This is a genomic window from Paraburkholderia sp. SIMBA_054 (assembly GCF_046534875.1).
In the GTDB taxonomy this organism is placed as follows: Bacteria; Pseudomonadota; Gammaproteobacteria; order Burkholderiales; family Burkholderiaceae; genus Paraburkholderia; species Paraburkholderia hospita.
Window position 1 is genome coordinate 1 of the sequence record NZ_JAWRXV010000030.1, and the last position, 56802, is coordinate 56802.

At 62.4% G+C, this 56802-nt stretch carries 52 protein-coding genes, 1 other RNA gene and 1 pseudogene (1 of these 54 only partly in view); 36 read left to right on the top strand and 18 right to left on the bottom strand.

The window, feature by feature from the left end; genetic code table 11:
• Positions 1-152: 152 nt before the first annotated feature.
• Positions 153-845 carry a FadR/GntR family transcriptional regulator gene (locus SB822_RS31065; protein WP_007588559.1) on the bottom strand — a complete coding sequence of 231 codons (693 nt, stop codon included), beginning with the start codon at positions 843-845 and terminating at the stop codon, positions 153-155.
• A gap of 239 nt (positions 846-1084) precedes the next feature.
• Between SB822_RS31065 and SB822_RS31070 the strand changes: the two genes are divergently transcribed.
• From SB822_RS31070 to SB822_RS31080, 3 genes are all read left to right on the top strand, one after another.
• The gene (locus SB822_RS31070; RefSeq protein ID WP_007588556.1) at positions 1085-2413 is read left to right on the top strand and encodes a C4-dicarboxylate transporter DctA; all 1329 of its coding nucleotides are present in this window, start codon (positions 1085-1087) and stop codon (positions 2411-2413) included.
• A gap of 97 nt (positions 2414-2510) precedes the next feature.
• A complete protein-coding gene (gene alc, locus SB822_RS31075) occupies positions 2511-3521 on the top strand; it encodes an allantoicase (RefSeq protein WP_007743818.1) in 1011 nt (336 codons plus the stop codon).
• 38 nt (positions 3522-3559) lie between these two features.
• On the top strand, positions 3560-4072 hold the full coding sequence (locus SB822_RS31080) for an ureidoglycolate lyase (RefSeq protein ID WP_410856353.1): 513 nt from the start codon (positions 3560-3562) through the stop codon (positions 4070-4072).
• Positions 4073-4189: 117 nt separating this feature from the next.
• On the opposite strand, the gene fur is transcribed toward SB822_RS31080, so the two are convergent.
• Positions 4190-4618: a ferric iron uptake transcriptional regulator gene (fur, locus tag SB822_RS31085; protein ID WP_410856354.1), complete on the bottom strand. Its 429-nt coding sequence runs from the start codon at positions 4616-4618 to the stop codon at positions 4190-4192.
• Positions 4619-4729: 111 nt separating this feature from the next.
• Here fur and bamE point away from each other — a divergent pair, with 111 nt between their 5' ends.
• The 9 genes from bamE (at position 4730) to SB822_RS31130 (ending at position 14484) form a co-directional block, all read left to right on the top strand.
• Complete coding sequence (gene bamE, locus SB822_RS31090) at positions 4730-5638, top strand: outer membrane protein assembly factor BamE (RefSeq protein ID WP_007743814.1); 909 nt, start codon at positions 4730-4732, stop codon at positions 5636-5638.
• Between the two features lie 157 nt (positions 5639-5795).
• On the top strand, positions 5796-6593 hold the full coding sequence (gene dapB, locus SB822_RS31095) for a 4-hydroxy-tetrahydrodipicolinate reductase (protein WP_007588549.1): 798 nt from the start codon (positions 5796-5798) through the stop codon (positions 6591-6593).
• Between the two features lie 62 nt (positions 6594-6655).
• The gene (locus SB822_RS31100; RefSeq protein ID WP_410856355.1) at positions 6656-7393 is read left to right on the top strand and encodes a MotA/TolQ/ExbB proton channel family protein; all 738 of its coding nucleotides are present in this window, start codon (positions 6656-6658) and stop codon (positions 7391-7393) included.
• A 77-nt stretch (positions 7394-7470) separates the two neighbouring features.
• A complete protein-coding gene (locus tag SB822_RS31105) occupies positions 7471-7941 on the top strand; it encodes an ExbD/TolR family protein (RefSeq protein WP_007588547.1) in 471 nt (156 codons plus the stop codon).
• Between the two features lie 234 nt (positions 7942-8175).
• Positions 8176-10770 (top strand): leucine--tRNA ligase, encoded by a 2595-nt coding sequence (leuS, locus tag SB822_RS31110; RefSeq protein ID WP_007588546.1) that lies wholly within the window; start codon positions 8176-8178, stop codon positions 10768-10770.
• Between the two features lie 42 nt (positions 10771-10812).
• Positions 10813-11364 (top strand): LPS assembly lipoprotein LptE, encoded by a 552-nt coding sequence (lptE, locus tag SB822_RS31115; protein WP_007743805.1) that lies wholly within the window; start codon positions 10813-10815, stop codon positions 11362-11364.
• A gap of 42 nt (positions 11365-11406) precedes the next feature.
• Positions 11407-12531, top strand: a complete 1125-nt coding sequence (gene holA, locus SB822_RS31120) for a DNA polymerase III subunit delta (RefSeq protein ID WP_007588543.1) — start codon at positions 11407-11409, stop codon at positions 12529-12531.
• A 228-nt stretch (positions 12532-12759) separates the two neighbouring features.
• Positions 12760-14031 (top strand): glutamate-5-semialdehyde dehydrogenase, encoded by a 1272-nt coding sequence (locus SB822_RS31125; protein ID WP_007588541.1) that lies wholly within the window; start codon positions 12760-12762, stop codon positions 14029-14031.
• A 30-nt stretch (positions 14032-14061) separates the two neighbouring features.
• Positions 14062-14484, top strand: a complete 423-nt coding sequence (locus SB822_RS31130; protein ID WP_086918270.1) for a CopD family protein — start codon at positions 14062-14064, stop codon at positions 14482-14484.
• A gap of 26 nt (positions 14485-14510) precedes the next feature.
• On the opposite strand, the gene SB822_RS31135 is transcribed toward SB822_RS31130, so the two are convergent.
• Complete coding sequence (locus tag SB822_RS31135; protein ID WP_131542661.1) at positions 14511-14759, bottom strand: hypothetical protein; 249 nt, start codon at positions 14757-14759, stop codon at positions 14511-14513.
• 392 nt (positions 14760-15151) lie between these two features.
• Here SB822_RS31135 and SB822_RS31140 point away from each other — a divergent pair, with 392 nt between their 5' ends.
• Positions 15152-16840 (top strand): YadA-like family protein, encoded by a 1689-nt coding sequence (locus SB822_RS31140; protein ID WP_410856399.1) that lies wholly within the window; start codon positions 15152-15154, stop codon positions 16838-16840.
• Positions 16841-17064: 224 nt separating this feature from the next.
• On the opposite strand, the gene SB822_RS31145 is transcribed toward SB822_RS31140, so the two are convergent.
• Positions 17065-17910 (bottom strand): MurR/RpiR family transcriptional regulator, encoded by an 846-nt coding sequence (locus tag SB822_RS31145; protein ID WP_007588535.1) that lies wholly within the window; start codon positions 17908-17910, stop codon positions 17065-17067.
• A 302-nt stretch (positions 17911-18212) separates the two neighbouring features.
• Between SB822_RS31145 and edd the strand changes: the two genes are divergently transcribed.
• The 4 genes from edd to SB822_RS31165 all read left to right on the top strand — a co-directional run bounded on the left by edd (position 18213) and on the right by SB822_RS31165 (position 22906).
• A complete protein-coding gene (gene edd, locus SB822_RS31150) occupies positions 18213-20123 on the top strand; it encodes a phosphogluconate dehydratase (protein ID WP_007588534.1) in 1911 nt (636 codons plus the stop codon).
• A 19-nt stretch (positions 20124-20142) separates the two neighbouring features.
• The gene (eda, locus tag SB822_RS31155) at positions 20143-20784 is read left to right on the top strand and encodes a bifunctional 4-hydroxy-2-oxoglutarate aldolase/2-dehydro-3-deoxy-phosphogluconate aldolase (RefSeq protein WP_079486953.1); all 642 of its coding nucleotides are present in this window, start codon (positions 20143-20145) and stop codon (positions 20782-20784) included.
• A 255-nt stretch (positions 20785-21039) separates the two neighbouring features.
• Entirely contained in the window at positions 21040-22401 is a 1362-nt protein-coding gene (locus tag SB822_RS31160; protein ID WP_007588531.1) for a GntP family permease, read from the top strand.
• 10 nt (positions 22402-22411) lie between these two features.
• The gene (locus tag SB822_RS31165; RefSeq protein WP_079498890.1) at positions 22412-22906 is read left to right on the top strand and encodes a gluconokinase; all 495 of its coding nucleotides are present in this window, start codon (positions 22412-22414) and stop codon (positions 22904-22906) included.
• Between the two features lie 874 nt (positions 22907-23780).
• On the opposite strand, the gene purB is transcribed toward SB822_RS31165, so the two are convergent.
• The gene (gene purB, locus SB822_RS31170) at positions 23781-25169 is read right to left on the bottom strand and encodes an adenylosuccinate lyase (RefSeq protein WP_007587428.1); all 1389 of its coding nucleotides are present in this window, start codon (positions 25167-25169) and stop codon (positions 23781-23783) included.
• A 147-nt stretch (positions 25170-25316) separates the two neighbouring features.
• Here purB and SB822_RS31175 point away from each other — a divergent pair, with 147 nt between their 5' ends.
• The 7 genes from SB822_RS31175 (at position 25317) to SB822_RS31205 (ending at position 31996) form a co-directional block, all read left to right on the top strand.
• Entirely contained in the window at positions 25317-26273 is a 957-nt protein-coding gene (locus SB822_RS31175; protein WP_007587429.1) for a LysR family transcriptional regulator, read from the top strand.
• A 175-nt stretch (positions 26274-26448) separates the two neighbouring features.
• Positions 26449-27741 carry a Glu/Leu/Phe/Val family dehydrogenase gene (locus SB822_RS31180; RefSeq protein WP_410856356.1) on the top strand — a complete coding sequence of 431 codons (1293 nt, stop codon included), beginning with the start codon at positions 26449-26451 and terminating at the stop codon, positions 27739-27741.
• Between the two features lie 365 nt (positions 27742-28106).
• A complete protein-coding gene (locus tag SB822_RS31185) occupies positions 28107-29000 on the top strand; it encodes a glutamate/aspartate ABC transporter substrate-binding protein (RefSeq protein ID WP_007587431.1) in 894 nt (297 codons plus the stop codon).
• Positions 29001-29092: 92 nt separating this feature from the next.
• Entirely contained in the window at positions 29093-29833 is a 741-nt protein-coding gene (locus SB822_RS31190) for an amino acid ABC transporter permease (RefSeq protein WP_007587432.1), read from the top strand.
• A complete protein-coding gene (gene gltK / locus SB822_RS31195) occupies positions 29833-30510 on the top strand; it encodes a glutamate/aspartate ABC transporter permease GltK (RefSeq protein WP_410856357.1) in 678 nt (225 codons plus the stop codon). Before SB822_RS31190 ends, gltK begins: the two co-directional genes overlap by 1 nt.
• Complete coding sequence (locus SB822_RS31200) at positions 30507-31232, top strand: amino acid ABC transporter ATP-binding protein (RefSeq protein WP_042308020.1); 726 nt, start codon at positions 30507-30509, stop codon at positions 31230-31232. The genes gltK and SB822_RS31200 overlap by 4 nt, the downstream gene beginning before the upstream one ends.
• A 254-nt stretch (positions 31233-31486) precedes the next feature.
• The gene (locus SB822_RS31205) at positions 31487-31996 is read left to right on the top strand and encodes a hypothetical protein (RefSeq protein WP_410856358.1); all 510 of its coding nucleotides are present in this window, start codon (positions 31487-31489) and stop codon (positions 31994-31996) included.
• A gap of 49 nt (positions 31997-32045) precedes the next feature.
• On the opposite strand, the gene SB822_RS31210 is transcribed toward SB822_RS31205, so the two are convergent.
• Positions 32046-32951 carry a class II glutamine amidotransferase gene (locus SB822_RS31210; protein ID WP_410856359.1) on the bottom strand — a complete coding sequence of 302 codons (906 nt, stop codon included), beginning with the start codon at positions 32949-32951 and terminating at the stop codon, positions 32046-32048.
• A 204-nt stretch (positions 32952-33155) separates the two neighbouring features.
• Here SB822_RS31210 and pyrC point away from each other — a divergent pair, with 204 nt between their 5' ends.
• From pyrC to rnpB, 3 genes and pseudogenes are all read left to right on the top strand, one after another.
• Complete coding sequence (pyrC, locus tag SB822_RS31215) at positions 33156-34220, top strand: dihydroorotase (protein ID WP_410856360.1); 1065 nt, start codon at positions 33156-33158, stop codon at positions 34218-34220.
• A 174-nt stretch (positions 34221-34394) separates the two neighbouring features.
• Positions 34395-35015 (top strand): annotated as a pseudogene (locus SB822_RS31220) (DUF3025 domain-containing protein); the annotation flags it as partial.
• A gap of 99 nt (positions 35016-35114) precedes the next feature.
• An RNA gene (rnpB, locus tag SB822_RS31225) (RNase P RNA component class A) lies at positions 35115-35528 on the top strand.
• Positions 35529-35603: 75 nt separating this feature from the next.
• Here rnpB and SB822_RS31230 read toward each other — a convergent pair.
• Positions 35604-36026: an OsmC family protein gene (locus SB822_RS31230; RefSeq protein WP_410856361.1), complete on the bottom strand. Its 423-nt coding sequence runs from the start codon at positions 36024-36026 to the stop codon at positions 35604-35606.
• 602 nt (positions 36027-36628) lie between these two features.
• Between SB822_RS31230 and rplM the strand changes: the two genes are divergently transcribed.
• From rplM to erpA, 3 genes are all read left to right on the top strand, one after another.
• The gene (gene rplM, locus SB822_RS31235) at positions 36629-37057 is read left to right on the top strand and encodes a 50S ribosomal protein L13 (protein ID WP_007587440.1); all 429 of its coding nucleotides are present in this window, start codon (positions 36629-36631) and stop codon (positions 37055-37057) included.
• An 11-nt stretch (positions 37058-37068) separates the two neighbouring features.
• A complete protein-coding gene (gene rpsI, locus SB822_RS31240; RefSeq protein ID WP_007587441.1) occupies positions 37069-37461 on the top strand; it encodes a 30S ribosomal protein S9 in 393 nt (130 codons plus the stop codon).
• Between the two features lie 262 nt (positions 37462-37723).
• Positions 37724-38089: an iron-sulfur cluster insertion protein ErpA gene (erpA, locus tag SB822_RS31245; RefSeq protein ID WP_086909300.1), complete on the top strand. Its 366-nt coding sequence runs from the start codon at positions 37724-37726 to the stop codon at positions 38087-38089.
• Between the two features lie 82 nt (positions 38090-38171).
• Here erpA and SB822_RS31250 read toward each other — a convergent pair whose 3' ends face one another.
• Positions 38172-39302 (bottom strand): anhydro-N-acetylmuramic acid kinase, encoded by a 1131-nt coding sequence (locus SB822_RS31250; protein WP_007587443.1) that lies wholly within the window; start codon positions 39300-39302, stop codon positions 38172-38174.
• Between the two features lie 247 nt (positions 39303-39549).
• On the opposite strand from SB822_RS31250, the gene tyrS reads away from it, so the two are divergent.
• Genes tyrS through SB822_RS31265 form a run of 3 tightly spaced genes read left to right on the top strand, consistent with a single transcriptional unit; the run spans position 39550 to position 42001 of the window.
• A complete protein-coding gene (gene tyrS / locus SB822_RS31255) occupies positions 39550-40797 on the top strand; it encodes a tyrosine--tRNA ligase (RefSeq protein WP_114221309.1) in 1248 nt (415 codons plus the stop codon).
• Between the two features lie 46 nt (positions 40798-40843).
• Complete coding sequence (gene dtd, locus SB822_RS31260; protein ID WP_007745682.1) at positions 40844-41302, top strand: D-aminoacyl-tRNA deacylase; 459 nt, start codon at positions 40844-40846, stop codon at positions 41300-41302.
• A gap of 24 nt (positions 41303-41326) precedes the next feature.
• Positions 41327-42001 (top strand): histidine phosphatase family protein, encoded by a 675-nt coding sequence (locus SB822_RS31265; RefSeq protein WP_410856362.1) that lies wholly within the window; start codon positions 41327-41329, stop codon positions 41999-42001.
• Positions 42002-42044: 43 nt separating this feature from the next.
• On the opposite strand, the gene ruvB is transcribed toward SB822_RS31265, so the two are convergent.
• Positions 42045-43109, bottom strand: a complete 1065-nt coding sequence (ruvB, locus tag SB822_RS31270) for a Holliday junction branch migration DNA helicase RuvB (protein WP_007745684.1) — start codon at positions 43107-43109, stop codon at positions 42045-42047.
• A 109-nt stretch (positions 43110-43218) separates the two neighbouring features.
• Positions 43219-43800, bottom strand: a complete 582-nt coding sequence (gene ruvA / locus SB822_RS31275) for a Holliday junction branch migration protein RuvA (protein ID WP_007587460.1) — start codon at positions 43798-43800, stop codon at positions 43219-43221.
• Positions 43801-43963: 163 nt separating this feature from the next.
• Between ruvA and SB822_RS31280 the strand changes: the two genes are divergently transcribed.
• A complete protein-coding gene (locus tag SB822_RS31280; RefSeq protein WP_410856363.1) occupies positions 43964-44596 on the top strand; it encodes a LysE family translocator in 633 nt (210 codons plus the stop codon).
• Between the two features lie 12 nt (positions 44597-44608).
• On the opposite strand, the gene ruvC is transcribed toward SB822_RS31280, so the two are convergent.
• The 6 genes from ruvC to SB822_RS31310 all read right to left on the bottom strand — a co-directional run bounded on the left by ruvC (position 44609) and on the right by SB822_RS31310 (position 51016).
• Positions 44609-45151: a crossover junction endodeoxyribonuclease RuvC gene (ruvC, locus tag SB822_RS31285; protein WP_086915849.1), complete on the bottom strand. Its 543-nt coding sequence runs from the start codon at positions 45149-45151 to the stop codon at positions 44609-44611.
• A 117-nt stretch (positions 45152-45268) separates the two neighbouring features.
• A complete protein-coding gene (gene purH, locus SB822_RS31290) occupies positions 45269-46834 on the bottom strand; it encodes a bifunctional phosphoribosylaminoimidazolecarboxamide formyltransferase/IMP cyclohydrolase (RefSeq protein WP_086915850.1) in 1566 nt (521 codons plus the stop codon).
• Between the two features lie 43 nt (positions 46835-46877).
• The gene (locus tag SB822_RS31295) at positions 46878-47111 is read right to left on the bottom strand and encodes a Fis family transcriptional regulator (RefSeq protein WP_007587477.1); all 234 of its coding nucleotides are present in this window, start codon (positions 47109-47111) and stop codon (positions 46878-46880) included.
• A complete protein-coding gene (dusB, locus tag SB822_RS31300) occupies positions 47108-48172 on the bottom strand; it encodes a tRNA dihydrouridine synthase DusB (protein ID WP_086915851.1) in 1065 nt (354 codons plus the stop codon). Before dusB ends, SB822_RS31295 begins: the two co-directional genes overlap by 4 nt.
• Before the next feature lie 204 nt (positions 48173-48376).
• Positions 48377-49594: a UbiH/UbiF/VisC/COQ6 family ubiquinone biosynthesis hydroxylase gene (locus tag SB822_RS31305; protein WP_410856364.1), complete on the bottom strand. Its 1218-nt coding sequence runs from the start codon at positions 49592-49594 to the stop codon at positions 48377-48379.
• A 21-nt stretch (positions 49595-49615) separates the two neighbouring features.
• Positions 49616-51016: an aminopeptidase P N-terminal domain-containing protein gene (locus SB822_RS31310; RefSeq protein WP_410856365.1), complete on the bottom strand. Its 1401-nt coding sequence runs from the start codon at positions 51014-51016 to the stop codon at positions 49616-49618.
• 369 nt (positions 51017-51385) lie between these two features.
• On the opposite strand from SB822_RS31310, the gene SB822_RS31315 reads away from it, so the two are divergent.
• Together SB822_RS31315 and SB822_RS31320 are read left to right on the top strand one after the other, a co-directional pair.
• Entirely contained in the window at positions 51386-51994 is a 609-nt protein-coding gene (locus SB822_RS31315) for a glutathione S-transferase N-terminal domain-containing protein (RefSeq protein WP_007587482.1), read from the top strand.
• Between the two features lie 261 nt (positions 51995-52255).
• A complete protein-coding gene (locus SB822_RS31320) occupies positions 52256-53008 on the top strand; it encodes a M48 family metallopeptidase (RefSeq protein ID WP_410856366.1) in 753 nt (250 codons plus the stop codon).
• Positions 53009-54000: 992 nt separating this feature from the next.
• Here the strand turns inward: SB822_RS31320 and SB822_RS31325 are convergent.
• The gene (locus tag SB822_RS31325; RefSeq protein ID WP_410856367.1) at positions 54001-55611 is read right to left on the bottom strand and encodes an FMN-binding glutamate synthase family protein; all 1611 of its coding nucleotides are present in this window, start codon (positions 55609-55611) and stop codon (positions 54001-54003) included.
• A gap of 296 nt (positions 55612-55907) precedes the next feature.
• Positions 55908-56802: the 3' portion of a tRNA 2-thiouridine(34) synthase MnmA gene (mnmA, locus tag SB822_RS31330; RefSeq protein ID WP_410856400.1), read on the bottom strand. 368 nt of this gene lie beyond the right edge of the window; the window shows 895 of its 1263 coding nt (coding positions 369-1263); its start codon lies off the right edge, out of view; it ends in the stop codon at positions 55908-55910.

The following is a 56802-nucleotide window of genomic DNA, read 5'->3' on the forward strand; positions in this document are numbered from 1 at the left end:
CTTTCTTTTGCCTACTTTTCTTTGCGGCGGCAAAGAAAAGTAGGTGCCGCCCCGCACAGGGGCGACGCGTGAATGGCCAACACCGTAACGCGGATGCCAGCGCAAACACAAGCAAACCACCCAGCGTCGCAGACAAAACCAAACCAAAAAAATCAAACCTGCGGCGTAGGAAAATAAACCCCAGCGCGTTGCGCCGCATTCGCAATATGCTTCTCGATAGCCAGTCCAGCCGCATGCGGATCGCGCGCCTTGAGCGCATCAAGAATCGCGCGATGCTCATGATACGTAGTCAGCACGAGTTCACGCCGATAGAACGGCATCCGCTGACTTTCCTTCATGATGTCAGCGCTACTCCGCAAGATCGACTCGATAGCGGCATTGCCCGCAATATTGACGATCCGCATATGAAAGTCGAAGTCCAGCTGCGCGGCGTCATCGAGCTCGCCATTAGTCAGCGCCGTATGCAACGAAGCAATATTGTCCTCAAACCATTCGACGTCATCATCGCCAATAGCCAGCGCAGCCATGCGCGCAACAAAGCCTTCCAGCGCGAACCGCATCTGATAAGTATCCGGCAACGACGACTGATCGGCGAAACGCCACGGATGCGCCGACGACGCCTTCGTCGACTGCACATACACGCCCTTACCCGGACGAATCGTCAACAGCCCGAGCGCTTCGAGCGTCGATAGCGCCTCGCGCAGCGACGCACGGCTGATATCCATTTCCTCCGACAACTGCCGCTGCGCCGGCAACAAACTGCCGACGGGATAAACGCCACCCTCGATCCTCTCGCGAATCGTCGAGATGGCGGAGTCGGTAACAGTATGCGGCACGTTTTTCATGATGTCGGCAGCGGCTCGGTGCGGTCTGACCAGTATTGTAGAACGGCTTTCAATGTTTCGCGCAAACCTTCACCCACACGCAAGTTCCGGGCGAGAAGTCCGGTCAGACCAGACCGGGTAAACACCCTCCCGACAATCCTTGACCTCACTATATCGGTTTCCTACTATTGGCCATAACAGTACTGGTCGGACCAGTATGAACAGATGTTCAAAACCCAACTCGTGACGGGGAGAAAGCCGTGTTGAAGTTTTTCAATTCGCTGTTTGGCCGGGTGGTGATCGCTCTCGTGGCGGGCATCGTGCTCGGAGCGCTATTTCCGCATTTCGCGCAGTCGCTGCGTCCGTTGGGCGACGGCTTTCTGAAGCTGATCAAGATGGTGATCGGGCCGATCGTGTTCTGTGTGGTCGTCAGCGGGATGGCGCACGCAGGTGATCTGAAGAAAGTGGGGCGCGTCGGCCTGAAGGCCGTCGTCTACTTCGAAATCATGACGACGATCGCCCTCGTGATCGGCGCGGTGCTCGCGTATGCGACGCGGCCGGGCGTCGGCATGAACATCGATCTGCATACGCTCGACGCCGGGTCGCTGGCCACCTACACGGAGCACGCGAAGAGCCTGAAGGACACGGCCGGCTTCCTGCTGAAGATCATCCCCGACACCGCGATCGACGCGTTCGCGAAGGGCGACATCCTGCAGATTCTCGTGTTCTCCGTGCTGGTCGGCTCCGCGCTGTCGCTGCTCGGGCCGCGGGCGCAGCGCGTCAACGATCTGATCGACGAACTCGCGCAAGTGTTCTTCCGCGTGATGAGCTTCATCATCAAGCTCGCGCCGCTCGGCGTGCTGGGCGCGATCGCGTTCACCACGGGCACGTATGGCGTCGAGTCGCTGAAGCAGCTCGGCATGCTCGTCATCGTGTTCTACGCGAGCTGCATCGTGTTCGTCGCGGTCGTGCTGGGTGTCGTGATGCGTCTCGCCGGGTTCAGTGTGTTCAAGCTGATCCGCTATCTGCGCGAAGAACTGTCGATCGTGCTCGGGACCGCTTCGTCCGACGCCGTGCTGCCGCAGATCATGCGCAAGCTCGAATGGATGGGCGTGAAGGATTCGACCGTCGGTCTCGTGATTCCGACCGGCTACTCGTTCAACCTCGACGGTTTCTCGATCTATCTGACGCTCGCGGTGATCTTCATCGCGCAGGCGACGAATACGCCGCTGTCCATGCACGATCTGATCGTCGTCGTGCTGGTGTCGCTGGTGACGTCGAAGGGCGCGCACGGCATTCCCGGCTCCGCGATCGTGATTCTCGCCGCGACGCTCTCGGCGATTCCCGCGATTCCCGTGCTCGGCCTCGTGCTGATCCTGCCCGTCGACTGGTTTGTCGGTATCGCCCGCGCGCTGACGAACCTGATCGGCAACTGCGTCGCGACTGTCGTCGTCGCCGTGTGGGAAAACGATATCGACAAGGCGCGCGCGCGCCACGTATTGAACCTCGACAGCGACTACCGCTTCGTCCCCGCAAGCACCGATCACGACAACAACACGGCTCACGCGAATCCGGCGCACGCCGTCTGACAACGCTTTCCGCCATCTGACCGACCACTCATGGCAAACGCGGCGGACTCACGGTCCGCCGCCTCTCATCTCACTCGAACTCGACACTGAACCGATCATGGCCAATCCGATTCTCGATCCGAACGCACCCGCCTTCACGCGCCGCTACATGAACCTCGCCGACCCGCGCCTGGGCGCGAAGGCGCTGTTTGCCAGCGACGAATTCTTCGCACCGAAAGAGCGGATGCTCGACCCGCAGCCTGCCGTGTTCATCCCCGGCAAGTACGACGATCACGGCAAATGGATGGACGGCTGGGAAACGCGCCGCAAGCGCACGACGGGCCACGACTACTGCGTGGTGCGGCTCGCGCGGCCGGGCATCGTGCATGGCGTCGATCTCGATACGAGTCACTTCACGGGCAATTTCCCGCCGGCGGCCTCGATCGAAGCCTGCTATTCGAACGACGACGTGCCCGCCGACAACGCCGACTGGCAAACCCTCGTCCCCGCGACCACGCTGCAAGGCAATCAGCACCATTACGTCGAAGTCACCGATACGCGCGCGTTCACGCATCTGCGCGTGAATCTGTATCCGGACGGCGGGCTTGCGCGTCTGCGCGTCTATGGGCAACCGAAGCGCGACTGGGAGCGCAGCGAGCGCGGCAGCCTGCTCGATCTGGCCGCTGTCGAAAACGGCGCGTATCTGGTCGCCGCGAACAATCAGCATTTCGGGCCGGCCTCGCAGATGCTGATGCCGGGACGCGGCGTGAACATGGGCGATGGCTGGGAAACGCGTCGCCGCCGCGAGCCGGGCAACGACTGGGCGATCGTCGCGCTCGCGCGGCCGGGCGTGATCCGCAAGGTCGAAGTGGATACTGCGCACTTCAAGGGCAATTTCCCCGATCGCTGCTCGCTGCAGGCGGCGTCCGTGACGGGCGGCACCGACGACTCGCTCGTCACGCAAGCGATGTTCTGGCCTGTTCTGTTGCCCGAACAGAAGCTGCAGATGGACAACGTGCATACGTTCAGCGCCGAACTCGCCGCGCTCGGCCCCGTGACACATGTGCGGTTCAACATTTACCCGGACGGTGGCGTATCGCGCTTGCGCCTGTGGGGCGAACTCGAATAACACACGCTGCACGGCAGAGACGATCGATGGAGACGGCCATGAACACACTGCGCATCGAGCGCCTGACACGAGACGCGTTCGCCCCATTCGGCGACGTGATCGAACTGGACGGCGCGCGCCACTATCCGATCAACGAAGGCACCACCGAGCGTTATCACGACCTCGCGAAGGTCGATGTGAGCACGCAAGGCGGCCGTCCGTTGATCAACGTGTTTCGCGCGCAGCCCCGTGCATGGCCGATCGAAATCGCGATGATGGAGCGGCATCCGCTCGGCAGCCAGGCGTTCGTGCCGCTGTCGGATGCGCCTTATCTGATCGTCGTCGCACCGGCCGGCGATCTCGATCCAGCGAAGCTAAGAGCGTTCTCGACGCGCGGCTGGCAGGGCGTCAATTACGCGAGAGGCGTCTGGCATCATCCGCTGCTAGCGTTGGAGCGCGTGAGCGAATTCCTCGTCGTCGATCGTGGCGGAGAGGGGCCGAATTGCGATGAATTGGCGTTGCCGCAAACGTGGCGTCTGGAGCGTGAATCGTTCGAAACAGCGGCGATTTAAGGGTTTGGTAAGCAGAAGAAAGCAAAAGGCCCGGTCGACGAATTCGACCGGGCCTTTCTGCGTCTTACTGGCAATTCTGTCCCGGCCGCGCATCGCGAAAATGCCCGGAAATCCGCGTCAATGCTTGCGATGCGGGCATTTTTCCTTCGTGCACACGCCATAGAGCGCAAGCGCGTGTTCCTGCAGCTTGAAGCCGCGTTCTTTCGCGATTGCCTGCTGGCGGTTTTCGATTTCAGGGTCGAAAAACTCTTCGACTACCCCGCAGTCGATACACACCAGATGGTCGTGGTGCGTTCCTTCGTTTAGCTCAAATACGGCTTTACCCGACTCGAAGTTGCTGCGCGAAAGCAGGCCCGCCTGCTCGAACTGCGTGAGCACGCGGTACACCGTGGCGAGCCCGATATCCAGTTCTTCATGCAGCAGGCTGCGGTAGACATCTTCGGCGGTCATATGGCGCACCGGGCTGTGCTGAAAGATTTCCAGAATCTTGAGGCGCGGTAGGGTCGCCTTGAGTCCGATATTCTTCAGATCGGTTGGATTGGTCATGGCAAGGGATCCCTAGAGTACAATGCAGGGTTCTAATGGTAATGTGAATTGCTGTTCAGGTCATCTTACACGGAAACACGCGCGGCTCGCGTAGCCCGCACGGTGAGGGAAATGATTCCAAAAGCTCTATTGATCAACCGGGGGAGCCGCGTACGGCGTACCTTGATCGTCGCGGCGGCGGTGGCGGTTCTTGCTGGATGTTCCACGTATGACAGCCTGACTCAGCGTTTTGCCCAAAGCATCACGCCGTACCGCATTACCGTGGTTCAAGGTAACTTCGTATCGAAGGAAGCGGCTGCGCAAATGCAGGTTGGCATGTCGCGCGCTCAGGTCCGGCAGGTACTCGGCACGCCGCTTCTTTCCGACATGTTCCACGCGGACCGCTGGGACTACGTCTTCTATTTCAAGCGCGGTTCGACGTCAGTCGTCCAGCAGCGCGATTTCATCGTGATCTTCACGGGTGATCGCGTCGCGAGCTGGTCGGGCGGCGAAGATCTGCCGTCCAACCTCGAACTGCTCGCCGAAATCGATGGCGATCGCACCGGCAAGAAGGTGAAGGTGGCGCCTGTCGTCGCCAGCGGAACGGCCGAGGCGAGCGCGGCGGCAGCTGCGAACGCGCCCGCGCCCATTACGGTGCCCGATACCGTGCGCTCGGCCACGTCGGACGCCGCGCAGGCCGGCAATCTGCCCGCAGTCGACGCGAACGCGCAGGCCGCACAGGCTGCGAACCGCCTGACCAACGCGGTGCAATCGCCCGCGCCGGGCGCGACGCCGTCGGTGCGCGCGAACACGCCTCCGTCTAACGGTGGCGTGCCGCAGAACGCAACGGAGCCGGGCCAGCCGCAGATCCGCTTCACGCGTCCGCCGCCTCCGCAGATGCAGGGCGTACCGAGCGACAACCCCGTTGGCCCGACGGGCCCAACTGGCCCGGAAAGCAACAACGGCCAGTCGAAAGACGCGCCCGCCAAGTCGTCGCAATCTTCCTCGCAATCGGGAACGACCACGGGAACGGGCGGCTGATTCCGTTGTCCGTAACATGACGGGCGGCGTGTCCGCCCGTCATGTGTCTTGCCGCGATGCCGCTTCGCTGTGAGACGTCGCCCGCTTCGTATCTTTTGTCGCCTCTCGGCGCGCTGCCTGTCGGCGCGATGTTCAGGCGCTGTTAGCAGGACTACCCATGAAAATTGCCATCGCCGGCGCGTCGGGCCGCATGGGCCGGATGCTCATCGAAACCGTCCTCAACGATCCTGAAGTTACGCTGTCGGGCGCGCTCGACCGCACCGGCGCGCCGCAACTCGGCCAGGACGCCGGCGCGTTTCTCGGCAAGCAGACGGGCGTGCTGATGTCGGACGATATCGACGCCGTGCTCGCGCAATCCGACTATCTGATCGACTTCACGCGCCCCGAAGGCACGCTCGCGCACATCGACGCGGCGCTGCGCACGAACACGAAGCTCGTGATCGGCACGACGGGTTTCGACGACGCACAAAAGGCGCAGATTCGCGCCGCGTCGGAAAAAATCGGCATCGTGTTCGCGTCGAACTTCAGCGTCGGCGTGAACGTGACGATGAAGCTGCTCGAATTCGCTGCACCTCATTTCTCGCAGGGCTACGACATCGAAATCGTCGAGGCGCATCACCGTCACAAGGTCGACGCCCCCTCGGGCACGGCGCTGACGATGGGCGAGGTGATCGCCAACGCGCTTGGCCGCAAGCTCGAAGATTGCGCCGTCTACGCGCGCGAAGGCGTGACGGGCGAACGCGATCCGTCCACCATCGGTTTTTCGGCGATTCGTGGCGGCGATATCGTCGGCGATCACACGGTGCTGTTCGCGGGCATCGGCGAGCGCATCGAAATCACGCACAAGGCGGCGAGCCGCCTGTCGTACGCGCAAGGCGCGGTGCGCGCGGTGCGTTTCCTCGAAGGCCACCCGAACGGCCTGTTCGACATGCAGGACGTGCTCGGCTTGCGCTAAGCCCCGCGTGAGCCTGTTCTCACCCGCCAAGGCGTCGTAGCCGAGGCGACCAAAGAGCTCCGATGGCAGACACCGGCATCCTCCACTACCTGCAAACCAGCGATGCCATCACGCATGGCGTCGCGTACGTGTTGCTGGCGATGTCGGTTGCGAGCTGGTGCTTCCTGATCGTCAAAAGCTGGATTCTGAGCCGCGCGAAGCGGCAAGGGCCGCGCGCCGTCGCGCGGTTCTGGCAGGCGCCGACGCTGTCCGAAGGCGTCGCAGCGCTGCGTCTCGCGGATCGCGAGCACATCTTTTCTCCATTGGCGGAAGCGGCGCTGCAGGCGTCGGAAGTCGAGACGCCGGGCGTGCTGCTCGCGCGCGTCGAACGCAGCGAACGCGTACTGCGGGCGCTGCGCCAGGCGCTGCACCGCTCGCAACGGCGGCTCGAGTTCGGGCAGGTACTGCTGGCGTCGGTGGGCACCACCGCGCCGTTCGTCGGCTTGCTTGGCACCGTGTGGGGCATTTATCACGCGCTCGGCAGCATCGCACAAAGCGGGCAGGCGATGATCGAGAACGTCGCGGGTCCCGTCGGCGAGGCGCTCATCATGACGGCGTTCGGTCTCGTCGTCGCGATTCCCGCCGTGCTCGCGTATAACGTGCTTGGGCGGATGGTGCGACAGTTGTCGGAGGAACTCGACGGCTTCGCGCACGATCTGCACGCGTATGTCTGCGCGCCCGCGGGCGATGCGTCCGATAACGCACGCGGCGGCGCGAGAGACGCCCACGGCGAACGGGCGCCGGCGCGGACGCAGGCATAGAGCCGCATCGGGCTCGGCGCCAGGCAGACAAGCAGGCGCATCGGCAAGTATCAAACGGGAAGAACGAGGCACGACACATGGCATTCGGCGGACTCGACAGGCACAAGACGGCCGCGCCGATGGCGGACATCAACATGACGCCGCTGATCGACGTGATGCTGGTGCTGCTTGTCATTTTCATCATCACGGCGCCGCTGTTCACGCACGCGATCCGGCTGGATCTGCCGCGCGTCGCGGCCGCCGAGGCGCGCGAGACGCCGCAGACCATCACGCTGTCGATCGACGCCGCGGGCAAGCTCTACTGGAACGACAAGCCCATCACGCTCGACCAGATGCGCGCGCAGTTCAACGACGCGGGCAAGCAAAAGGAACAGCCGGAAATCCATCTGCGCGCAGAGCGCTCGACGCGCTACGAAGTGATCGCGCAGGTGATGGGCGCGGCGCAGCAGGCGGGTCTGGAGCGGATCGGTTTCGTGACCGAGCCACCGCCGGGCGACGCCAAAGCGCGCCAGCCGACGCCTGCCGTTGCCGCATCGGCCGCGCAGTAAGCCGAAGCAGCCCGCGCACCGGGCCAACAGCACGCTTTCACCACTCATCACGCCGAATCGGCGCGCAAAACGCATCGCATACGCTCAATCGCGCGCGGCGTGAACCCGGCCGAACGGTATAATCAGCCCTTTCCCCTTGACGAGAGGGGAATCGACAAGACTTTCATCACGCAGAGCACCGTGCCGGTGCCGAAGCAACCGAACAGCGGCACCGAACAGCGATCCCATCACACCATGCACGAAAAATACGTTCCCTCCGACGTCGAATCCGCCGCGCAAGGACAATGGCGCGCCACCGACGCGTACAAAACGACGGAAAAGGCCGACAAGCCGAAGTTCTATTGCGTTTCGATGCTGCCATATCCGTCGGGCAAGCTGCACATGGGGCACGTACGCAATTACACGATCAACGACGTGATGTACCGCTATCTGCGGATGAACGGCTACAACACGCTGATGCCGATGGGCTGGGACGCGTTCGGCATGCCCGCCGAAAACGCCGCGATGGCCAACAACGTGCCGCCCGCAAAGTGGACGTACGACAACATCGCGTACATGAAGAAGCAGATGCAGTCGATGGGTCTTGCCATCGACTGGTCGCGCGAAGTCGCCACCTGCAGCCCGGACTACTACAAGTGGAACCAGTGGATCTTCCTGAAGATGCTCGAAAAGGGCATCGCGTACAAGAAGACGGGCACCGTGAACTGGGACCCGGTCGATCAGACCGTGCTCGCGAACGAGCAGGTGATCGACGGCCGCGGCTGGCGCTCGGGCGCGCTCGTCGAGAAGCGCGAAATCCCGATGTACTACATGCGCATCACGCAGTACGCGGATGAACTGCTGAACGATCTCGAAGGCCTCGGCTGGCCCGAGCGCGTGAAGATCATGCAGCAGAACTGGATCGGCAAGAGCTTCGGCGTGACCTTCGGCTTCCCGTACGAACTGGACGGCGAGCAAAAGCTGCTGCGCGTGTTCACGACGCGCGCCGACACGATCATGGGCGTCACCTTCTGTGCGGTCGCCGCGGAGCACCCGCTGGCGACGCATCTCGCGCAAGGCCGGCCGGAACTGCAGGCGTTCATCGACGAATGCAAGCACGGCGGCGTCGCCGAAGCCGACATGGCGACGATGGAAAAGAAGGGCATGGCCACGGGCTTTTTCGTCACGCATCCGCTGACGCAGGAAAAGGTCGAGGTGTGGATCGGCAACTACGTGCTGATGAGCTACGGCGAAGGCGCCGTGATGGGCGTGCCCGCGCACGACGAGCGCGACTTCGCGTTCGTGAAGAAGTACGGCATTCCCGTCAAGCAGGTGGTCGCAGTCGAAGGCCAGCCGTTCTCGACGGACGCCTGGCAGGAGTCGTACGGCGACAAGGAAAACGGCGTCCTGGTCAACAGCGGCAAATACGACGGCCTCAAGTACAGCGAAGCCGTCGACGCAATCGCCGCTGATCTGAAAGCGCTCGGCCTCGGTGACAAGCAGGTCACGTGGCGTCTGCGCGACTGGGGCATTTCGCGCCAGCGCTACTGGGGCACACCGATCCCGATCATCCACTGCCCGTCGTGTGGCGACGTGCCGGTGCCCGAGAAGGATCTGCCCGTCGTGCTGCCGGAAGATCTCGTGCCGGACGGCACGGGCAATCCGCTCGCCAAGTCGGAAGCGTTCCTGAACTGCACGTGTCCGACCTGCGGCGCGGCCGCGAAGCGCGAAACCGACACGATGGATACCTTCGTCGATTCGTCCTGGTACTTCTATCGCTACGCGGCACCCGACGCGAAGACGATGGTCGACGAGCGCACCGATTACTGGATGCCGATGGATCAGTACATCGGCGGTATCGAACACGCCATTCTTCACCTGCTGTACTCGCGTTTCTGGGCGAAGGTCTGCCGCGATCTGGGCATCGTGAAGTTCGGCGAGCCCGCGAAGAACCTGCTCACGCAGGGCATGGTGCTCAACGAAACGTATTACCGCGAAAACGACGCGGGCAAGAAGACCTGGTACAACCCTGCCGACGTCACCGTCACGCACGACGACAAGGGCCGCCCGGTCGGCGCGACGCTGAACGCCGACGGCCAGCCCGTCGTGCTGGGCGGCGTCGAGAAGATGGCGAAGTCGAAGAACAACGGGGTCGATCCGCAGGTGCTGATCGACCAGTACGGCGCGGATACCGCGCGTCTGTTCACGATGTTCGCGGCTCCTCCGGAGCAGCAGCTCGAATGGTCGGGCGCGGGCGTCGAAGGCGCGAGCCGCTTCCTGCGCCGCGTGTGGTCGTTCGGCCAGGCGAATGAAGCGGCGCTCTCGCAGGGCGGCGCATTCGACGCCGCGAAGCTCGCCGATACCGACAAGACGCTGCGCCGCGAGATCTACAGCGTGCTGAAGCAGGCCGATTTCGACTATCAGCGTCTGCAGTACAACACGGTCGTGTCGGCGGCGATGAAGATGCTCAACGCGGTCGACAGCGCGAAAGGCGCGAGCGCCGCTGTGCTGCGCGAAACCTACGGCGTGCTGCTGCGCGTGCTGTATCCCGTCGTGCCGCACGTCACGTTCCAGCTGTGGCAGGAACTCGGCTACGAAGCCGAGTTCGGTACGCTGCTTGACGCACCGTGGCCGAAAGTCGACGAAAAGGCGCTGGAGCAAAGCGAGATCGAACTCGTGCTGCAGGTGAACGGCAAGGTGCGCGGCGCTGTGACGGTCGCGAAGGACGCATCGCGCGAAGCGATCGAAGCCGTCGCGCTCGCGCACGAGATGTTCGCGAAGTTCAGCGAGGGCAAGCCGGCGAAGAAGGTGATCGTCGTGCCGGGCCGCCTCGTGAACGTCGTCGTCTGATGCACGCATCGATTGCGCTTTAACTGCGAACCAGGAGCTCATGTGACTCGCAGATCGTTTTTGACTCTGGCGTGCAGCGCGGCGCTGCTGTCCGCGTGCGGCTTCCAGTTGCGCGGCCAGCAGGACTATGCGTTCAAGCGCCTCGCCATCGCGGGCGCGTCGGCGCCCGTCTCCGCGCGCCTCACGCGCATGGTGCAGGGCGGCAGCGACACCGTGATCGTGAATTCGCCCGCCAATGCCGACGCCATCCTGTCGATTTCCGAAGGGCGCGGCAACAGCGTGCTGACGTTGAACTCGCTGGGCGTTGTCGAAGAATATGCGCTCGACTACTGGCTGAACTACACGGTGCGCGGCGCCGACGGCACGTTGCTGATTCCGCCGAGCGCGATCCATCTGAATCGCGCGATGACGTATAGCGATCAGTTCTCGCAAGCGAAGGCTTCGGAAGCGGACATCCTTTACGCGGACATGCAGAACGACGCCGTCGATCAGTTGATGCGCCGTCTTGCCGTCGTGCGTTCGCTGCATCCGGCGCCGGGCCAGGAAGTGCCGGGCGTCAATCCGCGAGCACCGCTGCCGCCGCCGCCGCTTTGATCCACAGCATCGACCTGCTTTCACTCTCGTTCATCCGTCGCCATGCAACTGCGTCTTGACGCGCTCGAAGCGCATCTCGCGAAAGGTCCCGCCGGTCTGTACGTCGTGTACGGCGACGAGCATCTGCTCGCGCAGGAAGCGTGCGACCGCATCCGCGCGGCGGCGCGCGCAAACGGCTTTACCGACCGCACGGTGTTCACGGTGGAGCGCGGCTTCGACTGGAGTTCGCTGCTTGGCGCGAGCCAGTCGATGTCGCTGTTCGGCGACCGGCAACTGGTCGAATTGCGTATCCCGACGGGCAAGCCCGGCAAGGAAGGCGCGGACGCGCTGAAGACGTTGGCCGCGTCGGCAAATCCCGACGTGCTCACTCTTGTCACGTTGCCGCGCCTCGACGCGGCGACGCAAAAGGCTGCATGGTTCACCGCGCTGGCCGACGCGGGCGTCGCGTTGAAGATCGATCCTGTCGAGCGCGCGCAATTGCCCGGTTGGGTTGGGCAGCGTCTTGCGCAGCAAGGCCAGCGCGTTGCGGCGGGCGAAGAGGGCAAGCGCTCGTTGCAATTCATCGCCGAGCGCGTCGAAGGCAATCTGCTCGCTGCGCATCAGGAAATCCAGAAGCTGGGGCTGCTGTATCCGTCCGGCGCGCTGTCGTTCGAACAGGTTCACGACGCCGTGCTCAACGTCGCGCGCTACGACGTGTTCAAGCTCAACGAAGCAATGCTCGCGGGCGACGTCGGCCGTCTGTCGCGGATGATCGACGGGCTGAAGGGCGAAGGCGAAGCGGCCGTGCTCGTGCTGTGGGCTGTCGTCGAAGAAATTCGCACGCTGCTGCGCATCAAGCGCGGTGTCGAGGCGGGCAAGCCGCTGCCGATGCTGCTGCGTGAAAACCGCGTGTGGGGCCCGCGTGAGCGGCTCGTCGGGCCGGCGCTGTCGCGTGTGACGGAGGCCTCGCTGGAAAAGGCGCTGGCGCTCGCGGCGAAGCTCGATCGACAGGTGAAGGGGTTGTCGGGCGGCACGCCGGGCAATCATCGCAACGACCCGCCGCCCGATCCGTGGGCGGGACTTTTCGAACTCGCGATGGCCGTCGCGGGCGCATCCGCTTCTCCGGTGCATGGCATGCCAAACCGGCCAGCTCCAGCGCGACCGGCGCCAATGCGCCGACCGTCGTAGGCTGTCGCACGCCTGACGGATCTGGCCGCTGATCTCGCTTCAATAACGCGAGCGTATCGGCGGAACACCGGATCTATCCCAAACGCGGCGCGGCAGCCTTTCCCAGCCTGTGACACGGCGCCGCTCGCCCGAGCAGACAACTGTCACACGTCATACAATCGGCGGATCGTTCCGCTTACAGAAATTGTCTGCCGCATCCACGCAAAGAGCGGCACAACGGGAATCATCATGGATATCGACCAGTACATGACCGACCTCGGCCGCCGCGCGCGGCACGCATCGCGTGCGATGGCGCGGGCGTCGACGGCGGCGAAGAATGCCGCGCTCGAAGCCATTGCAGTCGCCATCGAACGCGAGACGGCCACACTGAAAGAGGCGAATGCGCGTGACCTCGCCCGCGCTCGCGACAAGGGCCACGACGCCGCGTTTATCGATCGTCTGACGCTGTCGGACAAGGCGTTGAAGACGATGGTCGAAGGCTTGCGGCAGGTGGCTGCGCTGGCCGATCCGATCGGCGAGATCAGCGGTCTGAAGTTCCGGCCGAGCGGGATTCAGGTCGGCCAGATGCGTGTGCCGCTGGGCGTGATCGGCATCATCTACGAATCGCGGCCGAACGTGACGATCGATGCGGCGGCGTTGTGCCTCAAATCTGGTAACGCGACGATCTTGCGCGGCGGATCGGAAGCGCTCGAATGCAACACGGCGCTGGCGAAGCTGATCGGCGAAGGGCTCGAAACAGCGGGCTTGCCGCAGGAAGCGGTGCAAGTGGTCGAGACGTCCGATCGTGCCGCAGTCGGCAAACTGATTACGATGACCGAATACGTCGACGTGATCGTGCCGCGCGGCGGCAAGAGCCTGATCGCGCGTCTGATGGAAGAAGCGCGCGTGCCGATGATCAAGCACCTCGATGGCATTTGCCATGTGTATGTCGACGATCGCGCGGACATCGCGAAGGCGATGACGGTCTGCGATAACGCGAAGACGCATCGTTATGGCACGTGCAACACGATGGAGACGCTGCTCGTTGCACGCGGCATCGCGGCCGAAGTGCTGCCGGCGCTCGGCAAGCTGTATCGCGGCAAGGACGTGGAACTGCGTGTCGATCCCGCGGCGCGCAAGGTGCTCGAAGCGGCGGGCGTCGCGCCGTTGGTCGATGCAACCGAAGAAGACTGGCGCACCGAATATCTCGCGCCCGTGCTGGCGATCAAAGTGGTCGACGGCATCGATCAGGCGATCGAGCACATCAACGAATACGGCTCGCACCACACGGATGCGATCGTCACCGAAGATCACGACCGCGCGATGCGCTTCCTGCGCGAAGTGGATTCGGCGAGCGTGATGGTCAATGCATCAACGCGTTTTGCAGACGGCTTCGAGTTCGGGCTGGGCGCTGAGATCGGCATTTCCAACGACAAGCTGCATGCGCGCGGCCCCGTCGGATTGGATGGGCTGACATCGATGAAATACGTCGTGCTGGGGCACGGCGAAGGCCGTCAATAATTTCGAACATCGAAACAAAAAGAAGGATTAATGCCGATGTTGTGGATCAAGACGTTTCACATCGTTCTGGTGGCCTCATGGTTCGCGGGGCTTTTCTATCTGCCGCGGATCTACGTGAATCTCGCGATGGAGACCGATCCGAACGCGGTGAAACGCCTCTTGATCATGGCGCGAAAGCTGTTTCGCTTCATGACGTTCATTGCAGTGCCGGCGCTGGCGTGCGGTCTGTGGCTTTGGCTTGCGGTCGGCATCGGCAGCGGGCAAGGCTGGATTCACGCGAAGGTCGGCGTGGTGGTGCTGCTGATTATTTATCACGCGTATTGCGGCGTGCTGCTGCGCACGTTCGAGCGCGGTGAGAACCGGCGTTCGCATAAGTGGTATCGGATGTTCAATGAACTGCCCGTTCTTGGGATGCTCGCGGCGGTCGCGTTGGTAGTCATCAAGCCGTTTTAGGTTTCGATCTAATCGGTTCGGGAAATTCATTCAGAAGCCCGGTTTGCTGATAACAGCAAACCGGGCTTTTTGCTTTCCTGCAATCCTTTAAGCCGAATGGCTAACCGATACGCCTCTTCTGCATCAGCCTGTACGACCACGTCAGGCGACAAGACGCCCACACACCTATCCCGCAAGTCGTCGCGATGCTCGTTGAAATTCCGCAAAAGTGGCTTTGCTGCTCGCGCTGTCTCCGTCTTAGAGCGTCTTAATTTGGGCTCGATCACGTCATTCATCGTGTTGCCTGACGCGCGTCGTCGCTCGGTCTGAGCGCACGCAGCTTCACTCTTAAACTCGGTTGACAAAAAAAGCCAGCCAACTCCGTCTACACGCGCGTTGTCAGCCTGCTTTAGGAGTCGTCCGATTCAGGCGCTTGCTGTGTCGCAATAAAGTGCATGCACGGTAGGTAGAAGAGGCGGAGTCCTAGCAGTTCTTAGGCAGCTCATCTCAAAAACCGGCTCCGGCGGCGACTTAGCCGGATCAGCTGTCAGGGTTCTTCGGAGCCGGTCTTAACGCTCAATTTTCGCGTAAGCGTCGCATCCACCTGGTAGATGCGAGAGGTATCTCATTGCCGTGCTGGAACGTCCATCGTTGCGCCGGCGATTTTAGAATATTTTTAGGATTGCAAATGAATAGGACTTACCGATCAGTCTGGAACGAATCGACTGGAACTTGGGTCGCCGTGCAGGAGAATGCCAAGGGACGTGCAAAATCGTCCTCGTCATCGAAGGGGGTGTTAGCGCTTTTGGTTGGTTCGGGCGTTCTTATCAGCGCTGGGTCTGCCTTCGCTGGAGCGCTTGATGGTGGGTCGGTAGTGAAGCCTTCGCAGGAAGCAATTGGCCAAGGTGCTAAAGTGACTGCGAACACTAACGACGGCGGAACAGGGGTCGCCATTGGCTTGACCGCTCTAAGTGCCGCCCCCTACGGCACAGCTGTTGGCGGGAATTCGCAAGCGTTGGGGCTGGACGCGACCGCGTTTGGCGCAGGCGCGGTCTCAGGAACTGCCTCCACGCAGGACACGACCGCCGTCGGGTTTATCGCACAGGCGACCGGCAATGCCTCGATGGCGTTGGGCTCAAGGACGAATGCTTCGGGGCTCGGTGCGTTGGTGGTGGGCTATGCAGCGTCGGGATCGGGTAGCTATTCCTCGGCGTTTGGTTTCCAGGCGGCCGCGACGGCGGATACCGCGGTGGCTTTGGGTAGCAGTTCGACTGCCTCCAATAATGCTGCGATCGCGATCGGTGCATCTGCTACGGGCGCGGGCTTGGCATCGCTGGCGCTGGGTCAGGCAAGCAAGACCCTTGGCGACTACAGCGAGGCGATGGGCAACTCCGCTCAAGCACTGGGCACAGGGGACATTGCACTGGGTGCATCAGCAAAGGCTTCGGGTACGGGCACGTCCGCGGCGGCACTCGGCGCCAACGCGCAGGCGACGGGCGCTGGCTCGGCTGCAATGGGCGGCGCCAGCAGCGCTACGGGCAGTCAGTCGACGGCGATAGGCTACGGCGCCAACGTGACGACGGCGAACTCCGTGGCGCTCGGTTCGAACTCTGTGGCGCTCGGTTCGAACTCTGTGGCGAACTCGACGACGCTGACGTCGGCAGGCTTTGCGCCGGTTGGTGGCACGGCGATCTCGGCTTCGACGGCAGCGGGCGGCGAAGTGTCGGTTGGCAAGGCGGGTGCGGAGCGTCGTATTACGAACGTGGCAGCGGGTCTGAACGCTACGGACGCGGTGAACGTGAGCCAGTTGCAGTCGGAAGACGCGAAGGTGAACAACGTTAGCAATAACGTCAGCAACCTGAGCAACAACGTCAGCAACATTGCGGGCAACGTCACCAACATCAGCAACACGGTGAACAACATCAACAACGGTGCTGGTATCACGTATTTCCACGCGAACTCGTCGCTGGTTGATTCGCAGGCGCTGGGTGCAGAGTCGATCGCAATTGGTGGTGGTGCGATTGCTCATAACGCGAACTCGGCTGCGATCGGCAGCAACGCCAATGTAACGGCCGACAATTCGGTCGCGCTGGGTCAAGGTTCGGTGGCCGATCGTGCTAATACCGTGTCGGTGGGTTCGGCGGGCAACGAACGCCAGATCACGAACGTGGCGGCAGGTACGGCGCTGACGATGATTCCGGACGTCGATCAGGGCAAGACGATCGCGGTCGGTATCGGTGCCGGTTCGTACCATGGCTATCAGGCCACTGCGCTGGGTGCTTCGGCACGCATCACGCAGAACATCAAGGTCAAGCTCGGCGCCGGTATCAGCGGCCAAGGCACGACCGTCGGTGTCGGTGCGTCGTATCAATGGTAATCGGGAAGTAGACGTAAGGGCGGTGCAGCAATGACCGCCTGAGCGCAGTCTTCACCAGCAGTAAGCTTCAAAACGAAACGGGCTCCTTCGGGAGCCCGTTTTGCGTTTGTATGTCCGCTTCGTCCTGGTGTCGCGCTTCACCTGCCGTGCATTGCAGTGCGTGCCGGATCACTCACGCGGCCCGTCATCCTGCGGCGTGGCGTGCTCCGACGCACGAAGCAGACCTATTCCTGCGGCCCAGTCCGGCGCCTCGCAATCACATCCTTCGCGCCCGCCAGCTTTTCCGCTAGCTCCGGCCCACGCTGCAACGCGACGCCGACAGCCAGAATGTCGCCGATCGCGAGATGCGACGTGCGCGACGTCATCGGCGAGAAGATGTCGGTGTCTTCATCGACATTCGCGAACAGTCCGATCGACGCGATCCGAGCCAGCGGCGAATTCCCATGCGTCACGGCAATCACTTTCGCGCCCGCGGCGAGCGCGGATTTCGCGGCGTCGATGATGTCGCGCGTGCGGCCCGTATTCGAAATCGCGACGACGACATCGCCTTCGCCCAGCAATCCCGCCGACATCAAAAACGTATGCGGGTCGGAATAAGCGACGCTCGGCATGCCGAGCCGGAAGAACTTGTGCTGCATGTCGAGCGCGGCAATCCCCGAGCCGCCCGCGCCGTAGAACTCGATGCGCTTCGCTTGCGCCAGCAGTTGGATCGCGGCCGCCACGCTGTCGGTCGACAGATTGTTGCGCACCTGGATCAGTGCGCCGATGGTCCGGTCGAGCACCTTCGCGGCGACGCCGGGCGTCGGCTCGTCGGGACGCACGTCGCGATACACGGCGGGCACTTCCGTTGCTATCCCTTGCGCAAGGCGGATCTTGAACTCGCGAAAGCCGGAGAAGCCGAGCGCATGACAGAAGCGCGCGATGGTCGGCTGGCTCACGCCCGCGCGCGCGGCGACCTCCGTCATCGACAGGTCGAGCACTTCGCGCGGCGCCTCGATCACGTAGTCGGCAAGCTTGCGTTCGGATGGGCGCATCTGGTCGCGCATCGCTTCCACCTGGGACAGCATCATCGGGAATCTCGCACTATGCTGAAGAATGCGTGGACTATAGCTGATAGACGAATCAAGTACAAAAACTACATATGTACCGTAGGTGATTACCCTGGTGAACCACGGTAAAACGCCGGAAACGCCAGTACACAAAGGTTTCAGGCCAATTTCGTAGCGGCGCCGATTCAGCAACTGCCACATTGTGTGCGTGTAGTTTTTCTACTAATATCCCGGTTGCCGGCTCTTCATGCCGTTTCCCGCGATACCAATCTGGCGTACAGCGCTCATGTCAAGGCGCGCAGGCCAGCGACGAAGGAGCATCGATGGTTTCCCCGCATTCGCAACTGATGAAAGTCACGAAGCGCGTGATCGAGCGCAGCAAGCCGACGCGCCACGCGTACCTGTCACGCATCGACCAGGCGCAGGGCAAATTCCCGGCGCGCGGCGCGCTGTCCTGCGCGAACCTCGCGCACGGCTTCGCCGGCATGGAGGGCAACGACAAGCTCGTCATCAAGCAGATCCGCCAGCCGAACATCGGCATCGTCTCGTCGTACAACGAGATGCTCTCGGCGCACGCGCCGTACAAGGATTTCCCGGACATCATCAAGGCCGCCGCGCGTGAAAACGGCGGCGTCGCGCAGTTCGCGGGCGGCGTCCCGGCGATGTGCGACGGCATCACGCAGGGCAACGCGGGCATGGAACTGTCGCTGTTCTCGCGCGAAGTGATCGCGATGAGCACGGCCGTCGCGCTCACGCACAACATGTTCGACGCGGCGCTGTGCCTCGGCGTGTGCGACAAGATCGTGCCGGGCCTGTTGATCGGCGCGCTGCAATTCGGCCATCTGCCGACTATCTTCGTGCCCGCCGGCCCGATGACGAGCGGCCTGTCGAACGACGACAAGGCCAAAGTGCGCCAGGAATTCGCGACGGGCCAATGCGGCCGCAATGAACTGCTCGAATCGGAGGCCGCCGCGTATCACAGCCACGGCACCTGCACGTTCTACGGCACGGCCAACAGCAACCAGATGCTGATGGAAATCATGGGCCTGCATCTGCCGGGCTCGGCGTTCGTCCATCCGCATACGCCGCTGCGCGACGCGCTGACTGCGCAAGCTGCGCGCCGCGTGCTCGACCTGACGGTGGACCGCGGCCACTACATGCCGATCGGCCACGTGATCGACGAGAAGGCGATCATCAATGGCATCGTCGGTCTGCTGGCGACGGGCGGTTCGACCAATCACACGCTGCACCTCGTCGCGATCGCGCGCGCGGCGGGCATCATCATCGACTGGGACGACTTCGACACGCTGTCGGCTACGGTGCCGCTGCTCGCGAAGGTGTATCCGAACGGCAAGGCCGACGTGAACCACTTCCACGCGGCGGGCGGCATGGCGTATCTGATTCGCAATCTGCTTGAAGGTGGCTTGCTGCATCACGATGTGAACACGGTCGTCGGCAAGGGTCTTTCGCACTATGCGGAAGAGCCGAAACTGCTCGACGGCAAGTTGACGTGGGTGCCGGCCGCCGCCGAAAGCCACGACACGGCTGTGCTGCGCGCCATCGGCGATCCGTTCCAGCCGGACGGCGGTTTGCGTCTGATGCAAGGCAAGCTCGGCCGCGGCGTGATCAAGATTTCGGCCGTTGCGAAGCAGCATCGGACAGTGAAGGCGCCTGCCATCGTGTTCGATTCGCAGGAAGCCGTGCAGGAAGCCTTCGATAACGGCGAGCTGAAGCGCGACTTCATCGCCGTCGTGCGCTTCCAGGGCGCGCGCGCAAACGGCATGCCCGAGCTGCATCGTTTGACGCCGCTGCTCGGCGTGTTGCAGGATCAGGGTTTCCATGTCGCGCTTGTCACGGACGGCCGCATGTCCGGAGCATCGGGCAAGGTGCCCGCCGTGATTCACGTGTCGCCGGAAACGCTGCTGCAAGGGCCGCTCGGCAAGGTGCGGACGGGCGACATGCTCGTGATTGACGCCGAAGCAGGCGTGCTCGACGTCGAAATCGACGACGCCGAGTGGGCCACGCGTCCGATTGCCGTGTCGCAGCATCAGGCGGAAAACGAAGTGGGCTTCGGCCGTGAGCTGTTCGGTGTGTTCCGTGCGGCGGCGGCGCCGGCGGAGCTCGGTGCATCGGTGTTCGGGCCGCTCGTCGGCGAAGCGTCGCACGCAACTCAGCACGCAACTGGAACGGCAAACGCCGTGGCAAGCGAAGCCAGCCACGCAATGCAGAAATAAAGCGAAAAGGAGTCTGAAGATGACGTCGAAAACAGTCAGCGAAATCGTGCGCCTCGGTCCGGTGATCCCGGTCCTCGCATTCGATACCGTCGAACAGGGCGAACACGTTTCGCGCGCACTGCACGCAGGCGGCGTGAAGGTGCTGGAAATCACGCTGCGCACGCCCGCGGGCATCGGGGCGATCGAGCGCGCGAGCCAGCTTGCCGAAGACATCGTCGTTGGCGTCGGCACGATCACGAGGCCCGAACATTGCGAGCAGGCAAAGAAGGCGGGCGCGCAGTTCGGTGTGTCGCCGGGGCTCACGAAAGATATGCACAAGGCCGCGCAGGACGCCGGTCTGCCGCTTTTGCCCGGCGTAATGACGCCGAGCGACATCATCGTCGCACTCGAACTGGGCTATGAAATCGTCAAGTTCTTCCCTGCGCAACAGGCGGGCGGCATCCCGATGCTGCAAGCTTTCCACGGCCCGTTCCCGACGCTGAAGTTCTGCCCGACGGGCGGCATCACGGCGGAAACAGCGCCAAACTTCCTCGCGCTGCCGAACGTGGTGTGCGTGGGCGGCTCGTGGCTGACGCCGAAGGCGGCGCTCGCTGCGCAGAACTGGGACGAAGTCACGCGTCTCGCGCGCGCTGCGAGCGAACTGGCAGCGCCTGCACACTGATGCGCAGCATCGTGTTTTGAACAAGCGCGGAACCGGCTGCTGTAACGAGCCTCGCCGCTTCAGCTCCTGACGGGCTGCAGCGGCGAGGTTTTTTTGATTTTTGCGTGGGTTTATTCCACGCGCCACCGACGTCAACAAACAGTAAAATTCAGCGTCCGCGAAAGTGCTCGTTCAGAAGGCACTTTCAGCATCCGGAAGCGGGCGAGGTGCCGCAGCACTTTGCAATTCAAACCAACAAAGCAAAGGAGGAGCTTCATGGAAGCTGTCCACGGCAGCATGCTGCTGATCTACGCCGTGATTGCCATTGCGGTGCTGATCCTGATGATCACGCGCTTCAAGGTCTATCCGTTCCTCGTCCTCATTATCGTGTCGTTGCTGCTGGGTCTGGCCGTCGGCATGCCGGCGGGCACGATCGTGAAGTCGTTCGAAACGGGTAACGGCAATACGCTGGGTCACATCGCGATCGTCGTCGGCCTCGGCACGATGCTCGGCAAGATGATGGCCGAATCGGGCGGTGCCGAGCGCATCGCCACCACGCTAATCAACTGGTTCGGTGAAAAGAACATTCACTGGGCGATGATGTTCGTCGCGATCATCGTCGGCTTGCCTGTGTTCTTCGAAGTCGGCTTCGTGCTGCTGATTCCCATCGCGTTCAACGTCGCGAAACGCACAGGCAAATCGCTGCTGCTGATCGGCCTGCCGATGGTCGCGGGTCTGTCCGTCGTGCACGGCCTGATACCGCCGCACCCGGCTGCGCTGCTTGCGGTGCAGGCGTATCACGCGGACATCGGCCGCACGATCGCGTACGGGCTGCTCGTCGGCGTGCCGACGGCGATTGTCGCTGGTCCGCTGTTCGCGCTGCTGATTCACCGTCATATCAAACTCGCGGAAAACAATCCGCTCGCCGCGCAGTTCGTCGATACCGAACATCAGGCGGGCTCGCGCGAGCTGCCGGGCTTTGGTATCACGCTCTTCACGATCCTGCTGCCTGTGATCCTGATGCTGATCGGCAGTTGGGCCGATCTCGTGTTCGCGCCGAAAACGACGCCGAACGATCTGCTGAAGTTCATCGGCACGTCCGATGTTGCGCTGCTGATTGCGGTGCTCGTCAGCTTCTGGACGTTTGGCGCGAGCCGCGGCTTTAACCGCGAGCAGATCCAGAAGTTCTGCGGCGAATGTCTTGCGCCGATCGCGGGCATTACGCTGATCGTCGGCGCGGGCGGTGGTTTTGGCCGCGTACTGATGGATAGCGGCATCTCGAAGCAGATCGTCGAAACGGCGACCTCTGCGCATCTGTCGCCGTTGCTGCTCGGCTGGTTCGTTGCCGCGCTGATCCGTCTCGCGACGGGTTCGGCGACGGTTGCAATGACGACGGCCTGCGGCATCGTCGCGCCGATTGCGCAGGCGAGCGGTGTGCAGGTGAAGCCGGAACTGCTGGTGCTTGCGACGGGCTCGGGCTCGCTGATTTTCTCGCATGTCAACGACGGCGGTTTCTGGCTGATCAAGGAGTATTTCGGAATGACGGTGGGGCAGACGTTCCAGACGTGGTCGCTCTGCGAAACCATCATTTCGCTGATGGGCTTGGGTTTGACCTTCGCATTGGCGGCGGTCCTGTAAGGAGTTTCAGATGATTTTGATCGCGATGGGCGTGTCGGGCGCCGGCAAGACCCGCATTGGCGAAATGCTGGCGGAGCGGCTCAAGTGCAGCTTCACGGATGGCGATGCGTTTCATAGCGCTGCCAACAAGGAGAAGATGCACAACGGCATTCCGCTGACGGATGATGATCGCTGGCCGTGGCTCAGGACGATTCGCGCTGCGATCGAGGAGAAGCAGGCGGCGAATGAGGATGCGGTGTTTACTTGTTCGTCGTTGAAGCGTTCTTATCGCGACATCCTGCGTGCGGGCGATAAGGATGTTTGCTTCGTCTATCTCAAGGGCTCGCAGGAAGTGCTGCAGGAGCGTCTGCAGACACGCACGGGGCATTTCTTTGATCCTTCGTTGCTGCAGAGCCAGCTCGATACGCTGGAAGAGCCTGGCGATGATGAGGCGATTACTGTCAGTATCGAGCTCACGCCTGAGGAGATTGTCGAGGAGACGCTCAGTAAGTTTCGCGCGAGGTAGGGTTTTGTAGTCGTTGATTGATGGCCCGCTAGCGGTGGTTGTTTTCGCTGCGCGGGCCGTTTTTGTTTGTGGTTTTGGTGTTGCGCTGGTAGCTGCGGTTTGGCTTCGTGGCGTGGACGGTTTGGTTTGCTAGTGTTTTCGCTGGCATCCGCGTTACGGTGTTTGCCGTTCAGGCGTCGCCCCTGTGCGGGGCGGCACCTACTTTTCTTTGCCGACCGCAAAGAAAACTAGGCAAAAGAAAGCGGCTAACACCGCCAACATTTCTTCCTGCCTGAGGGCCCTCAACCGGTCCCACACTTCACGCGGCAGCGTCTTTGTTCGCGTGCGTTGCCAACGCTTCGAATGAACGCCTCACCCACTTCAAACGCCCGCTCAAGGGCTGGCGGCAGCGAATGGTTTCTGCCGCCCAGGTGGCAAACTGTGTGTAGGTTGTCGCGACGTATGGCTTGGCGCTCTTACAGGGTGGAGCGCGTGCTATCGGTCCGAAGTGAGGCGTGTGTGGTGCTACGGCCTACACACAGTTTGCCGCTATAGAACGTGGGAAATTTGATAGGGCATGTTGCGATGCGGGCGCATGAAGCGGGTGAGCCGTCAGTTCAGGGCGTTGGCAACAAACATGAGTCACGTGGTTGCCGTGTGAAGCGTGGGACCCTTTGGGGGCCCTCAGCCAAGGACAAGAATTAGCGGTGTGAGCCGCTTTCTTTTGCCTACTTTTCTTTGCGGCGGCAAAGAAAAGTAGGTGCCGCCCCGCACAGGGGCGACGCTTGAAGGACAAAGGCAAATCGCGGATGCCAGCGCAAGCGCAAAGCAAACCACATCGAAAAGCCTGCGAACAGCAAAACCAAAACCAAACGCCGCCGCAGGCAATAAACGACTACTTGATCCGCTTGGCCAATTCGGCAGCCTTGCCGACATAAGACCCCGGCGTCATGGCAAGCAGACGCTCCTTAGCATCAGCAGGAATAGCAAGACCATTAATAAAAGTCTGCAACGCATCCCGCGTGATGCCCTTCCCACGCGTCAGCTCCTTCAACTGCTCATACGGATTCTCGATACCATATCGACGCATGACAGTCTGCACAGGCTCAGCCAGCACTTCCCAAGTCGCATCAAGATCATCGTTCAGCCGCTGCGGGTTCACCTCAAGCTTATCCAACCCACGATTAAGCGCGTCATACGCCAGCAACGAATACCCAAACGCAACACCAATATTCCGCAACACCGTCGAATCGGTCAGATCCCGCTGCCAACGCGAAACCGGCAGCTTATCTGCCAGATGCCGCAGCGTGGCATTCGCAAGTCCGAGGTTACCTTCCGAGTTTTCGAAGTCGATCGGATTGACCTTGTGCGGCATCGTCGACGAACCGATCTCGCCTGCCTTCGTCCTCTGCTTGAAGTAGCCGATCGAGATATAACCCCACACATCGCGGTCGAGGTCGAGCAGGATCGTATTCGCGCGCGCCACGGCATCGAACAGTTCGGCCATGTAATCGTGCGGCTCGATCTGGATCGTGTACGGATTGAACGTCAGCTTCAGACGCTGTTCGACGACTTCCTTCGAAAACGCTTCCCAGTCGAACTCCGGATACGCAGACAGATGCGCATTGAAGTTGCCGACCGCACCGTTCATCTTGCCGAGCAGTTCGACCTTAGCGATGCGGTCGATCGCACGCGACAGGCGCGCGGCGACGTTCGCCATTTCCTTGCCGAGCGTGGTCGGGCTGGCCGGCTGGCCATGCGTGCGCGAGAGCATCGGCTGATCGGCCTGCGCATGCGCGAGCGCGACGAGGCGTTGATGCACGGCGCGCAGCGCCGGCAGGATCACGTGTTCGCGTGCGCCGGCGAGCATCAGGCCGTGCGACGTGTTGTTGATGTCTTCCGACGTGCACGCGAAGTGGATGAACTCGCTCGCGCGTTCCAGTTCCGGCTGACCCTTCACCGATTCCTTCAACCAGTACTCGACAGCCTTCACGTCGTGATTCGTCACGCGCTCAATGTCCTTGATGCGCGCGGCGTCATGCGCGGTGAAGCGCTCGACGAGTTGCAGCAGGAATTGCTCCGACGCTTCCGAGAAGCGCGGCACTTCGGCGAAACCGGCATGCGACAACGCGATCAGCCAGTGAATTTCCACCTTCACGCGATGGCGCATGAACGCGGCTTCCGAAAGCCAGTCGCGCAGGGCTTCGGTTTTCGATGCGTAACGGCCGTCGAGCGGGGACAGGGCGGTCAGCGCGAAGAGAGTGTCGGGGCGGGTGTCGGACATGATGGGAGGGGCAGGAACGGTGAAGAGTCGGTGACAGATACAAGCGGGGAGAACCGCGAATTTTACCACTTTAGGACATCGGCCCCGGCGCGCGGCCCGGCGCCGCTAGAATGCAGGCTTTCCGTTACTGGTGGAGCGCTGGTCCGTATGGAACTGAAATGGCTCGAAGACTTCGTGTCGCTGGCGGAAACGCGCAGTTTCAGCCGCTCGGCGGAGCTGCGGCATGTGACTCAGCCCGCTTTTTCGCGGCGCATCCAGGCGCTCGAGGCATGGCTCGGCACGGAATTGATCGACCGTTCGGTTTACCCGACGCGCCTCACGGCGGCGGGCCAGGTCTTCTACGAGCAGGCGCTCGCGATGCTGTCGCAGTTCCACGAGGCGCGCACGCTGTTGCGCGGCCATACGGCGACGCCCGCCGCGACGATCGAGTTCGCGGTGCCGCATACGCTGTCGCTCACCTACTTCCCGCGCTGGCTGCAGCGCATCGAGGCGCAGCTCGGACCAATCCATACGCGGCTGCGCGCGCTGAATGTGCACGACGCGGTGCTGTCGCTGGTCGAAGGCGGCTGCGATCTGGTGATGGGCTATCACCATCCGAGCCACCCCGTGGCGCTCGATCCAGCGCGCTACGACATGCTGACGCTCGGCATCGAAGCGATCAGCCCGTTCTCCGCGCCGGGCAAGGGCGGCCGCCCGCGCTACACGCTGCCCGGCACGTCGGACGCGCCGACGCCGTATCTCTCGTACACGCCGAATGCCTATCTGGGGCGCATGACGGAAGTGATCTTCGCGACATCGCCGGGGCGTCTTTATCTCGATCGCGTGTATGAAACGGACATGGCCGAAGGACTGAAGGCGATGGCGCTCGCCGGACACGGCGTCGCGTTCCTGCCGCACAGCGCCGTCGAAGACGCCGTCGCGGACGGCCGTTTGATCCGGCTCGACCGCGCGTCGCGTGGCGTCGCGCAAGGTCAGCTCACGCTGACGATGGAGATCCGCCTTTACCGCGACAAACTCGCCGTGCAGACCGACGACGCACGCCAGCAACTCGTGCGAGCGTTGTGGGACGTCGTGAGCACGGAACTCACGCAAGCCTCGAGGTAGCTATCGGTAAAACAAGAGTGCATTGCCGGATGCGCAAATAACGGCATTGCGACACGCATTTGCGCTTTCCCCAGCGTTATGCAAGAAAAACATAAGGGGATGACCAAACGGCATTGGACCCTTTCAGCGCTTTTTTTCGACAATGGCGTCACCCGATAAAAACGCTGGAGCGTTCATGTCTACCGCGGCAAATCAGCAGTCCATCCCGTCCTACCTTCATGCCGACGATCTCGGTCCCTGGGGCAACTATCTCCGTCAAGTCGATCGCGTCGCGCCGTATCTGGGCCCGTTGTCGCGCTGGCTCGAAACGCTCAAGCGCCCGAAGCGCATTCTCATCGTCGACGTGCCCATCGAACTCGATAACGGCACGGTTGCGCACTTCGAAGGCTATCGCGTGCAGCACAACGTGTCGCGCGGTCCGGGCAAGGGCGGCGTGCGTTATCACCAGGACGTGACGTTGTCGGAAGTGATGGCGCTGTCCGCGTGGATGTCGGTGAAGAACGCGGCCGTGAACGTGCCGTACGGCGGTGCGAAGGGCGGCATCCGTGTCGATCCGCGCACGCTGTCGCGTGGTGAACTGGAGCGCGTGACGCGCCGCTACACCAGCGAAATCGGCATCATCATCGGACCGAACACCGACATCCCCGCGCCGGACGTGAACACGAACGAGCAGATCATGGCGTGGATGATGGACACGTACTCGATGAACCAGGGCCAAACGGCCACGGGCGTCGTGACGGGCAAGCCGATCACGCTGGGCGGCTCGCTCGGCCGTCGTGAAGCGACGGGCCGCGGCGTGTTCGTCGTCGGCTGCGAAGCGGCGCGCCGTATCGGCATGGACATCGAAGGCGCGCGCATCGCCGTGCAAGGCTTCGGTAACGTCGGCGGCATCGCGGCGCGTCTGTATCAGGAAGCGGGCGCGAAGGTCGTCGCCGTGCAGGATCACACGGGCACGGTGTACAAGGAATCGGGCATCGACGCCGTGGCGCTGCTCGACCACGTCGCGAAGCATGGCGGCGTCGGTGGTTACGCCGAAGCCGACACGATCGCCAACGATGACTTCTGGACGGTCGAATCGGACATCCTGATTCCGGCTGCGCTGGAAAACCAGATCACCGAGAAGAACGCGGGCAAAATTCGTACGAAGATCGTCGTGGAAGGCGCGAACGGCCCGACCACGACGGCCGCCGACGACATCCTGCACGACAAGGGCATCCTCGTGATTCCCGACGTCGTCGCGAATGCGGGCGGCGTGACGGTGTCGTACTTCGAATGGGTGCAGGATTTCTCGAGCTTCTTCTGGACGGAAGACGAGATCAACGAGCGTCTCGAACGCGTGATGCGCGAAGCGTTCGCGGCCGTGTGGCAGGTGGCGAGCGAGCAGAAGGTGTCGGTGCGTACGGCGGCGTTTATCGTTGCTTGCAAACGCATCCTTCAAGCACGCGAAATGCGCGGCCTGTATCCCTGATACGGCGCGGCTGTCTGGCAACAGATGGCCGGTCACATGACGGACATGGCGCCCGGCCTGGAGGCGGGCGCCGCGCAACAACGCTTCACGAGCGCGAATCGACGGACTCGCGCAGAATATCGGGCGGACGGCATCTTCGGGTGCCGTCCGCTTTTGTGCAGTTGAAGATGCACCCGAACCGGCAAAAACGACGCATCCGATGACGTTTGCATCGCTCCGGTGAAGGCGCTGTAAGCCAATACTGGCGCCGCCCCGCGCAAAGTGGTGGCTTTATGCAACACCACACGCTGAACATGGTTAACAACCATACTTTCAGAATAATTACTGAGATACACTGGCGCCGGTTCTTGCCAAGGAGATCACAAATGAAGGTTAAAAAAGCTGCGCTGCTTCTCGCGACTCTGGGATTGTTTACGGTAGGCGCGCATGCGCAGGACGCCGGCACGCTGAAGAAGATCAAGGACACGGGCGTCATTTCGTTGGGCCACCGCGAATCGTCGATTCCGTTTTCGTACTACGACGACAAGCAGAACGTGGTCGGCTACTCGCAGGAATTCGCGCTGAAGGTCGTGGATGCCGTCAAGCAGAAGCTGAACATGCCGGACCTGAAGGTCAAGCTGACGCCGATCACGTCGCAAAACCGCATTCCGCTGGTGCAGAATGGCACCGTCGACCTCGAATGCGGCTCGACCACGAACAATGCTGAACGTCAGCAACAGGTCGCGTTCTCGAACACGATTTTCGTGATCGGCACGCGCCTGATGACGAAGAAAGACTCCGGTGTCAAAGACTGGGCGGACCTGAAGGGCAAGACCGTCGTGACGACGGCTGGTACCACGTCCGAGCGCCTGCTTCGCAAGATGAACCAGGACAAGAACATGGGCATGAACATCATCAGCGCGAAGGACCACGGCGAGTCGTTCCTGACGCTGTCGACGGGCCGCGCTGCCGCGTTCATGATGGACGACGCACTGCTCGCCGGCGAGCGCGCGAAGTCGAACACGCCGAACGATTTCATCATCGTCGGCGCGCCGCAATCGCATGAAGCGTACGGCTGCATGCTGCGCAAGAACGATCCGGAGTTCAAGAAGGTTGTCGACGACGCGATCGCCAAGGTCGAAACCTCGGGCGAAGCCGACAAGATCTACAAGAAGTGGTTCGAATCGCCGATTCCGCCGAAGGGCCTGAACCTCGCCTTCCCGGAAAGCGACGACATCAAGGCGCTGTACAAGGCGCCGAACGACAAGGCAATCGACTAACCCTCGAACAACCGTTAGCTGAACAGTCAACGTGTTGAACAGAACGGAAGGGGCAAGCGCTTCTTCCGTTTCTTTTTGTTGGAGTCTTCGTCATGTCATACCACTGGAACTGGGGCATTCTGCTGAGTCCGGTTTCCACCGGCGAGCCGACCACCTATCTTGGCTGGCTGCTGTCCGGTCTCTGGGTGACGGTCACCGTTTCGCTGTGCGCGTGGGTGATCGCGCTGATCGTCGGGTCGTTCTTCGGCGTGCTGCGGACGGTCCAGAACCCGCGCGTCGCGGCAATCGGCACGGTGTACGTCGCCATCTTCCGTAATATCCCGCTGATCGTTCAGTTCTTCGTCTGGTATCTGGTGATACCGGAACTGTTGCCGGTATCCATCGGCACATGGTTCAAGCAACTGCCGCCCGGCGCGCAGTTCTTCTCGTCGTCGATCATCTGTCTCGGGCTGTTCACCGCCGCACGCGTGTGCGAGCAGGTGCGCTCGGGCATCAACGCGCTGCCGCGCGGCCAGCGCTTCGCCGGTTTCGCGCTCGGCCTGACGCAATGGCAGACGTACCGCTACGTGCTGTTGCCCGTTGCGTACCGGATCATCGTGCCGCCGCTCACGTCCGAGTTCCTGAACATCTTCAAGAACTCTGCCGTCGCATCGACCATCGGTCTGCTCGATCTGTCCGCCCAGGCGCGCCAGCTCGTCGACTACACGGCGCAGACGTATGAGTCGTTCATCGCCGTCACGGTTGCGTATCTGCTCATCAACATGATCGTGATGACGCTGATGCGCATCGTCGAAGCCAAGAGCCGGCTGCCTGGCTATATCGGAGGCAAGTGATGCATCATTTCGACTGGAGCGGTATTCCGGGCACACTGCCGACGCTATGGACGGGTGCCGTCGTCACTTTCAAGATCACGATTCTCGCGATCGTGATCGGCATCGTGTGGGGCACGGTGCTCGCGATCATGCGGCTGTCGTCGTTCAAGCCATTCGAGTGGTTCGCGAAGATCTACGTGACGCTGTTCCGCTCGATCCCGCTCGTGATGGTTCTGCTGTGGTTCTTCCTGATCGTGCCGCAGGTGCTGCAGAACGTGCTGGGACTTTCCGCCGACATCGATATCCGACTCGCGTCGGCGATGGTCGCGTTTTCGCTGTTCGAAGCCGCGTACTACTCGGAAATCATCCGCGCCGGCATTCAGGCGGTGCCGCGCGGCCAGGTGTACGCGTCGTACGCGCTCGGCATGAGCTACCCGCTGGCGATGCGCCTCGTCGTGCTGCCGCAGGCGTTTCGCGCGATGGTGCCGCTGTTGCTCACGCAAGCCATCGTGCTGTTTCAGGATACGTCGCTCGTCTACGTGATCAGCCTCGCCGACTTCTTCCGCACGGCCACGAATATTGGCGACCGTGACGGCACGAACGTCGAAATGGTACTGTTCGCCGGTGCGTGTTACTTCGTGATCTGCGTGGTCGCGTCGAGCCTCGTCAAAAGTCTTCAGAAAAAGGTCGCAAGATGATCTCTATCAAGAATGTGTCGAAGTGGTACGGCCAGTTCCAGGTGCTGACCGACTGCACGACGGAAGTGAAAAAGGGCGAAGTGGTCGTCGTGTGCGGCCCGTCGGGTTCGGGCAAATCGACGCTGATCAAGACGGTCAACGGGCTCGAGCCGTTCCAGAAGGGCGAAATCGTGATCAACGGCCAGTCGCTCACTGACAAGAAGACGAACCTGTCGAAGCTGCGTTCGAAGGTCGGCATGGTGTTTCAGCACTTCGAGCTGTTCCCGCATCTGTCGATCACCGAGAACCTGACGCTCGCGCAGGTCAAGGTGCTCGGCCGCTCGAAGGACGAAGCGACCGCGAAGGGCCTGAAGCTGCTCGATCGCGTCGGCCTGCGTGCGCATGCGGACAAGTATCCGGGGCAGTTGTCGGGTGGCCAGCAGCAGCGTGTGGCGATTGCGCGCGCGCTGTCGATGGACCCGATTGCGATGCTGTTCGACGAACCCACTTCCGCGCTCGATCCTGAAATGATCAACGAAGTGCTCGACGTGATGGTCGAGCTGGCGCAGGAAGGCATGACCATGATGTGCGTGACGCACGAAATGGGTTTTGCGAAGAAGGTCGCGCATCGCGTGATCTTCATGGACAAGGGCCTCATCGTCGAAGACGACCGCAAGGAAGACTTTTTTGCGAATCCGAAATCGGATCGCGCGAAAGATTTTCTCGCAAAGATTCTGCATTGAAATCAGCCTGCGCAAGCAAAAAAGCCGCTCTTTTCAAGAGCGGCTTTTTTTATCTTTTTAATCGGGCATGGGGTGCGAGTTTCACAAATTTATAACCGACGTTTTACGTTAGGACTATTACCTATTAAAAGATATCTTAATCGGATTCGTCTCATGTGACTTCTGCCGGCGTGAGCATAAGCTTCCCGGCGAAATTCGATGATGCGAGCGGGGTGCGTCGCTGTCATTCGTTTTCGATCGACAAGAGACAATCCATGAAAGTGTTTTTGATGAGCGACCTGGTCGTTCATGAGTTAGTGTCAATGCAACTGGAAGGCAAATGGCTGACGGCTGCGCAGTTCGCAGAGTCGGCGCAATTGTGGATTTCTCGTCACGGGCAAAGAAATCAGTTATCCAAAAGAATGCTCGAAGTTTTTCAGCGCGAGGCGGAGCAAATCGCCGGGCGCCTGATGAAGGAGGCGATGCCTGACGGAACGAATTCGCCTCTGAAACGCCTTCTGCTCGATATTCCCGCCGTCAACTACGCAGATCCGCTGAGTGCGAGAGCGCTCGCCGCGAGCCTCGAGGTTTGTCGCACGAAGCTGTGCGATTGTTGTTCCGCGCGCATTGGACCGGGCGATGCGAAGGAATTGCGCGAAACCGAGCGGTGGCGTTGTCATCCCGCGTTACGGCAGTTGCTGTGCGGAGGCATCCCGGTGCATGACGCCCGGGAACAAGACCGGCATTGCGAAGCCGGTCCTCCGGCGAACGCATGCAAGCATTGATGACGCGGGGCCCGAGCCTCGGACCAGCGCGACGACAGTTGCCGGGCGATCAGGATTCGTACGCGGCAGCGTCGTCGGATTCGAGATCGAGAACGGACGCCGCGGGCAGCATGCTCGCGGAAGCGCTCGGATCGCAGGCGGGATTGCGCGCCTTCTCCAGCACGGCCGGCGGCACGGGCACGTTGGCGCGCGCGATCACTTCGCCGTGCTGGAACATCAGCAGATCGCCCGGCTCGAAAGCGGTCCATATTTCGTTGTCGGTCAACGGCTGCGTGGCGATCACGGCGACGCGGTCTTCGGGTGTCGTGTACTTGGCGAAATCGATCGAAACGTCCGCGTCGACGAGATGCGCGGTCGAAAACGGCCAGCTACGCACGAGGTAATGCAGATGCGTCGAGCAGTGCGCGAACAGCGCCTGGCCGTTCGACATCAGAAAATTGAACACGCCGAACTGGGTGATTTCGCGCGTCAACGTTTCCAGCGCGGCGAACAGTTCGTTCAGCGGCGGCTGCGAACCAGGAAACGCCTTGCGCAACCCTTGCAGCAGCGCGCAGAACGCCAGCTCGCTATCCGTGTTGCCGACGGGCTGATACACGCCCGAGAGCACCGGGCTGTAATTCTGCAGATCGCCGTTGTGCGCGAAGATCCAGTGGCGTCCCCACAACTCCCGCATGAACGGGTGGCAGTTCTCGAGCACGATGTGCCCTTGCGTCGCCTTGCGGATATGCGCGATCGTATTTTTCGACTTGATCGGGTAGCGCTTGACCATGTCGGCGATCGGCGACGTGGCCGACGACTGATGATCGATGAACAGGCGACAGGCCTTGTCTTCGAAGAAGGCGATGCCCCAGCCGTCGGAGTGGTGGTCGGTGACGCCGCCGCGCGCCGCGAAGCCGGTGAACGAGAACGTGACGTCCGTGGGCGCGGCGCAATTCATTCCGAGTAGTTGGCACATGATGCGGAAGACAAGCCTTTCTAACGGGGTATGAGCCCACATGGGCCGACCCGTTACAATGATGATTTTCCAAGCATATCACCGAGCCAGAAGCGGCAAAAAGCAAAATTGACGGGTGTTTTGGCTGCATTTGTGGAAAGACCTCGTCAGTTATGCCGTCAGTTGCGCAATTTGCCGCGCCTGTGACGCTCGTGAATCCCCGCCATGACCGCATCTACCGCTGCTTCCGTCGATACCCTCACGCTCGCCCGTCCCGATGACTGGCACCTGCACGTCCGCGATGGCGCGATGCTCGCCGCCGTCCTGCCGCACACCGCGCGCCAGTTCGGTCGCGCGATCATCATGCCGAACCTGAAGCCGCCCGTCACGACGACGGAGATGGCGCGCGCCTATCGCGAGCGCATCATTGCGGCGATCCCGGCCGGCGTGAAGTTCGAGCCGCTGATGACGCTGTATCTGACCGACAACATGCCACCCGAAGAAATCCGCCGCGCCCGCGAAAGCGGTTTCGTGCATGGCGTGAAGCTGTATCCGGCGGGCGCGACGACGAATTCGGATGCGGGCGTCAGCGACATCCGCAAGTGCGCGAAAACGCTCGAGATGATGCAGGAAACGGGCATGCCGCTGCTGATCCACGGCGAAGTGACAGATTCGTCGATCGATCTGTTCGATCGGGAGAAAGTGTTCATCGACCGCGTGATGACGCCGCTGCGCCGCGATTTCCCGGCGCTGAAGGTCGTGTTCGAGCACATCACCACAAAGGATGCCGCCGACTACGTCCGCGACGCGGGCGCGCCGCCCGAGCTGCTGGGCGCGACGATCACTGCGCATCATCTGCTGTACAACCGCAACGCGATTTTCCAGGGCGGCATTCGTCCGCATTACTACTGTTTGCCTGTGCTGAAGCGCGAGACGCATCGTGTGGCGCTGGTCGAGGCGGCTACGTCGGGCAATCCGCGCTTTTTCCTTGGTACGGACAGCGCGCCGCATCCGAAGGGCCTGAAGGAGCACGCGTGCGGCTGCGCGGGCTGCTACACGGCGCTGCATGCACTCGAGCTGTACGCGGAAGCGTTCGACAAGGCGGGCGCGCTCGACAAGCTCGAAGGCTTCGCGAGCTTCCACGGCGCGGACTTCTACCGCCTGCCGCGCAGCGAGGAGAAGGTGACACTGCGCCGCGAAGAATGGACGCTGCCGGCGGAAGTCGCGGCGGGTGACACGCCCGTGGTGCCGTTGGGCGGCGGCGAGACGATCGGCTGGAAGCTCGTTTGAGCGCGTGCTGAGCGAATGTCGCGCGATGTCGACTCACCGGGCGGCGCACTGAAGCGCGCTGCGCCGGGCTTTGCGGATATCGACTGGTCGATGCCGTGGTTCGCGCAGGTCGCGACGCGCGGCGTGCGCTGGCAACAGGCCGCGCTGCGCAGCGCGGCGGATCAGTTGCGCGAGATGAACGCGGATGCCGCGTCCGCCGTCATCACGACGGGACGCGGAAGGCAGCTCGCTTTTATCCCGCAGGACGAATTGCCGCCCGGCACCGCGTACGAAGCGCATATCGCGGTATCAGGCTGCGTGCCGACGCGCCCCAATCAGCATGATTTCTTCAACGCGCTGATGTGGTTTCAGTTTCCGCGCATCAAGGCTGCGCTGAGCGCGCGCGGGTCGGCGGCTGTCGATGTACTGGGCATCGGCCCGACGCGCGGCGGCACGCGCGACGCACTCACGCTGTTCGACGAAAACGCCGTGCTGTTTGCGTGTACAGACGCGTCGCTCGCCGCCGCACTGCGCTCGTTCGACTGGAAAACGCTACTCGTTGACCAGCGAGCGGCGTGGGGCGAGCGCTGCGAGGTGCGCTGTTTCGGGCACGCGCTGCTGGAAAAGCTCGTTACGCCATATAAGGCGTGTACGGCACACGCGTGGATCGTCGATGTGCCACCCGCGTACTTCTCATGGACGCGCGTTTCACGCGACGCGTTTCTGGACGAAACCGTCGCGCGCACGCTGCTCGATACGCCAGGCTTCAGTGCCCGGATGTTCGCGCCGCTGCCCGTGCTCGGCATTCCCGGCTGGTGGGCAGCGAACGAAGCGCCGTCTTTTTACGACGATGCTTCCGTGTTTCGCGCCGGGCGGCGGTCTCGCGGAACGCCAGATGTTAAAATCCCCGCCAGCAAAGCAGGCCAGGCAGTCGCGGCCTCGGCGGTTTCGGCCGGCGAGGGCGAGGAAAGTCCGGACTCCACAGGGCAGGGTGATGGCTAACGGCCATCCGTGGCAACACGCGGAACAGGGCAACAGAAAGCAAACCGCCGATGGCCCGGCGCGAGTCGGGATCAGGTAAGGGTGAAACGGTGCGGTAAGAGCGCACCGCGGCTGCTGCGAGGCAGACCGGCACGGTAACCTCCACCCGGAGCAATTCCAAGTAGGCTGGCTAGCATCTTCGAGATGCAGGGCGGGGCCCCCGTCACGTCAGCGGGTAGGAAGCTTGAGCGCGTCAGCAATGGCGCGTCTAGAGGAATGACTGCCACGCGTGGCGCGCTTTCGGGCGCGCTGCGTGCACAAAATCCGGCTTATCGGCCTGCTTTGCCGCTCAAATGACAAATGCCGGCGTCCGTTGGGACGCCGGCATTTTCTTTTTCAGCGCTCGCGCCGCTTCAGACGGCTTTAGTCCGCGACGATGTCGAACGAATGCGTGAGCTCGGCCGTTTTCGCGATCATGATCGACGCCGAGCAATATTTGTCGTGCGACAGATTGATCGCGCGTTCCACCGTCGTCGGATTGAGGTTCGTGCCCGTCACCGTGAAATGGAAATGGACCTTCGTGAACACCTTCGGGTCTTCGCTGGCGCGCTCGGCTTTCAGCGTCACCGAGCAGCCGCTGATTTCCTGACGGCTCTTCTTCAGGATCATCACGACGTCGTACGCCGTGCATCCGCCCGTGCCCAGCAGCACCATTTCCATCGGACGCGGCGCCAGATTGCGGCCGCCGCCTTCAGGTGCGCCGTCCATCGCGACGAGGTGGCCGCTGCCCGTTTCGGCGGCGAACGCCATGCCGTCCTGACCCATCCAGCTGACTTTGCATTCCATTCTTGTACTCCGCTCACAAGCTTGAATTCGAGATGCGCATTGTAGCCCGGCGGGTGATGGCTCGCCCGGAGCGACATCGGCGGCGGATTATGCGAATTGCGCCTTGAATGCTGCGCTGCCGCATGTCCGGTGCATAAGGGATAGCACGGACGATTTTAGGTGTGTTGCTCTAGGGGCACTGCAGCGGTCGTTCTGTCCGTGCAGGCTAAGTCATTATTTTCAGACGATTTACTTGAGGTTGCGGCCGTTGTGACAAAATTCCAGATAATGAAATTCAATTTCGCATTGCAAATGTTCTTGCGTCGCACAAGCACCGATCATATAATCTGCTCATTGGTTGTCGCAGCTCGACAATCTCCGCATGTCTCCTCCACCCTCCTCCTAAGGTGGATTAAGCCCGAACCGCTAGTTCGGGCTTTTTTTCGTCCTCAGCTTTCCGTTGTCCGGGTGCTTTGACTCCTTGGCGCAAATTCCTTTATAATTCAGGGCTTTTCCGCAGTCGCGCCCGCGGAGGAAGAACCAGGGAGAGCCTGCACGCGCCTCGAAGCGCACATACAAGCAGGAAAAAAACACAGGGCGCAGCACTATTTTTTGGATCGATCATGAAGACGTTTTCCGCAAAAGCCCATGAGGTTACGCGCGAATGGTACGTGATTGACGCGACGGATAAGGTTCTCGGGCGTGTCGCCAGCGAAGTGGCACACCGTCTTCGCGGCAAGCACAAGCCTGAATTCACTCCGCACGTCGACACCGGTGATTTCATCATCGTTATCAACGCCGGCAAGCTGAAGGTCACGGGTAACAAGACCACGGACAAGAAGTACTATCGCCACTCGGGCTACCCGGGCGGTATCTATGAGACGACGTTCGGCAAGATGCAAGAACGCTTCCCGGGCCGCGCGCTCGAGAAAGCGGTCAAGGGCATGCTGCCGAAGGGCCCGCTCGGCTACGCGATGATCAAGAAGCTGAAGGTCTACGCTGAAGCAACGCATCCGCATTCGGCGCAACAGCCGAAGGCGCTCGAGATCTAAGGGGAGCCCACATGATCGGTAACTGGAATTACGGTACGGGCCGCCGCAAGAGCGCTGTTGCTCGTGTCTTCATCAAGGCAGGCAAGGGCGAGATCGTCGTCAACGGCAAGCCTATCGCCGACTACTTCTCGCGCGAAACGTCGCTGATGATCGTGCGTCAGCCGCTGGAACTCACGAACCACGCTGCTACGTTCGACATCAAGGTCAACGTGACGGGCGGTGGTGAAACGGGTCAAGCCGGCGCAGTTCGCCACGGCATCACGCGCGCGCTGATGGACTACGACGCAACGCTGAAGCCGGCTCTGTCGAGCGCAGGCTTCGTGACGCGTGACGCACGTGAAGTCGAGCGTAAGAAGGTCGGTTTCCACAAGGCACGTCGCCGCAAGCAGTTCTCGAAGCGTTAATCGTTTCGAGTTGGCTCTGTTTCAGACAGGGCCTGCTGCAGAAAGCCGCCAACGCATCTGCGAAGGCGGCTTTTTTATTTGTCGTGCGGCATTGTCGGTCCGTATGAGGACATCGCTGACAGGTGTACGAGGACATGATTGACACCCGTCGCGCCCGCAGGGATTAGCCGGTGTGCATAAGAACCTATTGATTTCATGGGCTTCAGCACGATATCGGGAACAGCAATACAATAGCGTGTAGAAGCTATTTTGGAGAGTTCGCATGGACGCAGTGACCGACACCCCCGTGACCGAGATGCCGGCACCGTTTGTCTTTACCGACGCGGCGGCTGACAAGGTTAAAGAACTGATCGAAGAAGAAGGCAACCCGGAGCTGAAACTGCGCGTGTTCGTGCAGGGTGGCGGCTGCTCGGGCTTCCAGTACGGCTTCACGTTTGACGAAGCCGTCAACGAAGACGACACCGTGATGAACAAGAGCGGCGTCCAGTTGCTGATCGATTCGATGAGCTACCAGTATCTGGTTGGCGCAGAGATCGATTACAAGGACGACATCAACGGCGCGCAGTTCGTCATCAAGAACCCGAACGCTACGACCACCTGCGGTTGCGGCTCGTCGTTCTCGGTGTAATCGCAGCTTTTTCGCGTAAGTTGCAGCAAAAGCGGGGCTTCGGCCCCGTTTTTTTATTTCCACGCTAATTTCGCATGCCGCGTCAGCGCGGATAAATCGCACCGAGCACGCGCTCGTCCGCCGCGCCCGTCACGGACGGCAAATTCCCCGGTTCGCGTGCAACGCAACGCATGGCCAGCCACGCAAAGGCCAGCGGTTCTACCTGATGCGGCGGCACGCCGAGCGCCTCCGTGGTCATAACGGGCACGCCGCTGCAGCCGCTTTCGGCGAGAGCGCCCTGCAGTGCCTTCATGATTTCCGGATTGCGTGCGCCGCCGCCACACACGTACACCGCCTTGCAATCGGGCGCGTGGCGCTCGACCTCGCGCGCGACCGTCACGGCCGTCAGCGCCACCAGCGTCGCCTGAACGTCGGCGGGGCTGACATTGGCGAATCCTTGCAGCCGGGCGTCGAGCCATTCGGGGTTGAACAGGTCGCGTCCGGTGCTCTTCGGCGGCTGCGCCTCGAAAAACGGCTCGTCGAGGAAAGCATTCAACAACGGCCGATGCACCTGACCCGACGCCGCGAACTGGCCGTTTTCATCGAATGGCTTGTTCAGATGCCGGTGCGCCCATTCGTCGAGCAGCGCGTTAGCGGGGCCGCAATCGAAGCCGCGCACCGCGCCGTTGGCCGAGAGGATTGTGATATTGCTGATTCCGCCCAGATTGCAGACCACGCGCGTCTCGTTCTTCGCGCCGAAAACCGTCGCGTGGAAGGCCGGCACGAGCGGCGCGCCCTGGCCGCCCGCCGCGACATCGCGGCTGCGAAAATCGGCGATCACGTCGATATGCATCATTTCGGCCAGCAGCGCCGGATTGTTGATCTGCTTCGTGTAGCCCTTTTCCGGCCGATGCCGCACCGTTTGCCCGTGCACGCCGATCGCGCGGACGTCCGTAGCCGACAGATTGCCTGAGCGCAGCAACTCATGGCAGCACACCGTGTAGCGCGCGGCCAGCGCGTTGGCTGCGAGCGCCTCGCGCTCGATCTCGTTGTCTCCTGGTTGCTGGAGGGCGAACAGCGCGTCGCGCAAACCCTCGGAGAAGCCCACGAACGCCTGCGACCGCACGACGGGCGCCTTGCCCTTCGCAAATTCGACCGCGATGCCGTCCACGCCGTCCATGCTCGTGCCCGACATCAACCCGAAATACACGCCGTCTGCCGTGTCTTTGGCCACGCTTTGCTCCTCTGATCGTCGTTCGTCGCGCCTCGTAAATACTTCCGGCGCCTCGTTGACGACGATTGTCGCTCATCGGCGCGCCGCGAAACAATCGATGAAACGAGCGGCGCGAGCGCGCACGACGGTCCACATTCGCCGCGTGCGCCATATCCTGCCGCGAATTGAAGCGCGTTTCGCGTGAGATCAGGGCGCAATGCGCCGCAACTATGGGACAATCTCCCTTTTTGCGATCTCCCGTTCCAGCATGAGCACCGAGTCCACCGCCAAGCCCAATTCCGCCTACCCGATCACCGACGAAGTCCGTCACGCGCTCGAAGTCACCAAGCGCGGCGTCGACGAACTGCTGATCGAAGAGGAGTTCGCGCAAAAGCTCGCGAAAAGCGCGGCCACGGGTACGCCGCTGCGCATCAAGCTCGGTCTCGATCCGACGGCGCCCGACATCCACATCGGCCACACCGTCGTGCTGAACAAGATGCGCCAGTTGCAGGATCTCGGCCACACGGTGATTTTCCTGATCGGCGATTTCACGTCGCTAATCGGCGATCCGTCCGGCCGCAACGCAACGCGCCCGCCGCTCACGCGCGAGCAGATCGAATCGAATGCGAAGACGTATTTCGAGCAGGCCGCGCTGGTGCTCGACCGCGAGAAGACGGAAATCCGCTACAACAGCGAATGGTCGATGCCGCTCGGCGCCGACGGCATGATCAAGCTCGCGTCGCGCTACACCGTCGCGCGTATTCTGGAGCGCGAAGACTTCACGAAGCGTTTCCAGGGCGGCGTGCCCATCTCGATCCACGAATTCCTGTATCCGCTGATGCAGGGCTACGACTCGGTCGCGCTGAACGCCGACCTCGAACTCGGCGGCACGGATCAGAAGTTCAATCTGCTGGTCGGCCGCGAACTGCAGAAGCAGTACGGCCAGGAACAGCAGTGCATTCTGACGATGCCGCTGCTCGAAGGGCTGGATGGCGTCGAGAAGATGTCGAAGTCGAAGGCTAACTATGTGGGCATCAGCGAAAAGCCAAACGACATGTTCGGCAAGTTGATGAGCATTTCCGACGTGCTGATGTGGCGCTACTTCGAACTGCTGTCGTTCCGTCCGATGGCCGAGATCGAAGGCTTCAAACGTGAAATCGAAGGCGGACGCAATCCGCGCGACTTCAAGGTGATGCTCGCACAGGAAATCGTTGCGCGCTTCCACTCGCAGCCCGACGCCGAGCGCGCGCTGGAAGACTTCAACCACCGCGCGAAGGGCGGTGTGCCGGACGATATCCCGTCGGTGACGCTCGCGGGCGCGCCGCTCGCGATCGGGCAACTGCTGAAGCAGGCAGGTCTCGTGCCGTCGACGAGCGAAGCGCTGCGCAACATCGAGCAGGGCGGCGTGAAGATCGACGGCGCGACCGTGTCGGACAAGGGCCTGAAGATCGAGGCCGGCGAGTTCGTCGTGCAGGTGGGCAAGCGCCGGTTTGCGCGTGTCACGCTGACGGCATGATGTTCTTCCGCGAGCCTTTGCAAGCGACGCAACGGAAGCGCGCCGCATGATCGCGCTGATTCAACGCGTGCGGCGCGCGGAAGTACGCGTTGCCGACCGTGTGACAGGCGCGATCGACGCGGGCCTGCTTGCGCTGGTCTGCGCAGAGCGCGGCGATACCGATGCCGCCGCCGACAAGCTGCTCGCCAAAATGCTCGGCTACCGCGTGTTCAGCGATGCAGCCGGCAAGATGAATCTGCCCGTGCAGAATATCGACGGCGCGGGGCGCGCAGGCGGCCTGCTGCTCGTGTCGCAGTTCACGCTGGCCGCCGATACCAACAGCGGCCTGCGCCCGAGCTTCACGCCCGCCGCACCGCCCGACGAGGGCAAGCGCCTGTTCGACTACTTCGTGGCCGCGGCGCGCGCGAAGCATCCCATCGTCGAAACGGGCGAATTCGGCGCGGACATGCAGGTGTCGCTTGTCAACGACGGCCCGGTGACGTTCTGGTTGCAGACGCGCGCATAACCTTTGTTTTCCCGCTCCGATTCCATGGCAACACAAGTCCTCTTCATCCGACACGGCGAGACCGACTGGAACCGTATCAAGCGGATTCAAGGGCACATCGATATTCCGCTCGCGACGAGCGGCGTCGACCAGGCGCAACGTCTCGCCGAACGTTTCGCGCGCGAGGCGCGGGAAGGCGCACGGCTCGACGCGATCTATTCGAGCGACCTCATGCGCGCGCAACAAACGGCGCAGCCATTTGCCGACTTGCTCGGGCTGCCGCTGAACCTCAGCAAGGGCTTGCGCGAGCGCAATTACGGCGCGTTTCAGGGACACGACAGCGACGAGATCGCGCTGCGTTTCCCCGACGAATACGCGCAGTGGCAGACGCGCGATCCTGGCTTTTCGCCGCCCGAGGGCGAATCGCAGCGCGTGTTTTATCACCGCGTGGTGCATGCGCTTGAGCCCGTCGTCGCCGCGCATCCGAACGGGCGGATCTCGGTTGTCGCGCATGGCGGCGTGCTGGATTGCGTGTATCGCTTCGCGAATGGTTTGCCGCTGGATGCGCCGCGCAACTACGCGTTGCTGAACACGAGCGTGAATGTGGTCGAATTCGAAGACGGCCGCGCGAGGGTCGTGTCATGGGCCGATGTCGCGCATCTCGACGGCCACGCGGAAGACGACAGCTTCAAGAAAAAAACGCCCGAAGCCAGGCGTTGAGTCTGATGACGCGGCAGCGCCGCGTTTCCCATCTAGGAGCCGCTTAGGTCGGCTCTGAATCCCACAGATTGCGTACCGGGCTTGCCGTATCAGGTGCGGCCAGGCCGAAGTGCCGATACGTCAACAGCGTGGCGACGCGTCCGCGCGGCGTGCGCTGCAAGAAGCCTTGCTGGATCAGATACGGTTCGAGCACGTCTTCGATCGTGTCGCGCTCTTCGCCGATCGCCGCCGCCAGATTGTCCACACCGACCGGGCCGCCATCGAACTTGTGCAGGATCGCTTCGAGCAGCTTGCGGTCCATCAGATCGAAGCCGACGGGATCGACGTCGAGCATTTTCAGCGCGGCATCCGCGACCTTCGCGGTGATATTGCCGTCCGCCTTTACCTCGGCGAAGTCGCGCACGCGGCGCAGCAGCCGGTTCGCAATACGCGGCGTGCCGCGCGAGCGCTTGGCGATTTCCAGCGCGCCATCAGGATGAATGTGCGCGCCCAGCAGCGAGGCCGAGCGGCTCACGATGCGCGCCAGTTCCCCGGCGTTATAGAACTCCAACCGCGCGACGATACCGAAGCGGTCGCGCAACGGATTGGTCAGCATGCCCGCGCGCGTGGTCGCGCCGACCAGCGTGAACGGCTGCAGATCGAGTTTCACGCTGCGCGCGGCGGGGCCTTCGCCGATCATGATGTCGATCTGGTAATCCTCGAGCGCCGGGTACAGGATTTCCTCGACGACGGGCGACAGCCGGTGAATCTCGTCGATGAAGAGCACGTCGTTGGCTTCGAGATTGGTCAGCAGCGCCGCGAGGTCGCCCGCGCGTTCGAGCACGGGGCCCGACGTCTGCCGCATATTGACGCCCATTTCGCGCGCGATGATATGCGCGAGCGTGGTCTTGCCGAGGCCCGGCGGCCCGAACAGCAGCACGTGATCCAGCGATTCCTTGCGGCGCTTGGCGGCTTCGATGAAGATTTCCAGCTGGCCGCGCACCTTTTCCTGGCCGACATATTCGTCGAGCTGGCGCGGGCGCAACGCGCGCTCGAACGCTTCCTCGTTCGGCGACACGGGCGTGGCGGCGATGATGCGTTCGGCGGCGAGTTTGTCGTGTTCGATCATGCAGGCATTGTACCGCGCACGGCTCGCTCGAATACCTGGCCGAATGGCCAGGGTGCGCGTGCAACGGCCGCGTGCGAAGCTTCATGCACGCCGCTCGATGAAAGCACGATCAGGCCTTCGACAGCGCCTTCAACGCGAGCTTGATGCCTTCGGAAACGCCTGTGCCCGCAGGCACGTGCTTGATGGCCGCAAGGCCTTCTTTTTCGGAGTAACCCAATGCCAGCAACGCGTTCAGAATGTCGGACGCATGATCGGACTGCGACGCTGCGCCCGCCATCGCGCCAAGGTCGGCGCCGAGCTTGCCCTTCAGTTCGAGCAGGAGCCGCTCCGCCGTCTTCTTGCCGATGCCCGGCACGCGCGTGAGGCGCGCGGCGTCCTGCATCGTTACCGTCTGCGACAGTTCCTGAACGCTCATGCCTGACAGCACGGCCAGCGCCATGCGCGCACCGATGCCCGTGATCTTTAACAACTCGCGAAACGTCGAACGCTCTTGCGGCGTGAGAAAGCCGTACAGCAAATGCGCGTCCTCGCGCACGATCATCTGCGTGAGCAGCACGACTTTTTCGCCGGTGCCGGGCAGGTTGTAGAAGGTGCTCATCGGCACATCGACTTCGTAGCCGACGCCGTTGCAATCGATCAGAAGGTGAGGCGGATTCTTTTCCAGCAGGACGCCGGCGATGCGACCGATCATGGCGGGTTCTATCGAGAGAGAAAGCGCGAGTGTAGCGCAGGGTAGAGGGCTTTCGTACGCGGCGTCTGACGAAGTGGGAAGGCGGCTGATTGACCCGGCCGCCTCCGCTCCATACACTGAGATCCCTTTTGGACATTCCGTAGTTAACCAAAAGGGGTCTTCGATGCTGAGTCTCACCACGCTCGCGCTGTTCTCAGGTGCGTGTCTCGCGCTTACCGCCACGCCCGGTCCCGATATGTTGCTGATTGCTTCCCGCAGCGTGAGCCAGGGAAGGGCAGCGGGTTTTGCGTCGTTCGCCGGGATTCTGGTCGGCACGTATTGCCATGCGCTTGCCGCGGCGTTCGGCCTGTCACAGCTCTTTCTTGCCGCGCCGATGGCCTACGACATCGTGCGCTTCGCGGGCGCAGCATATCTGCTTTATCTTGCATGGAAGACGTTTCGCTCGGACGGCACCATGCTCGCGCCGGACGCATCCATGCGACGTTATCCCGTTGGCAGAATTTTCAGGCAAGGGTTGTTCACGAATCTGCTCAATCCGAAGGTTGCGCTGTTCGTGCTCGCATTGTTCCCGCAGTTCGTGAAGCCTGAGGCGGGATCGGTCGCTGTGCAGATCATGTTGCTTGCGACCGTGCTCAATGTGATCGGCTTCTTCGTGAATGGCAGCGTGATTCTGCTTGCCAGCAGACTGAGCCGGAAACTGACTAGCAGCAAGCGCCCGTCGCGCTGGCCGCAGTATTTGCTCGGCTCAGTGTTTGCCGGCTTGGCATGCCGGCTGGCGCTGGCGGGACAACGCTGACGGTAAAGGCGTCTAGCCGATCAGCCGCCCACGCCGCACTCGCAAGCCTTTCTTCGCAAGCGCGGGCGCAATACCGCCCAGCGTGCTCAACGTGCCGCCGCCGTGCGCGTGGCAGATCGCCATGCCGAGCGCATCGGCGGCATCGGTGGAAGGGATGCCCGACAGGCACAACAGCCGTACGACCATTTGCTGCATCTGTTCCTTGGTCGCGCGTCCGTAGCCGACCACGGCTTGCTTCAACTGCAATGCCGTGTACTCGGCAACGGGCACGCCGCCAGCCACCAGCCCGCAGATCGCGGCGCCGCGTGCCTGGCCGAGCAATAGCGTCGATTGCGGATTGACGTTGACGAACACCTTTTCGATCGCCGACTGGTCCGGCGCATGTTGGCGGACCAGCGTGGAAATGCCCTCGAATATGGTGCCCAGGCGTGACGGCAGATCGGCATCGGCGGTCTTGATGACGCCGCTCGTCACATAGGTCAGCTGATGGCCGGACTGATCGATCACGCCGAAACCGGTGACGCGCAAGCCTGGGTCGATGCCAAGAATTCTCATAAGTGCCGTGCTTATTCAGTGCCTGCGATACTACAACGGCACAACGTCAAACGCGAAATGCAAAACGGCCCGGCAGTTGCAACTGCCGGGCCGTTTCAGAAGAAGCAGGTCAGCCGTTCAGTGGCGGAAGTGGCGGATGCCTGTCACGACCATCGCGATGTTGTGCTCGTCGGCAGCAGCGATCACTTCGTCGTCGCGCATCGAGCCGCCCGGCTGGATCACGCAGGTTGCGCCCGCGTTCACGACCACATCGAGACCGTCGCGGAACGGGAAGAACGCATCCGACGCCACTGCCGTGCCCGACAGCGTCAGGCCCGCGTTCTGCGCCTTGATGCTCGCGATGCGCGCCGAATCCACGCGGCTCATCTGGCCCGCGCCGACGCCCATCGTCATGCCGTTCGCGCAGAACACGATCGCGTTCGACTTCACGAACTTCGCGACGCGCCATGCGAACAGCAGATCGTCCATTTCCTTCGGCGTCGGGTGACGCTTCGTGACGACGCGCAGTTCGTGCGGCTGCACGTTCTTCGCATCGAGCGATTGCACGAGCAGACCGCCGCCCACGCGCTTCAGATCGAATGCGTTATGGCCATCGCCCAGCGCGATCTCGAGCAGACGCACGTTCTGCTTGGCCGCGAACACCTGCTTCGCCGCGTCGCTGAACGACGGTGCGATCAGCACTTCGACGAACTGCTTCGCGACAGCCTGCGCCGCCGTTTCGTCGACTTCGCGGTTGAACGCGATGATGCCGCCGAACGCGGAAGTCGGATCGGTCTGGAACGCCTTCGAATACGCTTCGTGCGGGTTCGCGCCGACAGCCACGCCGCACGGGTTCGCGTGCTTGATGATGACGCAAGCGGGCGCGTCGAACGTCTTCACGCATTCCCACGCGGCGTCCGAGTCAGCGATGTTGTTGTACGACAGTTCCTTGCCCTGCAACTGGCGATAGTTCGCGAGCGCGCCGGCAGGCACCGTGATGTCGCGGTAGAACGCCGCGCTCTGGTGCGGGTTCTCGCCGTAGCGCAGGTCCTGCACCTTGTCGAACGCGAGGTTGAACGTGGCCGGGTACGTGTTGCGCTCGCGGTGCTGCAGTTCTTCCGTGAGGCTCGTCAGGTAGTTCGTGATCGCGCCGTCGTACTGCGCGGTGTGCGCGAACACCTTGGTCGCGAGGCGGAAGTTGGTCTTGTAGCCGACCGAGTTGCCGTTCGCACGCATTTCTTCGAGCACGGTCGCGTAGTCAGCGGGATCGACCACGACGGTCACGTCGCGGTGATTCTTGGCAGCCGAGCGCAGCATGGTCGGGCCGCCGATATCGATGTTCTCGATCGCGTCTTCCAGCGAGCACTCTTCCTTCGAGATCGTCTGCACGAACGGATACAGGTTCACGACGAGCAGGTCGATGGTCGGAATGTCATGCTTTTCGAGCGCGGCCATGTGCTCGGGCAGATCGCGGCGGGCCAGAATACCGCCGTGCACCTTCGGGTGCAGCGTCTTCACGCGCCCATCCAGCATTTCCGGAAAGCCCGTGTAGTCGGCCACTTCGGTAACGGGAAGGCCGGCGTCCGCGAGCAGTTTCGCGGTGCCGCCCGTCGACAGGATCTTGACGCCGAGGTCCGACAACGATTTCGCGAAATCGACGATGCCGGACTTGTCGGAAACGGAGATGAGCGCTTGCTTGATCATGATGAGAACAAAAGCCGATGAAAGGCGTGGCAGGGCGCCGAAACTACAGCAGGCCGTGCTGTTGCAGTTTCTTGCGCAGCGTATTGCGGTTGATGCCGAGATACTCGGCTGCCAGCGACTGATTGCCGCCGGCCTGCTCGAGCACCACCTCGAGCAACGGTTTTTCCACGCACGAAATTACCATGTCGTAGACGTCGTGCGGATTGGAGCCGTCGAGATCCTGAAAGTACATCCCCAGGCTATCGCGGACACATTGTTCGATATTGTGCTTGCTCATGCTGCTAGTCGGTCGGTTTGGTCCTGCTCACCGTTGTTGTTGACTTCGTTGTCGACGTACACGAGGCGGTCCGAAATCGCCTTTTGCGCGTCGAAGAATTCATTGACGGCGAGCAGTTGTTCGCGCGTCGTGTCCAGCGTATTCATACGATGGCGGAACACGTTGGCGCCAGAAAGGCCGCGAGTGTACCAGCCGATGTGCTTGCGCGCAGTGCGAACGCCTGTAAATTCGCCGTAGAACGCGTAGTGATCCTCCAGATGCTCGTTCATCACCTGCTGGATCTCGTCGATGCGCGGCGCTTCCATCAGCGCGCCCGTCAGCAGGAAATGTTCGATCTCCCGGAAGAGCCACGGGCGCCCCTGCGCGGCGCGGCCGATCATGATGGCATCCGCGCCCGTCGCGGCGAGCACTTCACGCGCTTTGTGCGGCGACGTAATGTCGCCGTTCGCCACCACAGGAATCTTCACCGCGGCCTTCACGGCGGCAATCGTTTCGTACTCCGCTTCGCCGTGATAAAGGTCGGCGCGCGTGCGGCCGTGCACCGTCAGCATCGAAATGCCGGCGCTTTCGGCGAGGCGTGCGATGGTCAGTGCGTTCTTGTTGTCGCGGTCCCAGCCGGTGCGGATTTTCAGCGTGACGGGCACGGCATCCGGACCGACGCCAACGGCATTCACCACGGCTTCTACGATCCGCTGCACGAGCGGTTCGTTCTGCAACAGCGCCGAACCGGCCGCGACGTTGCAGACCTTCTTGGCCGGGCAGCCCATGTTGATGTCGATGATCTGCGCGCCGTTCGCGACGTTGTAGCGCGCGGCCTCGGCCATCATCTGCGGGTCGGCGCCCGCGATCTGCACGGCGATCGGCTCGACCTCGCCCGTGTGGTTGGCGCGGCGCATCGTCTTTTCGCTTTTCCACAACTGCGCGTTCGACGCGACCATCTCCGACACGGCATAGCCCGCGCCCATGCGCTTGCAGAGCTGGCGGAACGGCCGGTCGGTTACGCCCGCCATAGGGGCGACGAACAGGTTGTTGCGCAGAGTGTGGGAGCCGAGAGTGGGCATAGCGGACATCGGCGGCGAGCGAAGGGTGCGCCAAAACCTTGGAAATCGCGCACCGCACGTACCGCAAAATACGAGGGAAAACCGCTATTTTAGCGTTAACGCGCTGACCCAGATCGAACCGCGTCTGAGGTAACTCATTAAATCTTCTATGAAAGTGGCCGCGCTCATAGAACGGCGGCCACTTTTACGCGATGTCGCAACGCGCTAGCGGCGTTGGCCAAACATCATCTGGCGGGCGAGCGCCGTCTTCACGGGCGGCACGAATTCGAGCGCGGTGAGGGCGAGACCGCGCAGCGCCGCCAGCGGCGGAAAGTCGATCGTGAAAAGGCGCGCGAGCGTGTCGGTGGCGCCAATCGTCATACGGCGGTCGAGCGCGCGGCGCTGCGCAAACGCGATCAATGCGCTGCGCGTCGCGCCGTAGTGCGAGAGCGCGTCGGCGAGCGCGTGCGCATCGCGCAAGCCGAGATTCAGCCCCTGGCCGGCGACGGGATGCAGCGTCTGCGCCGCATTGCCGATCGCGACGACGTTGCCCTTGACGAGCGTATCGACGGTGTTCAGCCCGAGCGGGAACGACGCGCGTCCCTTGATCTGCACGAAGCGGCCCATCCGGTCGCCGAACTCGGCGCCGAGTTCGCGCAGAAAGTCTTCGTCCGGCAACTGCGCGCGGCGCGCCGCTTGTTCCGGCGCGCAGCACCAGACGAGCGCGTAGTCCGCGCCGCGCACGCCGCCCGTCGGGAGGAGCGCAATCGGACCTTGCGATGTGAAGCGTTCCCACGCGACATGCGGTTGCGGCGACGACAGCGTCACCGTGCCGACCAGCGCGGTTTGTCCGTAATCGCGCGTTTCGCCCGAGCCTGCCTGCTGTTCGCCGAACAGGCCGCCTTCGGCGTTCACCAGAATGCGCGTGCGCAGCGTGCGCGTGACGTGCGCGCTTTCGATCGGCAGCAGCACGCCGTCGTCTTCGAGTTGCTGCGGTGCCTGTGCTTTCGTCGATTTGAACCAGTGGACGGGCGTCGCGCGCACGGTCTCGGCGAGCGCGTGGACGATCGAGCCATAACGCAGCACGTAGCCGAGCGCGGGCAGGCCGTGCTCCGAGTGATCGATCAGCGTGCGCCCGAAATGGCCACGCTGCGAGACGTGAATGCGCTGGATCGCGGTCGCATCGGACGGCCAGGCGAGCGGCTCGAGGATCATCCGGCTGCCGTGTGAAACGGCGATCGCGCGCGGATCAGCAACCGAATCCTCCGGCTCGCGCGCGTCGATCAACGCCACATTCAGCTTCTGCGTCGCGCTGCGCCGCGCGAGCCAGCCCGCGAGCGCAAGACCGACCGGCCCCGCGCCGACGATCGTCACGTCGTAATCGTAGGGCGGGTTGCTCGCAGGGAGGGAGGGCGCGTTCGCCGCCTGGTGGACTTCGCTCATCTTCTTGTCTGTTCCTTGCGCTCAGGCCGCGCCGGCCTTCTGCGCGGGTTGCGCCTGCTGCATCAGCGCTTCGATTTCGTCCGCGTCGACGGGTACGTCGCGTGTCATCAACTCGCAGCCGGTGTCCGTGACGATCGCGTCGTCCTCGATGCGAATGCCAATATTCCAGTACTTTTCGGGCACATCATCAGCGGCTCGGATGTAAAGGCCCGGCTCGATCGTCAGCGTCATGCCCGGTTTCAGCGTGCGCCACGGCAATGCGCCGGTTTCATCAACGGGCGCGCCGCGCTCGCGATAGTCGCCCGCGTCGTGCACGTCCATGCCAAGCCAATGTCCCGTGCGATGCATATAGAAGCGCGCATACGCACGCTCCTCGATCACCTCGTCGACGCCCGCGAACAGATCGCGATTGAGAATGCCCGTGTCGAGTAGCCCTTGCGCGAGCATGCGCACGGCGGCCTGATGCGGCGCGTCGAAGCTCGCGCCCGCTTTCGTTACGTCGATCGCGGCCTGCTGCGCGGCCAGCACGATGTCGTAGAGTTCGCGCTGCGCGGGCGTGAAGCGGCCGTTCGCGGGGAAAGTGCGCGTGATGTCGGACGCGTAGCCGTCGAGTTCACACGCTGCGTCGATCAGGATCAGATCGCCGTCCTGCGCGGCCGCGTTGCCGGCCGGGTAGTGCAGCACGCACGCGTTAGCGCCCGAGGCGACGATCGAGCCGTACGCCGGCGCCTGCGCGCCGTGCTTGCGGAACGTGTACAGCAGTTCGGCTTCGAGTTCGTATTCGCGCACGCCGGGGCGGCATGCCGCCATCGCGTGTCGGTGCGCTTGTGCAGAGATCGCGGCGGCGCGACGCATGATCGCGAGTTCGTGGTCGTCCTTCACGAGGCGCATTTCGTCGAGCAGCGGCATCAGATCATGCACCGCCGATGGCGCGAGCACGCCGCTTCTGCCCTGCATGCGCACCGCGTCGAGCCACTGGCGCACCTTGCCGTCGAACTGTTCCGACGCGCCGAGCGCATAGTGCAGCGCCGGCTTGTCGGCGATGATGCGCGGCAACTGCGTGTCGATTTCTTCGAAGGCGAAGGCCGCGTCGAAGCCGAATGCTTCGCGCGCGCCTTCGGGGCCGAAGCGGAAGCCTTCCCACGTCTCGCGCTCCGCGTTCTTCGCGCGGCAGAACAGGATCGCCGCGGGCTCGTCCTGCTTCGCGCTCGCGTCGAGCACGAGCATGGCTTCCGGTTCGGTGAAGCCCGTCAGATAGTAGAAGTAGCTGTCGTGCCGGTACGGATAGTCGGCGTCGCGGTTGCGCAGTGCTTCGGGCGCGGTCGGGACGATTGCGACGCCGCCGCCCGTCGCGCGCAGCGCATCGAGCACGCGCGCGCGGCGCTGGCGGTAGATATCGGTTGCCGGAGTCAGATCGGTCATGAGTGCGGTCGGCGGTTCATCGTGCGTGGTGGAGGGCGGCGCGGCAGGCAAGGTCGATCGCCGCGCGGCAATGTTGCGATTGTATCGCCCATCGGAAATCGCTTCCGGGTCGCCCCTGGCCGCGCGCGCCGGGCAAACCTGCGGCGCATGGAATCGCCTGGTGAATGTCGAGGCGCTTCGGCGAACGCGTCGTGCGGCGCCTGGCTATCAGGCCAGGTAGACGGTCCCGCGCCCGCACGGCATTGTTGCAATCTGTCTACAACCCGGCGTGCTGGCGGGGCGAAGCGCGGCGCGCAGCGCACGGAAAACGTTCCAGCGCCCGCCAGCGCACTTATACTTTCGCCCAATTTCAATCCAAGGCAGGATGTAATGAAACTCATCGGTTCGCTGTCGAGCCCATTTGTCCGCAAGGCGCGGATCGTGCTCGCCGAAAAGAAAATCGACTACAAGCTCGAACTCGAAAACGTCTGGGCCGACGACACGACGATCCACGACTTCAACCCGATCGGCAAGGTGCCGTGTCTCGTGATGGAAGACGGCGCGGCCGTGTTCGATTCGCGCGTGATCTGCGAATACGTCGACACGCTGTCGCCCGTGTGCAAGCTCGTGCCGCAGTCGGGCCGCGAGCGCGTCGAGGTGCGCTGCTGGGAAGCGCTGGCGGACGGCATCATGGACGCCGCCGTGCTGATCCGCCTCGAAGGCGTGCTGCGTGAAGAAGCGCATCGCAGCGAATCGTGGGTCGCGCGTCAGCGTCACAAGATCGACGACGGCCTGATCGCGATGGCCCAAGGTCTCGCCGCGAAAGCGTGGTGCGCGGGCAATCACTACACGCTCGCCGACGTGGCCGTCGGCTGCGCGCTGGGCTATCTGGACTTCCGCATGCCGCAGCTCAACTGGCGCGAGCAGCATCCGAATCTCGACAAGCACTATCAGAAGCTGTCGCTGCGTCAGTCGTTCATCGACACCGTTTTGACCTGATCCGCACCCCGGCGATTCATCGCGCATCGAAACACTGTGCGAATGTCGCATCGGCATGACAGAGTGTTAAGGAAGCTTTCGTTTTCCCCGAAAATACCTTTCGATATGTTAAAAAAGCGCCTGCCTGTCAGGCGCTTTTTCTTTGGGCGTCTGTCCGGATGAAACCACCGCGGCGCGTTCGTTTGCGTGCGTTCGCGGTATCAGGCAGGGCGCCCGCGCCCTCGCACGACCATCGATCACATCGTCAAAGGGACGTTCGTCATGAAAGCGATCCGCGTTGCTCTCGCCGCCGCGTGCGGTGTGCTCGCTGCCTGTTCGGGGATGAGCCTCGATCCCAACACCCTCGTTCAGTCCGGCACGCAGGCCGTGCAGGCTGCGTCGCTCACCGACACCGACGTGCGCACGCTGTCCGACAAATCGTGCGCGCAGCTCGACGCGGAAAACAAGATCGCGCCCGCCAGCAGCCCGTACACGAAGCGCCTGAACAAGATCGCCGCGCAGCTCGGCGACAACATCAACGGCGTGCCCGTTAACTACAAGGTCTACCTCACGAAGGACGTCAACGCGTGGGCGATGGCGAACGGCTGCGTGCGCGTCTATAGCGGCCTGATGGACGTGATGACGGACGACGAAGTGCGCGGCGTCGTCGGTCACGAGATGGGTCATGTCGCGCTCGGCCACACTAAGAAGGCGATGCAGGTCGCGTATGCGACGTCGGCGCTGCGCTCGGTGGCGTCGTCGACGGGCGGCGTCACGGCCGCGATCTCGTCGTCGCAACTTGGCGATTTCTCCGAGAAGCTGATCAACGCGCAGTTCTCGCAAACGCAGGAATCGGCGGCGGACGACTATTCGTTCGATATCCAGAAGAAGAAAGGGCAGGACCCGGCTGGGCTCGTCACTGCGTTCAACAAGCTGGCGAAGCTCGATGGTGGCAAGTCGAGCATGTTGAGTTCGCATCCGGCGTCGGCGGCGCGGGCGCAACATATCCAGCAACGGATTGCTGCGAATCAGTAACCGGATCGGGGATTTGTTTTTGCTTGCGCAGGCGGGGTGGTTTGCTGGTGTTTGCGCTGGCATCCGCGCTTTGCCTTCGTGCTTCAAGCGTCGCCGTTCGGTGTTTTGGCCTTCGCGCTGGCATCCGCGTTACGGTGTTTGCCGTTCAGGCGTCGCCCCTGTGCGGGGCGGCACCTACTTTTCTTTGCCGCCGCAAAGAAAAGTAGGCAAAAGAAAGCGGCTCACACCGCCAGTTCTAGTTTTTGCCTGAGGGCCCCCAGACGGTCCCACGCTTCACACGGCAACCACGTGACTCATGGTCGTTGCCAACGCTTCGAATGAACGCCTCACCCGCTTCACGCAACCGCGTTGCGGCATGCCGTGCCAGATATCCCACCGCCGCCCAGGTGGCAAACTGTGTGTAGGCTTTCGCTCAATACGCGCATCGCTCCGGACTGAGAAGCAAGGTCGGTGTTTCTGGTAAGAGTGCTGACCTGTGCGGTGCGACAACCTACACACAGTTTGCCACCTGGGCGGCAGAAACCATTCGCTGCCGCCAGCCCTTGAGCGAGCGTTTGAAGTGGGTGAGGCGTTCATTCGAAGCGTTGGCAACGAACGCAAACAAAGACGCTGCCGTGTGAAGTGTGGGACCGGTTGAGGGCCCTCAGGCAGGAAGAAATGTTGGCGGTGTTAGCCGCTTTCTTTTGCCTACTTTTCTTTGCGGCGGCAAAGAAAAGTAGGTGCCGCCCCGCACAGGGGCGACGCCTGAACGGCAAACACCGTAACGCGGATGCCAGCGAAAACACGGGCAAACAACCCAGCGTCGCAGACAACCAAAAGTAAGTGCCGCCCCGCACAGGGGCGACGCCTGAACATCAAGCACCGTAACGCGGATGCCAACGAAAACACGGGCAAACAACCCAGCGTCGCAGACAACCAAAAGTAAGTGCCGCCCCGCACAGGGGCAACACTAGCAAACCCGAAGCAAACCGCGGATGCCCGCTAAAAAAACGTCACGCAACAACCGGTTCGAGTTCCGGCGCGAACGAATCGCTGCGCGCCACGGGCCACCATTTCTCATACAGCGTATAGCGATACTGCCCAACCAGCAGATCGCCGGGTTCGAGATACTTGAGCAGATCGGACATCAACCGCACTTCATACGACGACACGCGCCGCACGATGTGATGCGCGCGCAGATCGGCGGGATGTCGCAGACCCGCAGCCTGGATGATCTCCTGCAGTGCATGCAGCGTGTTGTGATGGAAGTTGAACACGCGGTCCGATTTGTCGGTGACGATCAGCGCGCGCTGGCGCACCGGATCCTGCGTCGCAACGCCTGTCGGACAGCGGCCCGTGTGGCACGTCTGCGCCTGAATGCAGCCGACCGCGAACATGAAGCCGCGCGCCGCGTTCACCCAGTCGGCGCCGATGGCCAGCGTCTTCGCGATATCGAAAGCCGTGATCATCTTGCCGCTCGCGCCGATGCGAATCTTGTCGCGCAGTCCGACGCCGACCAGCGTGTTGTGCACGAGCAGTAGCCCTTCCTGCAACGGCACGCCGATGTGATCGGTGAACTCGAGCGGTGCAGCGCCCGTGCCGCCTTCCGCGCCGTCGACGACGATGAAGTCCGGCAGGATGCCCGTTTCCAGCATTGCCTTGGCGATGCCGAAGAACTCCCACGGATGCCCGATGCACAGCTTGAACCCCGTCGGCTTGCCGCCCGACAGGTTGCGCAGACGCTCGACGAATTCGAGCAGCTCACGCGGCGTCGAGAATTCCGAATGCATGGCGGGCGAGATGCAGTCGCGGCCCCTCGGCACGCCGCGCGTTTCCGAAATTTCCGGCGTGATCTTCGCGGCGGGCAGCACACCGCCGTGACCCGGCTTCGCGCCTTGCGACAGCTTCACCTCGATCATCTTCACTTGTGGCTCGCTTGCCTGCTTCGCGAACCTGTCGGCGTTGAACGTGCCGTCGTCGTTGCGGCAGCCGAAGTAGCCCGACGCGATTTCCCAGATGATGTCGCCGCCATGCTCGCGGTGATACTTCGACATCGAGCCTTCGCCCGTGTCGTGCGCGAAGTTGCCTTTCTTCGCGCCGAGGTTCAGCGCGAGAATCGCGTTGGCCGACAGCGAGCCGAAGCTCATCGCGGAGATGTTGAAGATCGACATCGAATACGGCTGCGCGCGGTTCGCCCCGACGACCACACGAAAGTCGTGGCCGTCGAGCTTCGTCGGCACGAGCGAATGGCTGATGAATTCGTGGCCCGTCGCCTTCACGTCGATTTCCGTGCCGTAGGGACGGCTGTCCACTTCATTCTTCGCGCGCTGATAGACGATGCTGCGTTGCGCGCGCGAGAACGGCTTTTCTTCCGTGTCGTCTTCGACGAAATACTGGCGAATCTCAGGCCGGATGAATTCGAACAGGAAGCGGAAATGCCCCCACAGCGGATAGTTGCGCAGGATCGCGTGGCGCTCCTGCGTCAGATCGTAGGCGCCGAGCGCGACCAGAAGCACGGGCACGATGATCCACAGCCATGCGATGTGGCCGGTTGCCGCGAGCGCGGCGCAGGCCGCGAGCAGCAGGATGGCACACCACATCGCCAGATAACGTCGAGAAAACATGACAACTCCATTGCGGTGAATTCATCGCAGCGGAAGCATCCGGCGCGGAGGGCGTCGGGGTCTTCTCGTGAAAACAGCGGGCGTCCGTGGGGATGGATCGCGCTGCGAACGGTACGGCGGGTTGTTCTTGCTCAGTTAACGGCGCATTTCACGGAACATGAAGCGAACCGTAAGCGCGCCGAAACGCGGGCGGCAGGACAACCGTCGCCCGGAAGATACAACGAAGCGGGAATCAGTGCAGCGATGTCTGCGGGAAAAGCTTGCGGATCGTGTCCGCGAGCCTTTCCCAGCGGGGCTCAGCGCGCTGTGAGCAGCGCCGCTTTCTGAGGCTGGCGGACGACTGGCTGCGCGGTGGCCGCGTGCTCGATGATGCCGCCGCCGAGGCACACGTCGCCATCGTAGAGCACGGCCGATTGCCCCGGTGTGACAGCCCATTGGGCGTCGGCGAAATGAAGGGAAAAGAGCGCGTTCTTGTCGGCGCCGTCGGCAGCGCCGAACGTGCACGCCGCATCGGCCTGGCGATAGCGCGTCTTCGCCGCGCACGCATGGCCTGCCTCGGGCGCGTGGCCCGCGACCCAGCTCGTGTTGCCCGCCGTCAGCGTATGGCTCAGCAGCCACGGATGATCGTGGCCCTGCGCGACATACAGCGTGTTCGACGCGATGTCCTTGCCCGCGACGAACCACGGCTCGCCGCTGCCGTCCTTGCTGCCGCCAAGACCAATGCCCTTGCGCTGCCCGAACGTGTAAAACGCGAGGCCGATGTGCTCGCCGACCGTCTTGCCTTCGGTGGTTTTCATCGGGCCCGGCTTCGTTGGCAGATAGCGGTTCAGGAAGTCGCGGAACGGCCGTTCGCCGATAAAGCAGATGCCTGTCGAGTCTTTCTTCTTCGCGTTCGGCAGGCCGATCTGCTCGGCGATCTCGCGCACTTTCGTCTTCGGGATTTCGCCGAGCGGGAACAGCGTCTTCGACAGTTGCGCCTGATTCAGGCGATGCAGGAAGTACGACTGGTCCTTCGTGTGATCGAACGCCTTCAGCAGTTCGAAACGCCCGTCGATTTCGCGCACGCGCGCGTAGTGGCCCGTCGCGATGGTTTCCGCGCCGAGTGACATCGCGTGATCGAGGAACGCCTTGAACTTGATCTCGGCATTGCACAGCACGTCCGGGTTCGGCGTGCGGCCCGCCGAATATTCG

Bases quoted from the DNA above. Each gene is read 5' to 3' on its own strand.
- SB822_RS31065 (WP_007588559.1), bottom strand. From the start codon at position 845: ATGAAAAACGTGCCGCATACTGTTACCGACTCCGCCATCTCGACGATT.
- alc (WP_007743818.1), top strand. From the start codon at position 2,511: ATGGCCAATCCGATTCTCGATCCGAACGCACCCGCCTTCACGCGCCGC.
- SB822_RS31080 (WP_410856353.1), top strand. From the start codon at position 3,560: ATGAACACACTGCGCATCGAGCGCCTGACACGAGACGCGTTCGCCCCA.
- fur (WP_410856354.1), bottom strand. From the start codon at position 4,618: ATGACCAATCCAACCGATCTGAAGAATATCGGACTCAAGGCGACCCTA.
- bamE (WP_007743814.1), top strand. From the start codon at position 4,730: ATGATTCCAAAAGCTCTATTGATCAACCGGGGGAGCCGCGTACGGCGT.
- dapB (WP_007588549.1), top strand. From the start codon at position 5,796: ATGAAAATTGCCATCGCCGGCGCGTCGGGCCGCATGGGCCGGATGCTC.
- SB822_RS31100 (WP_410856355.1), top strand. From the start codon at position 6,656: ATGGCAGACACCGGCATCCTCCACTACCTGCAAACCAGCGATGCCATC.
- SB822_RS31105 (WP_007588547.1), top strand. From the start codon at position 7,471: ATGGCATTCGGCGGACTCGACAGGCACAAGACGGCCGCGCCGATGGCG.
- leuS (WP_007588546.1), top strand. From the start codon at position 8,176: ATGCACGAAAAATACGTTCCCTCCGACGTCGAATCCGCCGCGCAAGGA.
- holA (WP_007588543.1), top strand. From the start codon at position 11,407: ATGCAACTGCGTCTTGACGCGCTCGAAGCGCATCTCGCGAAAGGTCCC.
- SB822_RS31125 (WP_007588541.1), top strand. From the start codon at position 12,760: ATGGATATCGACCAGTACATGACCGACCTCGGCCGCCGCGCGCGGCAC.
- SB822_RS31130 (WP_086918270.1), top strand. From the start codon at position 14,062: ATGCCGATGTTGTGGATCAAGACGTTTCACATCGTTCTGGTGGCCTCA.
- SB822_RS31135 (WP_131542661.1), bottom strand. From the start codon at position 14,759: ATGAATGACGTGATCGAGCCCAAATTAAGACGCTCTAAGACGGAGACA.
- SB822_RS31140 (WP_410856399.1), top strand. From the start codon at position 15,152: ATGAATAGGACTTACCGATCAGTCTGGAACGAATCGACTGGAACTTGG.
- SB822_RS31145 (WP_007588535.1), bottom strand. From the start codon at position 17,910: ATGATGCTGTCCCAGGTGGAAGCGATGCGCGACCAGATGCGCCCATCC.
- edd (WP_007588534.1), top strand. From the start codon at position 18,213: ATGGTTTCCCCGCATTCGCAACTGATGAAAGTCACGAAGCGCGTGATC.
- eda (WP_079486953.1), top strand. From the start codon at position 20,143: ATGACGTCGAAAACAGTCAGCGAAATCGTGCGCCTCGGTCCGGTGATC.
- SB822_RS31160 (WP_007588531.1), top strand. From the start codon at position 21,040: ATGGAAGCTGTCCACGGCAGCATGCTGCTGATCTACGCCGTGATTGCC.
- SB822_RS31165 (WP_079498890.1), top strand. From the start codon at position 22,412: ATGATTTTGATCGCGATGGGCGTGTCGGGCGCCGGCAAGACCCGCATT.
- purB (WP_007587428.1), bottom strand. From the start codon at position 25,169: ATGTCCGACACCCGCCCCGACACTCTCTTCGCGCTGACCGCCCTGTCC.
- SB822_RS31175 (WP_007587429.1), top strand. From the start codon at position 25,317: ATGGAACTGAAATGGCTCGAAGACTTCGTGTCGCTGGCGGAAACGCGC.
- SB822_RS31180 (WP_410856356.1), top strand. From the start codon at position 26,449: ATGTCTACCGCGGCAAATCAGCAGTCCATCCCGTCCTACCTTCATGCC.
- SB822_RS31185 (WP_007587431.1), top strand. From the start codon at position 28,107: ATGAAGGTTAAAAAAGCTGCGCTGCTTCTCGCGACTCTGGGATTGTTT.
- SB822_RS31190 (WP_007587432.1), top strand. From the start codon at position 29,093: ATGTCATACCACTGGAACTGGGGCATTCTGCTGAGTCCGGTTTCCACC.
- gltK (WP_410856357.1), top strand. From the start codon at position 29,833: ATGCATCATTTCGACTGGAGCGGTATTCCGGGCACACTGCCGACGCTA.
- SB822_RS31200 (WP_042308020.1), top strand. From the start codon at position 30,507: ATGATCTCTATCAAGAATGTGTCGAAGTGGTACGGCCAGTTCCAGGTG.
- SB822_RS31205 (WP_410856358.1), top strand. From the start codon at position 31,487: ATGAAAGTGTTTTTGATGAGCGACCTGGTCGTTCATGAGTTAGTGTCA.
- SB822_RS31210 (WP_410856359.1), bottom strand. From the start codon at position 32,951: ATGTGCCAACTACTCGGAATGAATTGCGCCGCGCCCACGGACGTCACG.
- pyrC (WP_410856360.1), top strand. From the start codon at position 33,156: ATGACCGCATCTACCGCTGCTTCCGTCGATACCCTCACGCTCGCCCGT.
- SB822_RS31230 (WP_410856361.1), bottom strand. From the start codon at position 36,026: ATGGAATGCAAAGTCAGCTGGATGGGTCAGGACGGCATGGCGTTCGCC.
- rplM (WP_007587440.1), top strand. From the start codon at position 36,629: ATGAAGACGTTTTCCGCAAAAGCCCATGAGGTTACGCGCGAATGGTAC.
- rpsI (WP_007587441.1), top strand. From the start codon at position 37,069: ATGATCGGTAACTGGAATTACGGTACGGGCCGCCGCAAGAGCGCTGTT.
- erpA (WP_086909300.1), top strand. From the start codon at position 37,724: ATGGACGCAGTGACCGACACCCCCGTGACCGAGATGCCGGCACCGTTT.
- tyrS (WP_114221309.1), top strand. From the start codon at position 39,550: ATGAGCACCGAGTCCACCGCCAAGCCCAATTCCGCCTACCCGATCACC.
- dtd (WP_007745682.1), top strand. From the start codon at position 40,844: ATGATCGCGCTGATTCAACGCGTGCGGCGCGCGGAAGTACGCGTTGCC.
- SB822_RS31265 (WP_410856362.1), top strand. From the start codon at position 41,327: ATGGCAACACAAGTCCTCTTCATCCGACACGGCGAGACCGACTGGAAC.
- ruvB (WP_007745684.1), bottom strand. From the start codon at position 43,109: ATGATCGAACACGACAAACTCGCCGCCGAACGCATCATCGCCGCCACG.
- ruvA (WP_007587460.1), bottom strand. From the start codon at position 43,800: ATGATCGGTCGCATCGCCGGCGTCCTGCTGGAAAAGAATCCGCCTCAC.
- SB822_RS31280 (WP_410856363.1), top strand. From the start codon at position 43,964: ATGCTGAGTCTCACCACGCTCGCGCTGTTCTCAGGTGCGTGTCTCGCG.
- ruvC (WP_086915849.1), bottom strand. From the start codon at position 45,151: ATGAGAATTCTTGGCATCGACCCAGGCTTGCGCGTCACCGGTTTCGGC.
- purH (WP_086915850.1), bottom strand. From the start codon at position 46,834: ATGATCAAGCAAGCGCTCATCTCCGTTTCCGACAAGTCCGGCATCGTC.
- SB822_RS31295 (WP_007587477.1), bottom strand. From the start codon at position 47,111: ATGAGCAAGCACAATATCGAACAATGTGTCCGCGATAGCCTGGGGATG.
- dusB (WP_086915851.1), bottom strand. From the start codon at position 48,172: ATGCCCACTCTCGGCTCCCACACTCTGCGCAACAACCTGTTCGTCGCC.
- SB822_RS31305 (WP_410856364.1), bottom strand. From the start codon at position 49,594: ATGAGCGAAGTCCACCAGGCGGCGAACGCGCCCTCCCTCCCTGCGAGC.
- SB822_RS31310 (WP_410856365.1), bottom strand. From the start codon at position 51,016: ATGACCGATCTGACTCCGGCAACCGATATCTACCGCCAGCGCCGCGCG.
- SB822_RS31315 (WP_007587482.1), top strand. From the start codon at position 51,386: ATGAAACTCATCGGTTCGCTGTCGAGCCCATTTGTCCGCAAGGCGCGG.
- SB822_RS31320 (WP_410856366.1), top strand. From the start codon at position 52,256: ATGAAAGCGATCCGCGTTGCTCTCGCCGCCGCGTGCGGTGTGCTCGCT.
- SB822_RS31325 (WP_410856367.1), bottom strand. From the start codon at position 55,611: ATGTTTTCTCGACGTTATCTGGCGATGTGGTGTGCCATCCTGCTGCTC.